Genomic DNA, 57404 nt, shown 5'->3' with positions numbered 1-57404 from the left:
TGGTCCAGCGCGACCTGCACTTCCGACACGACTGGGAGGCGGTCGTCACCGCTCAGGTCGACTGGCTGGTCGCCCGTCCCGAGGTCGACGCCACCCGGATCGCGGCGCTGGGCCGCAGCTGGGGCGGGCATCTCGCGCCCCGCGCCGCCACCGCGGAGCACCGCCTGGCCGCCGTGATCGCCGACGCCCCGCAGTACGCCCCGGGAGCCAACGCCGCGCTGCTGCTCCCCGAGGATCACCGCGACGACCTGGCCACCGGGGAGGCCGACGACGACCTCAACGCGGCGGTCCGCGCCGGGATGGCGCAGTCGCCGGGACTGGCCTTCTCCGTGGGGCGGGGGATGCTCACGCACGGATGCGCGACCCCCGTCGACTACCTGCGAGACCTGACGCAGTTCACCCTGGACGGCATCGCGGACCGCATCGACTGCCCCGTGCTGCTGACCGTAGGCCAGAACGACCCGCGCGTCGTCGACGCACAGAGATTCTTCGACGCCCTCACCGCGCCCAAGACGATGATCGAGTTCACCAACGCCGAGGGCGCCGGCGAACACGACGAAGCGGGGGCGGCAGCGTTGTTCAGCCAGCGCGCGTTCGACTGGCTCGACACGGTGATACGTCGGTAGGCCAGGCGGTCCACCTCACCTGGGCGGCCGGCGTCCCCGGCACGTGCCGCTCCCTCTTGGGTAGGTTGGTGGCCCACCAGCCCGCGCCCCGACCCAGGAGGCAGTTACCGCGTGCAGATCTCCACAGCAGACACGACCACCAGTGCGGCGGACAGGAGTTCGCTGGCGACCCAGGACGGCAACGAGTCGCGACGCGACCCCTCCAAGGGCTACGTGGCGCTGCTCGGCTGGGCACCGAACGCGGTCGACGCGGTGGACCGGTTCGACCGCCGCTATGTGGTGGTGGCGCCGGACTGGGCCGAGGACTACTGCCGGCAGCACAACATCCCGTTCGTCCCCTGGAACTTCGAGCGACTCAACGACCGGTCCATGGAGATCGCCGAGACCCTCAAGGACATGGGCGTCGACGTGGCGATCCCGCTGTTCGAGGAGACCGTGGAGTGGGCGGGGGCCATCAACTCCATGCTCATGGACAACCCCACCCTGTACGGCCAGTCGCTGCTGCTGCGGGACAAGGCGCTGATGAAGCGCCGCGCCCAGCTCGGCGGGATCCGCGTGGGGATCTTCGAGGAGGCCCACGAGCGCGACGACGTGATCCGCTTTCTCAAGCGCGTCAACCAGACCCTGCTCAAGCTCGACGGCGACCCCAACGACCCCATCCACCTCAAGGCCTTCGACAAGGCCGGCTGCCTGGGGCACCGCGTCATCCGCACCCCGGACGAGGTCGACACGATCCCGGACGAGGAGTTCCCGGTCCTCATGGAGTCCCACCTCGACGGCTGGGAGTTCGCGGTGGAGGCCTGGATCCACAACGGGAAGATCGTCTTTCTCAACATCTCCGAATACGTGACCCTGGGTTACTCGGTGTTCGTGCCGGCCTCGCCGGAGCTGGAGCGCTACCGCCCGGAGATCACGCGGCAGATCGAGAAGCTCATCAAGACCTTCGACATCAAGTTCGGGTTCGTGCACCCCGAGTACTTCGTCACCAGCGACGGCGAGATGTACTTCGGTGAGGTGGCCTACCGCCCGCCGGGGTTCAAGGTCTTCGAGCTGCTCGAGCGCGCCTACGGGTTCAACGCGTACCAGGGCCTGGTGCTCGCGTTCGACCCCAAGACCACCGAGGAGGAGATCACGTCGTTCTTCCCGCGCGAGGTCGTCGACGCCACCGGTCACGCGGGCTGCTTCGGTGTCTACCCGCGGCGGCGCGTGGTCTCCACGCTCGAGATCCCGGAGGAGACCGAGGACCACGAGTACTTCGAATCCCACGAGCTCACCGCACCGCTCGAGGAGACCGTCACCAAGCGGACCGCCTTCGGCACCCACTGGGGGCTGGTCTACTTCTTCGGCGACGACGCCTACGAGATGCGGACCCTCCTGGCGCGCCAGGAGGAACTCGACTTCTACGTGTGACGGCCATCCGGTCCGACGACGTGGGTACGGTACCGAGGGCGGGCACCGTCGCCCGTGGATGTGGAGAGTGACACCAAGTGGCCGACGATGAGCCAGTGGCCGACGATGCGCGGGTGGTCAACGATGCGCCCACCGCGACGCGAGTTCTCGACAAGCGGGTGGCCTCGCTCGTCGACGCGACCAGGGCCCTCGCCGAGGCAGGAGACGTCGGCAAGACCACGCCGAAGCGGCGCGTGCTCGACGGCCTGCGCCTGGTCCTGCTCCAGGACGGCGGTGCCCGGGCCGTGCAGTCGATGGCCCGGGAACTCGAGTCCGCCGGACTGTACGAGGGGACGGACTGGGCATCGCCGAGTTCACTGGTCCCGGCGCTGAGCACGGGGTCGCTCCGTAGCCCCAACGCCGACACGGCCGTGATGGAGATCGTCAGCGATCTGCGACTGGCCGCGGTGGCCCGGGGAGACTACCCGCACCCCGATGTGTCGGCCGAGCAGGCCCTCCAGCACCTCAAGGAGGTCCTGGCCACCAACGCCGCGTTGCTGTTCACGGCGGCCACCGAGGCGGAACGGGTGCAACAGGGCCGGATGGCCAAGGTGACACGCACGTCGTTGGCGCACATCGCCGGCGAGATCGGCTACGACAGCGTCCTGGACCAGCTGGTCGAGGAGATCTGGCGGATCCTGCGCCAACGCCCGATCCAGGTCGACCACATCAAGGAGACCATCACCCAGCTCGCGGTGGCACGCCACGACCCCGAGGTGGACACCAGCAGCGGTGGCTTCGGCGTCGACCGGCTGATCAGCAGCATCTACGGCACCACCGAGGCCAGCCGGGAGGATCCCGGGGTGGACGTCTACCGCTCCCGCCTGGAGTCCATGGACGAGGGGGCCCTGCAGTACGAGGCCGCCGGGTTCGCGCGGTCCATGCACGACACGGGCCTGGTCTCGGCGTACCACCCCGTCCTGCTGCGGTTCCTCCGCGAGAAGGGCAGCTTCCTGCTCAGTGAGGCCCTCGGCCTGTCGAGCACCGGTCGCGAGAGCCTGTTGTGCTTCCACGGCCTGGTCGATGCGCTGATCGACGCCGCCGTCCATCCCGAGACCGCGCAGTCGGTCTACGGACTGGCGTTGCTGCTCGAGCGCGGCATCCTCTTCCAGCCGGCCGTCGGGCCCGCGCTGTGGCGGCTGCTGGCTCTACCGCTGTCCGGCTACGCGAACGAGCGTCTGGCGCTGGCCTACGGTCCGGCCCGGCCGGGACGGATCTGGCTGCTGGCCGGGACCCTGTCGATGCTCGGCCAGCCGCTCGGCGTGGGGCAGGGCGACAACCCCACCTGCCAGTCCGCCCGCGCACTGTCGATGTGGGCGTACAACGATCCCGACTACCTGCTGCAGACCATCGCGTGGGCGGCGCGGGACAACGAGGTGGTCATGCACTTCGAGGGCCGGCCCCTGTCCTCCCGCGAGCTCGAGGCGGGCCTGGCGGAGACCCTGCCCGTGGACCTCGACCCGGTGTCGCTTCTGGTGGTGCCGCACCTGGACCGCATCTACGCGGAGATGGGCCGGCTGTGCAGCGATCGCGCGGGCGACCCGCATCGCTGGGTCAACCCCGAGTTCCATGGTTGGTGGGCTTCTCGCGGATTCCGCATCAACGTGGACGTGGAGTCCGGCCGGCTCACCGACCTCGAGGACTTCGTGCGGCACTTCTACGGCAGCTACCACCCGTTCCACAACGGGAACCAGCCCCTGATCCACCCGCAACCCGCCGGCGTCGCCGTCACCGACAGCTCGGGCCGGTTCGTGGGCTGGCACGCCATCACGATCCTGCGGGTCGCGCTGGACCCCGACGAGACCATGCGCGTCTACTTCTTCAACCCCAACAACGACAGCGGCCAGGACTGGGGCAACGGCGTGGTGGTGAGCACCGCCGGCAGCGGGGAGCGGTTCGGCGAGTCGTCGCTGCCGTTCGAGGAGTTCCTCTCCCGCCTGTACATCTTCCACTTCGACGCCCTGGAGCCGGGTGAGACCGACACCGTCTCCGCCGAGGAGGTCGCCCGGGTGACCGACCTGATCCACGGGAGTTGGGGCGCGGATCGGTTGCCCGAGATCTGAGGCCGCTGTGGCTCGCGGTGCTGGTGTGAGCCTTGAGGGCCCCGTGCCGGCCGCCCGGCTCCGGGACCGGGCGCCTCGGTGGCGTGCTCCCGGACTTGCGTGTCCGGAATGGACCATTCAGGGCGCGTAAGTGGGGTGAGGGCGTGCCAAGGGGGCGCGCAAGCCGGAGAGGACGCGCAACCCCGCGCTCACGCCTGACCGCTCGTGCCCTGCCCGCTCATCGCCCCGTGCTCACCAGGACCCCCGTGCTCACCAGGACCCCCGTGCTCACCAGGACCCCCGTGCCCCTCGCGGACCCCGTGCCGCCCGAGCGGCAGCATCAGCGGCCGGCCGGAGGTGGGGTCGGGGATCACCACCGAGTCGAGCCCGAACACCGCGCTCACCATCTCGGTGGTGAACACCTCCTGGGGCGCGCCCGCGCAGTGCACCCGCCCGCCGGCCAGCGCCACCAGGTGGTCGGCATAGCGGGCGGCCAGGTTGAGGTCGTGCAGGACCATGACGACGGTGGTGCCCCGGTCGCGGTTGAGGTCGACCAGCAGGTCCAGCACCTCCACCTGGTGGGCCACGTCGAGGAACGTGGTGGGCTCGTCGAGCAGCAGCAGGTCGGTGTGCTGGGCCAGGGCCATGGCGATCCAGACGCGCTGGCGCTGTCCGCCGGACAACTCGTCCACGGCCCGGTCGGCCAGCTCGAGGGTGCCGGTGGCCTCGAGTGCTGCGGCCACGGCCTCGTCGTCGTCCCTGCTCCACCTCGACAGCATCCCCTGATGGGGGTTGCGCCCGCGGCCCACCAGGTCGGAGACGGTGATCCCCTCCGGCGCGAGGGGGGACTGGGGGAGCAGCCCCAGCGTGCGGGCCAGTTTCTTGGCCGGGATGCGGTGCACCTGCTCATCGTCCAGGAGAACCTGCCCGCCGCGTGGCCTGAGCAGCCGGGACATCGACCTGAGCAGAGTGGATTTGCCGCAGGCGTTGGCCCCGACGATCGCGGTGATCCGCCCCGGCGGCACCTGCAGGTCCAGGTCCTGGATGACGGTGCGGTCGCGGTACCCCAGGTCGAGGCCGGTCGCGTGGAGGGTGTGGTCGGTGGTCACAGTGCGCCTCCGGTGCGATTGCTGCGGGCGATCAGGTAGATGAGGTAGGGCGCGCCGAGCACCCCGGTGATGACGCCCACCGGGTAGCGGGAGCCGAAGGCGTACTGGCCCACCAGGTCCGCGCCGAGCACCAGGATCACGCCCACCAGCGCCGCCGGCACGAGCGGCGAGCCGTGCGGACCCACGAGCCGCGCGGCGATGGGCCCGGACAGGAACGCCACGAACGCGATGGGCCCGGCGGCCGCGGTGGCGAAGGCGATCAGGCCGACCGCGGCCACGATGAGCATGATCCGGGTGAGCTCGGTGCGCACCCCCAGGGCGGAGGCGGTGTCGTCGCCCAGCCGCAGCATGGACAGGTCGCGGGACGTGAGCAGCAGCACCGGGGCGAACACGAGGCACGCCACCAGCACCGGCTGCACCTGGGGCCACGAGGCACCGTTGAGGCTGCCGGTGATCCAGCGCATGGCCTCCTGCAGCTCCCACTGCGGCGCGGTCTTGAGGATGTAGTTGGTGGCCGCGTTGAGCATGGCGGCGGTGCCGATGCCGATCAGCACGAGCCGCGTGCCCACCACCCCGCCGCGGTAGGCCAGCAGGTAGATGGCCAGGGCCACGGCGATGCCGGTGACGATCGCGAACACCGAGACCTGCGCGCCGCCCAGACCCAGGATGACGATCGCGAACGCCGCCGCCGCGCTGGCGCCCGTGCTGATGCCGATGATGTCCGGCGAGGCCAGTGGGTTGCGCAGCATGGTCTGGAAGGTCACGCCGCCGATGCCGAAGCAGATGCCGGTGAGTACCGCGAGCACCGCGCGGGGCAGGCGCAGCCGCCCGACGGTGAACGAGGCGCCGGCCACGTCATGGCCCAGGATCACGCCCAGCACGTCGGCCGGGGGATAGAACGTCCTGCCGACCATGAGGCTGGCGGCGAACAGCGCCGCGGCGCCCAGGGCGAGCGCGGTCATGACGAGTAGCCGCCGACGTCTCCGGCTCCGGCGACCGCGGGTGATCAGGGCGACGGACGCCGGGCGGGCGGTGGTCACAGCGCCGGTGGTCGGGGCATCCGGGGCCGGGGCGTCGGGGTCCGGAGCAGTGGTGGCCGGAGAGTTCGAGGTCGCGGCGTTGCTCGTCGTCGTCATCACACCTCCCGGATCTTCTGGCGGCGGACGATCGCGATGAAGATCGGGGCGCCCACCAGCGCGGTGATGATGCCCACGTCGATCTCCGCCGGCCGGGCCACCACGCGCCCGAGGACGTCGGAGGCGGTGACGAGGACGGCCCCGACGAGCGCGGTGAACGGCAGCAGCCAGCGGTGGTCCACGCCCACGAGCAGGCGGCAGGTGTGGGGGACGATGAGTCCCACGAAGGCGATGGGCCCGGCCACGGCGGTCGCGGCGCCGCACAGCAGTACCGAGCCGAGAGCGCCCACGGCCCTGGTGAGGACCACGCGCTCGCCGAGTCCCGCGGCCAGGTCGTCACCGAGGGCCAGTGAGTTGAGCGGACGGGCGGCGAGAAAGCAGATCAGCGCGCCCACCACGAGGAACGGCAGCACCTGCTCGATCGCCTCGGTGCTCGCCCCGCCGACGCCGCCGACCTGCCACGCGCGCACGCCGCCGGCGATGTCCCCGCGCGGCAGCACGACCGCGCTGATGAAGGAGGTGGCCGCCGCCGAGGTGGCCGCGCCGGCCAGGACGAGTTTGAGCGGGGTGGCCCCGCCGCGCCCGAGGGAGCCGACCGTGTAGACGAACACCGCCGCGATCCCGGCGCCGACGATCGCGGCCCAGATGTACCCGGTATAGGTCCACAGCCCGAAGTACGCGATCCCCACCACGACGGCCAGCGAGGCACCCATGGTCACGCCCAGGATGCTCGGATCCGCGAGCGGGTTGCGGGTCACGCCCTGCATCACCGCGCCGGCCAGGCCCAGCGCCGCGCCGACGAGCATCGCCATGATGGTGCGGGAGATGCGCTTGACCACCGACGCCTCGCCGAGGCCGTCGGTGGAGCCGCCCAGCGCGGCGAGGATCTCGTCGAGGGAGACCGTGCGGGAGCCGATGGACACCGAGGCGATGACGACGACGACGAGGACGGCGATCGTCACCAGGAGCCACGCCACGCGGACCCGCGCCGGGCGCCGCAGCGTCCTGACAGCGGACGTGGCGGCACCCGGCGCGGACGGGGCGGTGGTGTGGGGACTCACTCGCGGGTGCCGACGGCCTCCGCCAGCTGCGCCACGTAGTCGTCGAGCACCCACGAGATGGCCAGCGGGGTGGGGTTGGCGGCGGTGCCCATCGGGCCGCTGCCGTCGAGGAACACGATGGCGTCGTTCTTGACCGCCGGCATCTGGGACAGCAGCGGGTCGGACTTCAGGGTGTCGACGAGGCTCTGGTCGCCGTAGGTGACGATCAGCTCGACGTCGTCGAACTGGTCCAGCTGCTCGGCGCTGATGCTGCCGGAGTACTTGCCGCTCGCCGAGGCCTCGGTCACGGCGGCCGGCGTGGCCAGACCCAGGTCCTCGAAGAACGCGGCCCGGGTGTCGGCGGCGGTGTAGAAGTTCACCGTGCTCAGGTCGGACGGGTCGAGGTGGGTGAGGAACATGGTCCGCGTGCCCTCGAGTTCCGGGTGCGCGGCTGCGGCCTCGGCGATCTCGGCGTCGAGCTCGTCGACCAGCGCGTCGCCCTCGGCCGCCATGCCCATCCCCATGGAGTTGAAGCGGATCGTGTCCCGCCACGAGGTGGCCCACGCCTCCTCGGGGTACGCCACGACGGGGGCGATCTCGCTCAGGGTGTCGTAGTCCTCCTGCGTCAGACCGGAGTAGGCGGCCAGGATGACGTCCGGGTCGGTGTCGGCGACGGCCTCGAAGTCGATCCCGTCGGTCTCGTCGAACAGCACGGGGGGCTCGGCGTCGAGTTCCTCGAGTCGCTCCTCCACCCACGGGAGCATGCCGTTGCCGTCGTCGTCACCGAAGGTCGCCGCGGCCATGCCCACCGGGACGACACCCAGGGCGAGCGGCACCTCGTGGTTGGCCCACGCGACGGTGGCCACCCGCTCGGGCGCCTGGTCGATGGTGGTGGTGCCGAGCGCGTGCTCGATCACTACGGGAAACGACCCGGACCCGCCGGCGGCGGTCGCGCCCGTGGACTCGTCGGAGTCGGCGGGAGAGCCACACGCGGACAGCACGAGGGCGGCCGTGGTGGCGATCAGGAAGGGGACAACACCGCGAGAACGCATCAGGGCGGCTCTCTCATTCTGGAGACGATGAACAGGGCAGGACCCACCCGGGCGCCGCGCCGACGTATCCGGCGCGGGCTGACCATTAGGTGAGGCTGGCCTAAGACCTTACGACCGCACCACCGTACGGCGCAATCGCTCGATCAGGACGCCTGGTGTAGCGAATCGGACAGGCTCGCGCTGGTGGCCGGGCCGGGGCCGGGGAAGGTGGCGTGGCCGGTGGCGTGGCCGATCGCCGGGCGGAACTGCCCCGGGGTGAGGCCGGTGGTCCGCCGGAAGGCCGCCCCGAACGCGCTCGCCGAGCTGTAGCCCACGCGCACCGCCACTTCGTCGACCGGAACGCCACTGCCCAGCAGGACCGACGCGTGCTGGGCGCGGAAGGCCGCCTGCCACGCGCCGAAGCTCAGTCCGGTCTCGGCCCGGAACGCGCGCGTCACGGTCCGTTCGCTCACCCCGAGCCGGGCCGCCCACTCGGTGAGCGACCGGTCGTCACCGGGGTGCGACTCGAGGGCCGTGACGATCGGGCGCAGCAGCTCGGAGTCCGGCCGCTGCACCAACAGCGCGTGAGGTGAGGGTTCGAGGAGGTCGAACACCATCTGCTCCGTGAGCTCCCGCGACCGGGCCTCCAGGGTCTGGTCCACCAGGCGCTCGAGCAGCAGGGTGAGCAGCGGGGTCACCTCCACCGCGACGGGCTCGGTCGGCAGTGGCGAGTCGGTGCGGACGTCGACGTGCGCGGTCCGGTACCAGGTGCCCGCCGGGGTGGCCGCGGAGTGCAGGACGCCCGCGGGGATCCACAGTCCGACCGAGGGGGTGATGGACCACGTACGCGCCCCGATGGTCACGGTGGACGCCCCCGACCGGTTCCACAGCAGCTCGTGGGTGGGGTGGGAGTGCGGCTCCCATTCGATGTCGCGGGCCACGAGCTCGTCCATGCCGGTGATCGCGAACGGCATCACCGCGTCGCCCGCCGCGTAGATCGGCAGGGCGCGCGTCTCCACCTCGCCCCGTCGCGCGCTGCTGGTCCCGGTCATGTGTCGATTCTGCCCCACCCGCTCGTCGGCCCACCGACCCGCTCGCGCACGCGCCGCCGTAATGGTGGTCACATCAGCAAGCCTGTCGGAGATCCTGGCGTACAGTGCGAGAGTTCCCCGTGCGCGCCGTGAGGCCTCGCCGGGTTTACCTTTGTCTCGACCCGTAATGTCTAAGGATTCCCGTGACGACTGAGTCATCCTCCACTGCCTTTTCCCGGGCCCAGCCTGACCCGGGCCACCCCGATCTCCCGCAGCCCGATCCTGCCCAGCTCGGCCCGGCGCTGGGCTCCCCGCCGCTGCCGGCCGCCACCACGAGGCTGATCGCACTGCTCGTGGCCGCGGCGTTCGTGGTGATCCTCAACGAGACCATCATGTCGGTCGCGATCCCCGAGCTGATGGGGGAGTTCGCGGTCGCCGCGGCCACCGCCCAGTGGCTCACCACCGCGTTCATGCTCACCATGGCCGTGGTCATCCCGTTCACTGGGTGGATGCTCATGCGGCTACCGCTGCGGACGGTGTTCGTCATCGCCATGACGACCTTCACCCTCGGCACCCTGCTGGCGTCGCTGGCCCCGGTGTTCGTGGTCCTGGTCGCCGGCCGGGTGGTGCAGGCCGTGGGTACCGCGATCATGATCCCGCTGCTCATGACCACCGTGCTCAACGTGGTGCCCGCGGACCGTCGCGGCCGCACCATGGGCGTGATCTCCATCGTGATCGCGGTGGCCCCGGCCATCGGCCCCACCGTCGGTGGCCTGGTGCTCGACGTGCTGAGCTGGCGCTGGATGTTCTGGTTCGTCCTGCCCATCGGCCTGCTCGCACTGGTGGCCGGAGCCACGCTGATCCGGAACGTCACCGCCACCCGCCCGATCCCGCTCGACATCCTCTCCGGCGTGCTCTCGGCCGTCGGCTTCGCGGGCCTGATCTTCGGCCTGAGCTCCTTCGGTGAAGCCGCCAACGACAACGCGCTGGTGTCCCCGTGGGTGCCCGTCCTCGTGGGCGTGGCCGCACTGGCGGTGTTCGTCTGGCGGCAGCTCTCGCTCAAGGACTACGCGCTCCTCGACGTGCGCGCCTTCGCCTTCCGCACCTTCACCGTCAGCCTCACGCTCATGTTGCTGTCCATGATGGCGCTGTTCGGCACCCTCATCCTGCTGCCGCTGTACATGCAGCAGATCCTGGGCACCACCACCCTCGAGTCCGGCCTCGCGCTGCTGCCCGGCGGTTTGCTCATGGGTGTGCTCGGGTGGTTCGTCGGGCGACTCTTCGACCGCATCGGACCGCGCCCGCTGATCATCCCGGGCTCGATCCTGGCGGCCGCCGGCTTGTGGGGCATGTACCTCTTCTTCTCGGCGGAGTCGTCGCTGGTCATCGTCGTCGTGTGGCACATGGTGCTCAGCGTGGGCCTGGCGCTGCTGTTCTCGCCGCTTCTCACCTCGGCGTTGGGGTCCCTGCCGCCGCACCTGTACCCGCACGGCTCCGCTCTGCTCAACACGCTGCAGCAGGTGGCCGCGGCCGCGGGCACGGCGCTGTTCATCACCGTCATGACGCTGGGCATCGTGGCCGGCGCCGAGTCCGGACAGGGCGACGTGGCCGCGCAGATGACCGGCGTCCACAACGCGCTGGTGGTGGGCGCGATCATCTCGCTCATCACCGTGGTGGGCGCGTGGTTCGTCCGCAACACCGCGCAGACCGAGGGGCTGGCGGTGACGGCCGTGGAGGAGGAGCAGGTCTCGCCGTGACCGGCCGGGTCCGCTATCGGGTGAGGACCGTGAGCGACCGCGTCGCCCGGGTCATCGCGACGTAGCGGTCGACCGCGTCGATCACGCCCGCGTCGGTCGCACCCGCACCGGTGGTGCCCGCACCGGTCGTGCCCACTCCGATCGCGCCGGCGCCGATCTCGCCGGTACCGGCGGCGCCCGGATCGACCAGTACGACCAGGTCGAACTCGAGCCCCTTGGCGGTGGCCGCGGTCAGTGATCGGACGCGGTCGCTCGCCGGCACCTCGCTCGCTGGCACCCCGCTCGCCGGGAAGTCGTCGCCGTGAGCGCCGGTCGCGGTGATCACGCAGGCCACGCCCTCCGGGTTCGACTCGAGCCACGCCTCGAGCACGTTCCGCAGATCGCCGACGCGGCCGTACGCGACCGGCTCGCCGCTGCTGCGGACCGAGACCGGCACGTTCGCGTCGGGGCGCACCGCCCTGATCACCGGGGCGGCGGCCTCCATCACCTCAGACGGGGTGCGGTAGTTGATGGTCAGGTGGACCGTGTCGACCCGGCCGGGGGACAGGCCGACCCGCTCCAGCCGCTCGGGCCAGGACTCCGCGAAGTCGTGCCTCGCCTGGGCGCGATCGCCGACCACCGTGAGGTGCCCGGACGGGCAGCGGCGCAGGATCATCTGCCACTCGGCGTCCGAGAGCTCCTGCGCTTCATCCACGATGATGTGCGCGAACGGCCCACCCAGGCGGGCGGCGTCGGTGGTCGTCGCGTCGTCGCCGGAGGCCGGGTCCAGCAGGGCTTCCTGCAGGTCGCGGTGACGCAGCATGGGCGCCACCCCCTCGGGATCGTCATCGGCCGCGATCACCTCGTCGATCACCGACCTCCGCCGCTGCAGTTCGGCCGCGCGCTCGGCATGCCGGCGCCGTCGTCTCGTGTCCCGGTCGGCATCCCCCAGCTGGTGCCGCGCCGCATCGAGAAGGGGGAGGTCCGATCGCGTCCAGGCAGCGGGCTCGTCCCGGCGGAGCACGCGGGCCTGCTCTGAGCTGAGCCAGGGCGCGCACAGGCGCAGGTAGGCCGGAACGGTCCACAGATCACCCACCAGCTCCGCCGCGTCGATCATCGGCCACGCGCGGTGGAGCTCGCGGCGCAGGTCGGCGTTCGCCAGTAGCTCCGCCCGCAGAACCGCCTCGGGAACGCCGGCGTCGGACTTCTCCAGGAGAATCTCGACCAGGGTCTGGAGGATCTCGTGCCGGGCCTCGTTGTGGGGCGTGCCGTCCTCGGGGGAGGCGAAGGCCTCGGCCCAGTCGCCCGGTGTCAGCTCGAGGTCGATCCACTCTGTCTGGACCCGAATCGGCTGCTCGGGAGGCTGCTCGTAGAAGCGCACGGCCGCCTCGATCGCCCGGACCATCGGCATCCCCGACTTGAGGCGGGCGGCCTCGGGATCGGGTTCCTCGCCGACGCCCGGAGCGGGGATGTCGGGAACCAGGTCGGCGAGCGTGGCCGTCTGCACACTGTGCTCACCGAGGGCCGGAAGGACATCCGCGACGTAGTCCAGGTACGGGCGGTGCGGGCCCACCAGTAGTAGGTGTCCGCGCCGCAGTCCGAGGCGAGATTCCGAGTGCAGCAGGTATGCCGCCCGGTGCAGCGCCGCCACCGTCTTGCCCGTCCCCGGACCGCCGTCCACCACGAGTGCGCCCGACGAGTCCGCGCGGATGATCGCGTCCTGGTCGGCCTGGATCGTGGTGAGTACGTCGTGCATCCGGCCGGTCCGTGCCCGGCCGAGGCTCGCGACGAACGCCGAGTGGTCGTCCAGGGCGGTGTGGGTGCCCACCTCGTCGTCGTCAAGAACCTCGTCCCAGTAGTCGACGATGCGCCCGCCCGACCACCTGTACCTCCGCCGGTATCTCACCCCCATCGGTCGGGCGAGCGTCGCGGCGAAGAACGGCTCGGCGGCCGGTGAGCGCCAGTCCACCAGCAGGGAGGTGCCGGTCGGGTCGGTCAACCCAATGCGGCCCACGTAGAGGGGCTCGACGTCCCCGGCGAGGGCGACGTGCCCGATGCACAGGTCCAGTCCGAACCGGCGCAGGGTGGCGAGTTCGGCGACCAGGCGGCGGATGTCCGCGTCGCGGGTGATGGTCTGGGCTCCCGTGCCGGCGGGGTCGCGGCGGCGGGCGGCGAGGCGGGCGGACTGGTCGGTGACCCGCTGCGCAAGGCAGTCCGCGATCGCCGAGAACCGCTGTTCGTCGGCCGCGATCAGCGCCGGATCGGCCTTGGCCCGAAGGCGGTCGGGGAGAGAGAAAATGCTGGTGGTGACGGGTGGCATCGCGCAAGTGTGCACCCGTACCGGGGCCTTGCGGCAAGGCCCCCTACCAGCTATAACTTGGAAGAGGGACAGAGAATCCACAGTGCGAGCGAGGTCCCGATCTCGCACGAAGGTGATCCACGTCATATCCTTAGCGACGTGAAGATCGATCTGACGGTCCTGGCGATCCCCGGTTTCGTCGCGGCGATGGCGGCCGAGTACGCGTGGCAGTCCCGCAATCCGGCGGAGGGGGAGCGGGCCGGCGACTACGAGTTCGCCGACACCATGGCCAGCCTCTCGATGGGCGTGGGCAGCCTCGTGGCCCCGTACGTCGCGGGCAGGTTGCTCGCCCCGGTCACGCCCCGGACCGGTAAGTACGCCAAGGCGCTGATGGGTCTGTCGCTCGCGGCCGCGGCGGTGGCCACGGCGGGAGACGTGTGGCGGCGCACCCGGACCACGGGGTTGCTCGACGCGGGCGCGGTGCCGTCGAGGGTGGCATCAGGTGTGGGCCGGAGACCGGGCAACGACGACGACGAGGTCCCCACCACCCACGCGTCGCCCGTCGCGGGGTCCGCGCCCGTGCCCGCCGCAGGAAGCGCGCAGGTGCCCACGGATCAGGCTCTTCAGGTGCCGCCCGCGCTACGACGCATCACCGGCGGGTCGGCGGTCACGGCACTGGCCTCGGCGGTCGTCACGGTCTCGACGTTGTGGAGCGCGGAGACGGCCGCCAGGAAGCTCTTCCGGTTCTCTCCGCTCGACCTCGGCTCGGGGCCGCTCGCCTACATGGTGGCGATCCTGGGGTGGGACTTCATCTACTACTGGAACCACCGCTTTGACCATGAGAGCCGCTGGCTGTGGGCCATGCACGTGGTGCATCACTCCAGCGAGCGCTACAACCTCTCCACGGCCCTGCGCCAGCCGGTGGCCGAGGCGTTGACCATCTATGTGCCGTACGGGCTGCTCTCGCTGCTGGGTGTGCGGCCGACGCTGGTGCAGGACGCGCGCGCGATCAACCTGATCTACCAGTTCTGGATCCACACAGCGGTGATCCGGTCCATCGGGCCGCTGGAGAAGGTGTTCAACTCGCCCTCCCACCACCGCGTGCACCACGGCAGCAACCGCGAGTACCTGGACCGGAACCACGGCAGCATCCTCATCGTGTGGGACCGCCTGTTCGGCACCCACGAACGCGAGGGGGAGGAGGTGGTCTACGGGCTGACCACCAACATCGACACGTTCAACCCGTTGCGGATCGCCACGCACGAATGGATCGCGATCGCCCGCGATGTCTTCCGCTCCGAGACCTGGGCCGACCGGGTCGGGTACCTGGTGCGCGGGCCGGGATGGGCGGGGGCGCGACGGGCGTAGAGGGCGCTGACCTGGGGTGCCCTGCGCGGGCCGTTCAGGGCACCGCAGGTCAGGGGTGTCCGCGGTCGTCGGATGGTGGGTGCTCACGTGCGCGATTCACCGGTTCGTGAACCAGTCGAAGAACCTTCGCGTTGACCTCTTCCGGTCCCGGGCTCACCCGTCTCACGAGTTCGCTGCAGACGAACTGCTTGACAGACTGGAAGGCCGCCGCACGGTAACGGGTGCCCGGTAAGGTCCGATTTCACGAGCAAGGCACCGCACCCGAATTCACAAGGAGTGACGTCGTGTTTCCATTCGGATCGATCGACAACCCGCTGCGCTATCTCTTCGGCCCCGGTCCGGGTGAGGCGTCCTGCCTGGCGCTGACGCCCGAGTGCATGGGCCTCATCCCCTACCTCGCAGCCCGGTTCGGCGCGGGGTCCTGACCCTCTGGGTTCTCCAGGAGTCGGCGCTGCGCCTGGCGCCCCAGGGCCGCCATGAGGGGTAGGCCCGCCACTGCCAGCCGCGGAAAGGTCGCGCCCAGGTGCGCGAGACCTCCGCGCCACGCCGGCACGGACGTCACCGGGCGGGGGGAGTCCAGCACCGCGCCGACGGCGCGCACCACGTCGCCGGGCGTGAGCAGTGATCCGGAGAACGACAGGGCGGCCTGCGGGTCGGTCAGCTTGTCGTGGAGCATCGGGGTCCAGATCCCGTCAGGGCAGATGCAGGAGATCGCGATGTCGTGGATCCCCGCCAGCCGCAGGTCGATGGCCGTGCTGGTGCTGAACCCCATCACGGCGTGCTTGGAGGCGGCGTAGACGGCCTCACCCGGCACGGCGGAGATCCCGGCGAGAGAGGCGATGGTGATGATGTGCCCGCCGCCGCGGTGACCGCCCGTGTGTCCGCCACCGTGGCCGGCGCCACAACCATGGCCCCGGCCGCGCATCGCGTCGATCGCGGCGACGGTGCCGTTGATCGCCCCGAGGGTGTTGACCTCGATGAGCAGTCGCCGTTGCTCCTCGCTCTGCTCCCACGCCGGGCCCGTGAGGAGCACGCCGGCGTTGTTGACCCACACGTCCAGGCCCCCCGTCTGCTCGACGAGCGCATCCCGAGCCATCTCGATCTGCCGGTGATCGCGGACATCGACGGCCGCCCAGCTGGCGTTCGCCCCGAGGTCGGCGGCGGCCGCGGCGGCGGTGTCGGCGTCGACGTCGGTGACCATCACCCGGTATCCGCGTCCGGCGAGCATCTCGGCGATCTCCCTGCCCACCCCGCGACCGGCACCGGTCACGAGCGCGCTGCGCGGCCTCGTCGTCGTCACTTCTCGCTTCCCAGTCCGGAGCGGATCCGGCCGTAGGAGATGCCACCGTGGCAGTAGGTGGGCACGACCGGCCAGAAGCGCTTCCAGGGGACGAGCTCGGTGGAGGGCAGGATCTGGAGCCAGCGCGGGTCGCCGGGGCACGGGTCCGCCATGGTCTTCTCCTTGATCATGGAGTCGTACTGATCCAGGGAGTCCTCGAGGGTGTTGGCGTTGGGACAGATCTCCCGGCCGAACTGCTCGTGGTACCGCCGCACGCCCGGGATCCGGGACAGCTCCGGCTGCCAGTTGTCCAGCGAGATGCCGTTCTCCGAGGACACCCACACGCCGTCCGGGGTGTTGACGACCAGCGAGTGGTTGCCGTCGGTGTGTCCGGGGGTCCACAGCAGGGCGATGCCGGGGCCGAGCTCGATGTCCCCGTCGAACACCGCGAACTTCGAGCGGTCGACCCCGCCGAGACCGTCGGCGACGTACCACGCCCACTGCATGGGGTGCAGGTCCTCGAGCGTGGCCAGCTCACGTCGGTGGACCAGCAGCCGCGCGTCTCCGAACAGTGGGTCGCGGGGCGCGGTCTCCCCGGGGATGACCTCCGTCGAACCGAGGATCATGCGCGGGTCCTGCACGTGCAGGTGGTCGAAGGTGCAGAAGTCCACGTCCTGCGGCGTGAGCCCGACCCTGGCGAGCGCCTGACCCGGCTCGTTGAAGTACTTGAGGATCAGCTTCACGGCCAGGTTGCCGCCGGGGACCTTGTCGACGAGCGCCTGGAGGTTGTCGTAGAAGGGCGCCTCGGCGGACCCCGCGGGGACGGTCGGCTCGAACACCAGGGTGCGGGGGCGGCCGTTCCAGTCGTCGTACTGCACCACGATCATCCGGTTGATCATGGTGATCAGCGGCAGGCTGGGGACCGAGACCGCGTTGTTGAACGCGTACTTGACCGGGTACGGCGCCGCCGCCACGTCCACGGACTGCACCGCCCGCACCTGCCCCTGCTGCACGAACCGCGTCTTGTACTCGGCGGCCGCCGCGCGCACCGCCCGCAGGCGTTCACCCCGGGGCCACACGTCGTGGACACCGTCGAACTCGGGGATCGAGCGCGCGCCGATCTGCTCGAGCATCTCCTCGGTGGACTGTTCCCGCAGGGTCTGCTCCTGCAGTTCCCGGTCGCCCAACTCGTGTTCGCGCAGCATCACCGCTCCTGTTCTCCTCGGGGCGCCGTGGCTCTCCCGGCGCCGTGCTCCTGACGGGTACTTCCAGGATCCGGTGTCCGTCGCCGCCCCACTTGTCTCAGCGCGACACTCTCCCCCGGCGTCGGAGCTCGCCGGGGGAGACGCCGAACCACCGCCGCACGGCGTGGCTGAGCGTGGACTGTTCGGAGAACCCGACCAGGTCGGCGATCTGCGTGAAGGACAGGTCGGTGGTCGTGATGAACCGGTGTGCCCGGTCCCGCCGCAGGTCGTCGACGACCCGGCCGTAGGTGGTGTCCTCCACGACGAGGTGGCGCTGCAGGGTTCGCGGGTGGATCGCGAGCGACGCCGCCACCTCGGCGAGTGCCGGGACCCGCCCGGGAAGGCGCTCGCCCACAGCCCGGCGGACCCGACCCGCCATCGAGCGGGCGGGGTCGGAGTAGGTGCCCGCCAGGTGGTCGAGGGCGGCCTGTCGGATCTCCTCGTCGGCGGTGGCGAACGAGGCGTCCAGGATCCTGCGCTCGACGCACAGCGCGGCCACGGGGCGGTCGAACTTGATGTCGGCACCGAAGAAGTCCAGGTAGCGGTCCACGGGCGAGAGCGGCCCGTGGGTCAGCTCGACGGATCGGAGACCGGGACTGCGCCCGAGCAACTGCACCGCCATCCGGTGGAACAGGCCGAGCCCCAGCTCGATGGCCTGAGGGGAGTACGGCGACTCGGACAGCTGCTTGCGGTAGGTCAGCGCGATCACTCCGCGCCGGTTCCACGGGTCGTCGTCGACGCCGATCGTCAGCGCGGGGCTGTGGACGAACAGGAAACGCGCCGCGCACTCGAGCGCCTCGGTGGCGGTGGAGCTGGGGCGGATCGCCCGGGCCACGGGACCGAGGATGGAGATGTCCTGTCGGTCGGCCAGCCGCAGCCCGAAATCCGGGCACTCGAGCGCGGCAGCGGCGGCGTCTAGCATCTGGTCGTGCGCGGTGATCGAGATCAGGCCGTCGTCGCCGGCGAGGGCCTCGGCCGCGATGCCGTACTGGTCGAGCAGGTGCTCGGGGTCCCCTCCGAGTTCGCTCACGAGCGGGGCGAAGCCGCGAAGGCTGGCGGTGCGGATCAGCGGCTGCACGCCACCACCCGGGCGCTACCGTTCCGCCAGGTGACCACGGACTCCGGGCTGCTCACCCGGGCACACCGATCTCCCCGGCCACCCGACGGCCCGACTCGACAGCCCCGTCCATGTACCCGGCCCAGCGGGTGGCGGTCTCCGTGCCCGCCCAGTGGATCGGGCCGACCGCGCGGCGCAGGTGGGGTCCGAAGCGGGTCAGGGTCCCGGGCGCGGCGAACGCGCCGTAGCACCCGCGGCTGTACTCCTCCTCCGCCCAGTCGCGCTCGATGTAGTCGACGGGTTCGCGGGCCCGGGGCCCGAAGTATCCGGCGAGATCCTCGAGCACCTGCGCCCGACGGTCGGCGGGCGTCATGCGCGAGCACCGGTCCGCGTGTCGGCCTTCGAGGAATCCGACCAGCACCCCGGGGCCACCGCCCGCGGCGCCGTGGGGGGTGTTGTCGAAGACCGTGCCCAGCGGGCGGGTGTCGCTGTTCGCCTGACCGCTCCAGCCGTCGGCGCGCCAGAACGGCTCCGGGTAGGCGACGTTGACCTTGATCACCCGTCCCATGGGCAACCGTTGGACGAGCTGGTCGCGGTCCCCGGGCAGGCCGGGGGAGTAGCGGATCCTCGACGCGAGCGGCGGAGGAACGGCGACGACCACGTGGCGCGCGCTCACGGTGCGGTGGCCGGTACGGACGCGGACGGAACCGACGTCCCACTCGACCGCGGTGACCGGGCTGTCCAGCACCACCCGTTCGCCGAGTTGCCGCGCCATCTCGATCGCGATCGTCTGCGCCCCGCCTACCACGCGGTCCTGCTGCGCTCCACCGGCGGTGTCGATCATCGCGTCCAGTCCGCCGGCCGAGCCGATGTAGAACGCCGCCCACAGCGCGGAGAGGTCCTCGGGGCCGGTCGAGAACACAGCCTCGGTGAGGAGTCGGTAGAACCCGCGGGCCCGCGGGGTGCGGGCGGTGCGTCTGAGCCAGGTGTCGAACGTCTGCGAGTCCAGGCGGTCGGCGCCGGAGGCGTTCCACGGGTCGTCGAGCGGGATGCGGGCGGCCATCCGGTCGAGCCGCCACTGGGTCTGGGCGATATCGGCCAGGGTGACCGGGTCGAACCTGGGGATCCGGCCGGTGTACTCCGCCCTGGCGCCGCCGAGTTCGGCGATGTGCCGGCCCTCGACGTGGGTGGGGAAGGTCTGCAGTCCCAGTTCGCGGATCAGTGCGAGGACGTGGTGTTGAGTGGGGCCGACCCACTGCCCCCCGACCTCGATGGGCTGGCCACCGGCGAGCGTGGCGCCCAGTAGCCTGCCGCCCACACGGTCCCGGGCCTCCAGAACCATCACCTCGTGGCCCACCCGGGTCAGCTCACGCGCGGTGACCAGGCCGGCGATCCCCGCCCCCACGACCACCACGTCCACCGATGAGTCCATTGTCGAGCCTCTCCACGCCCTCGAATCGCAGACATTCCCACAGTATTCCGAGCCCCCGCCGGCCCGGGTCAGGACAGTGAACTCGACGCGACGGACCCCTGCCGTCTGCCACCCTTGTCGGCATGGACACGGACAGGCGATCCCTGCCGCGCAACTCGTGGCTCTCCCGGGGCGAGCCGCTCGATCGTGACGACGCGGCGAGCAGGATCAGCGCTTACATCTACGGCAACATCCTGGTGCTCGCGGCGCTCGTGCCGATCGTCCAGAGCGAGAAGTACGTCGGGATCGCGATAGTGCTGGGCACCGCCCTGTCGACGTTCATCGCGCACGTCTTCGCCGAGGCGGTGGGCCACGGCGTGCGTGAGGGCGAGCCGCTGAGCCGCGCCGAGCGGCTCGCCGAACTGCGGAACTCGGTGCCGATCCTGAGCTCGGCGGTCCTGCCGTCGCTCATCCTCGCGGTCGGGTGGATCGGGGTGATCGAGCACGGTACCGCCATCCTGCTCGCGGAGATCACCGTGCTGGTGCGGATCGGCGGCGTCGTCTTTGTGATCGGCCGACTCAACGGCGAACGGCCCGATCGGAGGTGGCTCCTCGGCGCGGCGGCACTCACGGTTGTCGCCGTGGCCGTCGTGGCGCTCAAGGTCGCTCTGACGCACTGAGCCGGCGTCACCGGTCGATCATCCGCACCGGCCGTTCCGGCCGACCGGTCACCTCCCGAACAGCCTCGCCAGGAACCCCTCCGCGGGGGCCTTGGCGTGACCGGGGCACCGCTGGGACCTGGGCACGGCGGACATCACCTGGTCGACGTGCATGCCGCACCCGGCCCACGTCGTCTTTCCACAGGTCTTACAGGTGGCGGGTCTGCACATGGTCGTTCTCCTCAAGGTCACAGAGTGCGGGGTCAAGGGCCGCGGGATCGTCGCGAGGTCTCCAGGCGAACGGTCGGCTCGCTCGGGCCTCGACAGCCAGCATACATACCCTAGGGGGTATAGACAATGAACGCGCGACCAGCCTTGTCTTGACTCCCTCGTCGATGAGTGTCACTGTATTAAGCACCTAATACAGCGACACGGACGGGGGCTCGATGCAGTTCGACACCGCCTCTCCGATCTGGGTGCAGCTCGTCGAGGAGTTCTCGCGGCGCATCGTGACCGGGGAGTGGGCGGCGGGCGCGAGGATGCCCGGGGTCCGCGAACTGGCGTCCGACCTGGGCGTCAACCCCAACACCGCACAGCGGGCACTGGCCGAGTTGGAACGGCTCGAGCTGTGCCGATCCGAGAGGGCCAGCGGGCGATACGTCACCTCCGACGACGCCCGCATCGACGAGGTCCGTGCCGACCTCGCCTCCGGCGCCGCCCACGAGTTCATCCGTCGGGTCCGCGGCCTGGGGATGACGCAGGACAAGGCCCGAGCACTACTGGACAACAGATGGGACGACCATGACCACACCACTGCCCATGCGCACGACGGAGGTGCCTGACGTGAGCATCGCCGGGAACGCCGCGCCTCCCCTCGTCGAGGCCTCGGGGCTGCGCATGAGTTACGGCTCCACGACCGCGTTGGACGCGCTCGACCTCCGCCTGGCTCCGGGCCGGATCGTGGGACTGCTCGGGGAGAACGGCTGCGGTAAGACGACCCTCCTCAAGATCCTCGCCGGCGTGCTCTCGGGATACTCCGGCAGCGTGCGGATCGACGGCCACGCCCCCGGACCCGAGTCCAAAGCGATCGTCTCCTTCCTGCCCGACACCAGCTTCCTCCCCGATTCCGCACGGGTGACCTACTGCCTGGAGCTCTACGCCGACTTCTTCTCCGATTTCCGCACCGAGAAGGCCCGAGACCTGATCGGGTTCTTCGGTCTGAGCGAAACCGCCCGGCTCAAGGAGATGAGCAAGGGCATGCGCGAGAAGGTCCAGATCGCGCTGGCCATGTCCCGTGACGCGAAGGTGTTCCTGCTGGACGAACCCATCTCCGGCGTCGACCCGGCCGCACGTCAGCTCATCCTCGACGGAATCCTCCGCAACCTCTCCGAGGACTCACTGCTCCTGATCTCCACGCACCTGGTGCACGACCTGGAGCCCATCCTCGACGCCGCGGTGATGATGCGCCACGGCCGCGTCCTGCTGCAGGGCGACGCCGACGACCTCCGCGGCCAGCACTCCGCCAGCCTCGATCAGATCTTCAGGGAGACCTACCGATGACGACGACACTGCTCAAGCACGAATGGTTGCGTACGCGTGGGGCGCTCGGGACGACTCTCGGCATGATCACCCTGATCGGAGTCCTGGGCAGTCTGCTCGGGGCCGCCGGATGGCCCCTTCTCTCCCAGTTCGGGATGGCCCTGGGCGTGTTGGCCGCGATCGTGGCGGTCCCGGCTGTCCAGTTGACCCTCGCCGCCGATTACTGGCGTACCGGGTACGGCCGCACCGGGTACTTCACCCACTCCATCCCCGTCCGCGGCTCGACCATTTTCTGGGTCAGGTTGGCGTGGGCGATGATCGCCTCGCTGGCCGCGCTCGTCCTCACCGCCGGGCTCGCGCTGCTCGCCTGGTGGGCGGCCGCGTTGCATTCGGGGATCACCTCGCCGTCGTCGTCAGTCCTGTCCGACACCTGGACCACGGTGACCACGGCCGCGCCGCCCTGGATGATCGCCGCCGGGCTCATCGTGGGCCTCTCCTCGTTCCTGATCTGGCCGGTCTACTACTACTTCGCGGTCTCGGTGGGGCACGAGCGGCGACTGGCGGCTCTGGGCGCCGGTGGGCCGGTCGTGGTGTTCGTCGTGATCTACGTGGCCACTCAGGTGCTGTCGCTGCTGGCGATGATCGCGCTGCCGTTCGGCGTCGCGATGGGCGCCGGCAACACCCTCGAGTTCGTGCGCGTCGACGTTCTCGGCGAGCTGGCCGCGGGCGCGGCCGCCCAGAACGACGTCATGCCCGTCGGCTTCCTGGCCGCGTCGGCAGTGCTGGCGGTGTACTGCCTGTGGCGCACCGCCCGCTCGTGGGATCACAAGGTCGCCCTGGTCTGATACCGGTCGGGCCCCGGGTTCGGACGCCCGGGGCCCGACACCCGCGTCAGTCCCCGGCCTCGGCGAGGAGCCCGTAGAGGCGTTTACGCAGGGCGACCAGTTCCCGGGTGGCCGCCTCTGCGGCGGCCGGGTCGCCGGTCTGGACGACCGCCCGCACGGCCATGGCGGCCTCGCCGAAGGCCTTCCAGAGGTCGGCGTCCCCGCCCAGGCGGGAAGCGGCCTCCTCGGTGGCGTCGTCCCACGGGGCCGGGCGGTCCGCGAGCTGTTCGACCTCCGCCCGCCCGGCGTCGGTGAGCTGGTAGTGCTTGGGCCCGGCGTCCTCGGCGGGACCGATGAGGCCCTCGTCCTCCAACAGCGAGAGTGCCGGGTAGACCGCACCCGAGCTCGGCCGCCAGGTGCCCCCGCTGCGCTCGGCCAGTTCGCGGATGATCCCGTATCCGTTCTGGGGCCCCTCCGCCAGGAGCAGGAGCACGCCGTGCCGGACATCACCTCGCCGGCGTCGCCGCTGGTGCCCGCGCCGCATCCCGGGACCGTCATCGAACGCGCCGAAGGCCCCTCCCGGGCCGAAGGGACCACCGGGTCCGAACGGTCCGCCCGGACCGAACGGGCCACCAGGACCGAACGGCGTGCCGGGCCCTCCCGGGCCGAACGGCGCCGCGCCGCCACCGTGCTCGTGACGACGGCCCCTGTGGTGTCCGTGCTGACGGCCGGGGCGGCCGCCTCGCCGGGGATGTCCGCCCCGGCCCGGTGTCGCCGACGGGCCGAAGTCGCCCGGCCCGTATGTGTCGTCGATGTTCATCGCGACTCCTTCCGATCTGGGGTGCCTGGTTGGCCCCCGTCTGTCTTGAAGTATCCGCGCCATTCTCAAGAATGTCAACGACATATCGATAACTGACGGTTGCGTCGAGTGGTCCACCGGTCAGGCAAGATAAGAATCAATGCGGGGAACACTCAGGTGCGCCCACGCGTTGACCCAGTACGAGTGATTCGTCGGTGACCCGGCGGGGACTCTCGCTACACGACCTTCCCCGACAATCCGAAGGGACCTCGATGCGCAGCAGTAGCAATCCGGTCTTCAGCTCTCTGTCCCAGGACAGCGCGCGTGGCGCCACCCACCTCGGTGGCGCGGGCCGTGCCACCTTCCAGCAGGGCCAGTACGGCCACCAGGGCTTCGGTGCCCAGGCCGGGTACGGTGCGCCCCAGGCCCATCCGCAGTTCGAGGCGGACACGCGGCCCATGACGATCGACGACGTCGTCACCAAGACCGCCATGACGCTGGGTCTGCTCAGCATCGTGGGCGTGATCGCGTTCTACATGATCAGCGTCAACCCCGGTCTGCTCTTCCCGTTGCTGCTCGTCGGCGGTATCGGTGGCCTCGTCGTGGTGCTCATCGCCACCTTCGGCCGGAAGATGGACTCCGCTCCGATCACCCTGACCTACGGTGCGCTCGAGGGGTTGTTCGTCGGCGCGGCCACGTACCTGTTCACCGCCGACATCCAGGGCGGTGGCGTCCTCGGTGCGGTCGGCGCCGCGATCCTCGGCACCATCGGTGTGTTCGTGGGCATGCTGTTCGTCTACAAGACCGGCGCCGTTCGCGTGACCCCCAAGTTCACGCGCTTCCTCACTGCCGCCATCGTGGGCGTGCTGTTCGCGGCGCTCGGCAGCATCGTGCTCAGCTTCTTCACCGGCGGCTCGAACCCGCTCTACAACGGTGGCCCGATCGCGATCGCCTTCTGTCTCCTGTGCATCGGCCTCGCCGCGTTCAGCTTCCTGCTCGACTTCGACAACGCCGACCGCCTCGTTCGTGCGGGTGCCCCCAACAAGATGGCGTGGGGCGTCGCGCTCGGCCTGACCGTCACCCTGGTCTGGCTGTACATCGAGATCCTGCGCCTGATGAGCTACTTCCGCGACTGATCAGCGCGAGCGGTAGCGCCTGCGGCCCCGGCTCCTGACACGGGAGCCGGGGCCGCAGTCATTTCCGGGGTGTGGGCGAATTCTAGGAGTCGTTGCAACACCTGAGTGTGATCGAGGTGTTGCGTTGTGGCTGCTGAGGGCTCTGTGTGGGAGATCTCGCCGGTGCAGGAGTCGGAGCTGGAGTCGCTGGTTTGTGGCGGGCTTTCGGTTCGTGCGGCGGCCGGCCGGGTCGGGGTGCATTACGGGCGGGCGCTTGCGTTGGCGCACTCGCGCAAGTGGCCGGTGTCGACGAAGCGGCATTCAACTGGTGACGAGCGAGCGACGATCAGGGCGGCGTTGGCGTCGGGGATGGAGCCGATGGACGTCGCTCGTGCCGTCGGGGTCGGCTCGTCGGTGGTGTACCGGGTCGGGATGGCCGCCGGGTTGTGGGTTCGCCACTGCGATGGCGTTACCCGCAAGTCGACGACCAGGCGGTGCGAGTACCTGCTCTTGCGGGCCCGGTCGATGGATCGTCGTGGGGCGGCCAAGGCGGTGGGGATCAGCGTCGAAACGGCGCTGGACTGGGATAAGGGCGTGACCAAACGCAATGGTCAGCCACGATCGGCGTTTGTCCCCGCCGGCCCGGACGTCGGCCTCTATAACCGTCTGATGAGTGTCTTGGAGTGCGTCCCGGGCCGCCAGGCGGTGCCGGTGGAAATCGTGCCTGTCGAGCGGGTCGAGAAGGTCATCTCGAGCCGTTACCTGTCAGTACTCGAGCGGGAGAAGATCGCCGACCTGCGCCGGGCGGGCAAGGGCATCCGCGAGATCGCCCGCCAGGTAGGCCGCAGTCCCGGTACGGTCTCTCGCGAGATCGCACGTAACAGCAGCAATGAGGGCCGCTACGAGCCACATCAGGCCCACCGGCGCAGCGTGCTGCGACGGTTCCGGCCCAAGGTCGCCAAGATCGCCGCCAACCCGGCTCTGGCGGCGTTCATCCAGGAGCGGTTGTCGCTACGGCACTCGCCCGAGCAGATTGCCGGAGCGTTGCGCCGGCAGTTCCCCGACGATCAGGCTATATGGGTGTGCGTCGAGACGATCTACCAAGCCCTGTACCTGCAATCCCGCGGTGGCCTCAAGCGGCAGGTCCAGGCAGCTCTCCGGACCGGTCGTGCCAGGCGGATCCCTCGCAAGCGCCCTGATCAGCGGCGCAGCAGGTTCGTCGATGAGATGGTGATGATCTCCGACCGGCCCGCCGAGGTCGAGGACCGGGCGGTGCCCGGCCACTGGGAGGGAGATCTAATCCTGGGCGCCGGGAACGCCTCGGCGATCGGCACCCTGGTCGAGCGCAGCACCCGCTACGTCATGCTCGTGCACCTGCCAGATGGCCACACCGCCGAGGCCGTCCGAGACCAGCTCGTCAAGGTCATCTCGACCCTGCCCGAGCACCTGCGCGGATCGCTGACCTGGGACCAGGGCTGCGAGATGGCCGGTCACAAGTCGTTCTCGATCGCCACCGGCTGCCCGGTGTACTTCTGCGACCCGGCCAGCCCCTGGCAGCGGGGATCGAACGAGAACACCAACGGGCTGCTGCGCCAGTACTTCCCCAAGGGAACCGACCTGAGCGTCTTCGGCCCCGAGGATCTCGAGCACGTCGCCCAGGAGCTCAACGCCCGCCCCCGCAAGACCCTCAACTTCGAGACCCCCGCCGAACGGATGCGAGACCTACTAGCCTCAACCTAGGAATCCATCGTGTTGCAACGATCCCTAGAACCCGAGGTGGGCATCTGGGTGGCGTCGGCGTTTCGGGCGCAGGGTGCTGGAGCGGGGCGGCGGTGAGGGATGTGGCGCTGAGGTGATGAGGCGCTGAGGTGATGTGGCGCTGAGGTGATGAGGCGCTGGCGAACAGCGCGGAGCGGGGCGGGCGGCGGCCCCTTGGTCCGGGTTACGCGTCCGGAATGGACCAATCACGACTCGCAAGTGGGTCCGAGGCGGGCAGAGAGAACGCGGAACCCGAGGAGGCGCGCCCACCTAACGACGCGCGGGGGGGCCCACCCGACGAGAAGAGCGTTCCGGACACGTACCCCCAGGGAAACGTGTCCGGAACGCTCTTGTCGATACCAGGCCGGGCCGGGTGGGCCCGGGGCGCGCGAGCTCAGGCGGCGCGGCCGAGGATCAGCTGAGGCGCTCGAGCACCATCGCCATGCCCTGGCCACCGCCGACGCACATGGTCTCCACGCCGAACTGCTTGTCCGCCGCCTGCAGGTTGTTGATGAGCGAGGCGGTGATGCGGGCGCCGGTCATGCCGAACGGGTGGCCCAGCGCGATCGCGCCACCGTTGATGTTCAGCTTGTCCTCCTCGATGCCGAGCTCACGGGCGGAGCCGAGCACCTGAACGGCGAAGGCCTCGTTGATCTCGAACAGGTCGATGTCGGAGATCGACTTGCCTGCGATCCGCAGCGCGTTCTTGACGGCCTCGACCGGGCCCAGGCCCATGATCTCGGGGGACAGGCCCGAGACGCCGGTGGACACCACGCGCGCGAGCGGGGTGAGGCCGAGCTCCTTGGCCTTGGTGTCGCTCATGATGACGAGTGCGGCGGCGCCGTCGTTGAGCGGGCAGCAGTTGCCGGCGGCGATGGTGCCGTCGGGGCGGAACACCGGCTTGAGCTGCGAGATCTTCTCGTAGGTGGTGCCGGGCCGCGGGCCGTCGTCGGTGGAGACCACGGTGCCGTCGGGCATGGTGACCGGGGTGATCTCGTTGGCGAAGTGGCCGTTCTCGACGGCGGCGACCGCGCGGTTCTGCGACCGCACGCCCCAGTGGTCCTGCTCCTCGCGGGTGATGCCGGTGATCTGCGCGACGTTCTCCGCCGTCTGGCCCATGGGGATGTAGACGTCGGGCAACTGGTTGTTCTCACGCGGATCGGTCCACGTGGGGGCGCCGCCCTCGGCGCGGGTGCCGGTCAGGGCCTCGGCGTCGGCGAAGATCGGGTTGTGGGTGTCCGGCCAGTGGTCGGAGGTGCCCTTGGCGAAGTTGGTCACGGTCTCGACACCGGCGGAGATGAACACGTCGCCCTCGCCGGCCTTGATCGCGTGCAGCGCCATGCGGGTGGTCTGCAGCGAGGAGGAGCAGTAGCGGTTGACCGTGGTGCCGGGGACGGTGTCCAGGCCGGCGAGCACGGAGACGACGCGGCCCATGTTGAAGCCCTGCTCACCGCCCGGCAGGCCACAGCCCAGCATGAGATCGTCGATCTGGGTGGGATCGAGCGACGGCACCTTGTCCAGCGCGGCCTTGACCATCTGGGCGGTGAGGTCATCGGAGCGGATGCCCACGAGGGACCCCTTGTTGGCGCGCCCGATGGGGGAGCGGGCGTACGAGACGATCACGGCTTCCGGCATGGAAAGCTCCTTCGTTGCAGTTGAGTGCTATGTGTGGTCGGTCGGGTGACCGGGGTCCGACTGGTCCCGCGAGGGGCGGGCCAGGCGCAGGATCCGGCTCCGGCGGCGGAGGGTGTCCGCAGCCTCGCGGGCATCGCCAGTGCTCTCTGGGTCGCCGTCCACGTCCTCATTATGCAGGTACGTGTTCTCGTCGGCGTCGTCCGCGTCCTCGTGGGTCCGGACGAAGTCGGTCAGGCGCTTGGTCAGCCTGGCCACGACCGACTCGCGCTGTGTGTGGTCCGGGTCGAGTGCGTCCGACGCGGCGGCGGTCTCCGCGTCGTCGGCGGCGCTCTCCGCGGCCTCCAGCGACTCGGCGGCCTCGTCGGCGTCGTGGGGTACCTGCTCCTCCGGGACCTCGTCCCACACCCCGAGCGCCACGCACACGGCGGGCAGCAGCAGCCCGGCGGCGAGTTCGTAGCCGGCGGAGTTGGGGTGGAAGCGGTCGGGCGAGAACAGGCTCTCACCGCGTTTGTGAAACTCCGGGGCCAGCGCCTCGGCCAGCGAGACCGGCACCCCGCCCGCCCGGCGGACCTGGACCGCCTGAGCCGCGGCCAGGCGCCGGCTGAGGGTGGCCATGACCGATCGCAATGGTTGCGGGACGGGCTTGATGGTCCCGAGGTCGGGGCAGGTGCCCACCACCACGTGGGACCCGCCCCCTCGCAGCGCCTCGACGGCCTCACCCACCCGTCGCGCCGACGGGCCGATCGCGTTGCGGGCCGTGATGTCGTTGCCGCCGATGAGGATCACCGAGATGTCGGGATCGCCGTGTGCGATCTGCATGGCCTCGACCTGGCCCGCGAGACCTTTGGAGGTGGCACCGACGATCGCCTTGATGCTCAACCGCACGTTCCACCCCGCCTCCTCCGCCAAGCCGCGGGCGAGGAGGACGCCGGGCAGCTCGCCGGGGGAATCCGCGCCCAGGCCGGCCGCGAGCGAGTCGCCGAAGATCACCATGTGGACATCGCACGTCATGCCGGGGCGCCACGGCTCGGCGGTGACGGCCCCGGGGCGATAGAGGCCGTCGCCGTCGAAGGGGCGGGAGGTGGGTTTGGGGATCACCCGCCGGGCGGTTCTGGCCTGCTGGGCCAGGAGTTCGTACGCGCCCCGGTAGGCGCCGACCGTGCCCACGGCCACCAGAGCGAGGTTGACGACGATCTTGCGCGCCGGATCATCTGCGTCGGTCATCTGGCGTGGCGTCTCCCTCCGGTGCGGTGGCGTGCGGTGCCGCGTGCCGCGAGCTCGCGGGCCTGCTGTGACAGTTCGACGATAGTCCTGCGCGCCTCGGCGGGCCCCATCGAGAGATCGACCGGGTACTCGACGATCGAGATATCGGTGTGCACTATCCGCCGCGGTTGCGGTGCGTCGTCGCGGCGCTGGGCCGGATAGACGAGGAAGGCACGGTCCACCCCGAGTGCGGTGCAGGCCGCGAGCAGGCGGTAGTGCTCGGCGGCGCGGGCCCGGCGGTCGGTGGGATACGTGGGGACGAAGGTGGTGACGGGTCGGCCCTCGACCTCGTACACCAGCCCGGTCCGCACCGAGATGTGGTCGCCTTCCGACTCGGGAGCGCTGTGGCGACCGCGCCCATCGGCGGAGTCCTCTCCGGATCCGCCCTCGACCCCGGAGCGCCCCTCCGGCGTGCTCTCCTCGATCCCGGAGTCGAGGTGGACGACCGGGTTGTGCAGCACCCGGCCCCCACAGCCGTCGAGGGCCGCGGTCAGTTCGGCCTCGACGAAACGCTCGAACAGCTCCGGCATCTCGGTGACGAACGCGGCCGACGCCGCGTGACCGTCCTCCACCTCGACGGAGATGCGGCGCACGATCCGGTCGGCCAGGGCGAGCGCGTTCTGGAACCGGGCGTTGAGACGGGTCCGCGTCCAGGCGGGGACCGGGGCGCCCTGGCCGATGAGCGTGGCGTCCGCGAGCCGCGCGTCCACCATCGCCAACCGTCGCCGGGTGGCGTCGGGCAGGTCGGGCAGGAACTGCAGACGGTGCGCGGCCGTGCGCAGGATGCGGTTCTCGGCGATGTCCGGGGTGAACTCCGAGTAGGTGACCTCCAGGGGGATGGTCATTCCCGGGTGGCGGCGGATCTGGTCCCCAAGGCGGATCCGTCCGCGCACGGTGGTCAGTGCCTCGTCGACCCTGCGGTACCCGCGCAGCAGCCCCGACGACAGGGCCTGATGCGCCAACGCGGCCATGGATTCGGCCACGGAGACCCACAGCTCGTCGTCGTCCCTCGCCTGGACGGCGGACGGGAGGAACGCCGACTCGGCCGCGTGGTCGAGCAGGAAGAACAACTGCGTCAGGCCGAGGTTGGCCGCGGGCAGGACTCTCACGGCCAGGCCCTCGACGCGGACCGAGCCGACGCTGCCGCACGGGATCAGCCGCCAGGTGTCGCGGCCGGCGGGCAGTACCTCGACCAACCCGGTCTGCGACAGGTGCTGAGCGCCCTCCCAGCTCAGGGTGACGAGCCGGCCGCGTCTGTCGAACTCGTCGAACTCGATGGTCTCCGACGCCGCGGAGCCCGCCGAGGGGGAGGTCACGCCCGGCCGATCTTCCGACGCAGTGTGGCGAGCCCGAAGCGCTCGTGGACCTCGGCTCGCGACAGGCGCCCGTAGTAGTGCTCCTCGAGCAGCGGGAGCAGGTCGTACCGCCAGATCGCCTCGAGCCCGCCTGGGTCGGTGGCCCGGTCCTTCATGAAGTACGACGGACCGATGCGCAGGTCGCGGTCCGAGTCGTCGATCTCCGAGTTGAGCGCCTCCAGCAGGTCGGCGGGCTCGGTGGTCTCGCCGCGGGCCTCGAGGTGCCGCCGCAGCACCCCCGCGACGGGCGGGGTGTCCGGGTGGAGTTCCATGAACGCGAACCGCCGCCGGATCGCCGCGTCGACCATGGCGATCGACCGGTCGGCGGTGTTCATGGTGCCGATGATGAACAGGTTGCGCGGCAGCCGGAACGAGGTGTCGGGACTGTACTGGGGCAGGACCGTGCGGTCGCGGTACTCGAGCAGGAAGTACATCTCGCCGAACACCCGCGCCAGGTCGGCCCGGTTCATCTCGTCGATGATGAGGAAACTCGGGTGCTCCCGGCCGGAATCCGACGTCGCGCGCGCGGCCTGGCGGCGCAGCGGGCCGGCCTGAAGGGCGAAGCCGGGCTGGCCCGATTCGGTGAGGGTGGGACGGTAGCCCTCGAAGAAGTCCTCGTAGGCGTAGCTGGGGTGGAACTGGACGAGCTGCACGCGGCTCGGGTCGTCGGCGCCGGCGAGGAAGCGGGCGAGTTCCTGCGCGAGGTAGGTCTTGCCGGTGCCGGGGGGCCCGTAGAAGACGATCTGTTGCCGCTCCTGCAGGGTGTCCACGATCTCCTGCAGCTCCCTGCGCGGCATGTGCAGGCTGTCGGCGAGCTCGTCGGTGATGTCGGGGAGGGTGGGAACCGTTCCCGCGCCCGGGGCCTCGGCCACCTGGGACTCGGCGGAGTGCCGGCCGGGGTGCATGGCGGCGAGCAGGGCGTCCAGGCCGTCGGTGAGGTCCACGACCGTGCCGGGCTCCCCGATCAACTCGGAGAGCGGGCTGGGGAGGGTGTCCAGGTCGAGCGTGACCGAGTGCCACCTCACCGAGCGCTCGAGTTGCTGGCCACCGTCGTCGACGTAGCCCAGGTCGTCGGTGAGGGTGCCCAGGTGCAGTTTGGCGTCGGCGACCGTGGCCACCACGTCCTGGGGGCTCATCCGGGACAGGAAGGTGTGCAGCTCGGCCGTGAGCTGGAACCGCGCCTGGTAGTCCAGGTGCGGATAGCCCTGCTCGACGGCCTGGGACACCTCGAGCCGACTGGCGTGCGCGGGGATGCGGGGCAGGTGTGAGGCGGGCAGCGCGATCCGGTTCTGCGCGACCCACTGCCCGGCCTGGCCGACGCCGCCACGTCCGGGCCGGACCAGCCACGCGCGGCGGGAGTGGTCGTCGCGGTGGCGCTGCCACTGGTTGGCGATCGCGCCGCGGTACCAGTCGACGGGTTGCCCGAGTTGGGCGGTGAGGGTCTCGGCGATGCGGTGCAGGTCCTGGTCGATGTCGAGCTCGTCGATCCCGGACGGCCCGCCGATCAGCTCGGCGAAGGCGTCGCGGATCCGGGTCTTGTGCTCGTGCTTGACGACCGGCTGGAAGTACCCGGGCCAGGCGAGATACTGCAGGCTGTAGCGGATGGCCCGCCAGTCCCCGGGCGTCGAGCGGGCGGCGCGCTGGAACTCCCACGGGTCCGTGAGCGCCGCGTCCCGCTCGGCCGACTCCAACTCGGCCCAGTGAATGATGAACGTGCACAACCACCGCAGATGTTCGCGCATCTGGACGTTGAACCCCAGGCCACCGGTGAGCGGGCCCTTCTCGCCGAGCGCCTCGTCGAGGGCCCTGGGGATCTCCGGAGCGTCGTCCACCCAGGACAGGACGTCCCGGATCCGCCCCCGCTTGAGGCGCGCGGTGACCGTGGACAGGGGCAGCTGCTGGATGTACAGGAGCTCGGCGGCCAGCAGCACCACCGGACGCGGGGCGCCCTCCAACTGGTCGTGGAGCGCCTGCATCACGGGGGAGCGGGTGGAGCCCCCGGAGTCCTCGTCGGTGTGCTCGTCGGCGTCACCGTCCAGGCGCCGGACCAGCTCCTCCGCGACCTCGGGCGTCCAGGTGTAGAGCTCGTCGTCGAACGGTGACTGCCCGGTGCGCAGCGCCGGTCCCAGGACCTGCTCGGCCGCCGCCTCGATCTTCGGTGCGGGGCCCAGAGGCCTGTCATGGGAACCGTCTGTCACGTGGGACTCCTGCTACGCCGGCGCGGGAACGGGCTGGTCGACCCGGGCCCGATGGACGTCAAGAACCTACCACCGGGCCCGTCGTGGCCGGTCAGCTCTGGTACGGCTCCGCGGTCACGATCGTCACGGAGACGGACTTGCCGTTGGGGGTCGTGTACTCGCGGCTCTCGCCGACCTTCGCGCCCAGGATCGCGCGGCCCAGGGGGGAGTCGGGGGAGTAGATCTCGAGGTCGTCCTTGCCCGAGCCCTCACCGCGGGTGCCCACGAGGAACGTCTCCTTGGTGTCCTCGTCCCCGTTGTAGTACGCGCGGACGACGGAGCCCACCAGCGCGACGCCGGTCTCCGTGGGGGTCTCGCCGACCTGGGCGGTGGCCAGCAGATCGTCGAGCTGCCGGATCCGGGCCTCCTCCTGGCCCTGCTGCTCGCGTGCGGCGTGGTACCCGGCGTTCTCCTTGAGGTCGCCCTCCTCCCGCCGCTCGTTGATCTCGGCGGCGATGACCGGGCGGTTGGCGATCAGCGCCTCCTTCTCGGCCATGAGGCGGTCGTACGAATCCTGGGTCAACCAGTAGCCCTGGGTGTCGTTCGCCATGAGAGCGCACTCCAATCTGTTCGTGTGTGTGCTGCTGTACGAAAAACACGGCCCCGCGAAAGGAGCCGTGCTGATAGGACGATGCTAACACAGCGGTGACCTGCTGCGGGGCCGGAGAAGCCCTACCTGCGCAGGTAGTCCGGGATGTCGTCGCCGCAGCCGTAGGCGTCGGCCACGAACGCGCGGGCCGAGGTCGCGATGGACATGTCGACCTGGATCACGCTGTTCGCGGACGGGGGCACGTAGACCTCCCGCCGGCCGACCTCGCCCTTGGTCTGGTCCTGGGCGCGGACGATGCAGTACGCGGCCGTCCTGGGGTCGTCGCGGGTGACGGTCATCACCACGTCGGTCCGACCGTCGTCGACGACCGTCACGCCGATCACCTCGGCGGAGATCGTGGGGGTGGAGCTGAGCCGGTACCCGGCGACGGCGCCGGCCACCACGAGGGCTCCCACGAGCAGGACCAGGAATCCCGCGACCACCTTGCCCGTCACGCCGGATCCGGAGTCGTCGTACCGCCCGGCCGGCGGGGTCCCTGCCGCCTGCGGCGCCACGTCCGACCTCGGCTCACTCATGGTCCCCAGGGTATCCGGGGGCGGGCGACCGGCCTCCCCGGGGGCACCGGTGCCCGGTGTGTCCATAGAATGGCCCCTCACGATCAGAATGGGTCATCCCCGATCCCCGAGCTCTGAAGAACGGCAGGTGCGACGATGGCCGGTCTCCGGCTGATGGCGGTGCACGCCCACCCCGACGACGAGGCGTCCAAGGGCTCCGCGACCATGGCCAAGTACGTGGCCCAGGGCGTCACCGTGCTGGTGGAGACGTGCACCGGCGGGGAACGGGGCAGCATCCTCAACCCTGCGATGGACCGCCCCGACGTCGTGGCCGACCTCGTTCGAGTGCGACGCCGGGAGATGGCCCGCGCGGCCGACATCCTCGGCGTCGAGCACCACTGGCTGGGCTACGAGGACTCGGGTCTGCCCGAGGGTGACCCGTTGCCGCCGTTGCCTCCCGGATGTTTCGCCCTTGCCGACGACGACGAGGTCACCCGCTCCCTGGTCGCCCGGATCCGGGAGTTCCGCCCGCACGTGATGATCACCTACGACGAGAACGGCGGGTACCCGCATCCAGATCACCTCAAGGTGCACTCGGCGTCGATGGCCGCCTACGAGGCCGCCGCGGACCCCGCCCGCTATCCGGGGACCGGCGAACCGTGGGCGATCGCCAAGGTCTATTACACCCACGGTTTCCCCAAGAGCCGCCTGGAACTGCTCGACGAGGAGTTGTTCGCGCGCGACGGCGTCCGGCACTTCGCCGAGTTCCTCTCCCGCTGGGGCGACCGACCCGACATCATGGAACGGGTGACCACCCGGGTGGAATGCGCCGACTACTTCGAGCAACGCAACTCCGCGCTGCTGGCCCACGCCACGCAGATCGACCCCAACGGCTGGTTCTTCGCCGCCCCGGTGGAGATGCAGCAGCGTGTCTGGCCCACCGAGGAGTTCGAACTCGCGGCAAGCCGGGTGGCCATACCGGCGCGAGCTGAGGGAGAATACGAGTCAGACCTGTTCGAGGGCGTCGACCCGTACGTCCCGCTGCCGGTCGGACCGAGCACAGCGAAGGACCCGCGATGATCACTCTGGGACCGGACGTCCAGATCCTGGCGCACCAGGCGGTGATGGTCTTCGCACAGCACCAGTCGCCGGGCACCCCGGGGTACAACGACCACCCGATGGGGCCGGAGTTCGGCAAGGCCTCGCCGATCGGGATCCCGGTGGTCCTGCTGCTGCTGGTGGCCACCGTGCTGCTGATCCGCAACATGAACAAGCACATCAAGAACCTGCCCGAGACCTTCGACACCGATCATCCCGAGCCCGACCAGCTGGCCGACGAGGGCACGGACCGTGCGGGCGTCGAGGGGGGCGCACCCGCCGACCCTCGCTGATCGTCCCTGCGGCCTACCGCCTCTGAGAGCAGAGAGTGGGTGTACGGCTCGGCCGGATCCCAGGTCACGAGCCCGGGCGCCCGGTAGGGTCATGAGCCGTGTCCGCGCCCCCCGCACTTCGTGTTTCCGCCTGCCTCCTGCTCGCCGTCGCCCTCGCCGCCCCGACCCCGGCCGGTGCCCAGACCGTCATAGACGGACCCAGACTCGGGGTCGCGCAGGTGCTCCGGTTTCCTGATCGGAGCGCCGAGGTCGCGGTCCCGATCCCGGTCCCCGAGGGTCTGAGTCCCAGGACGATGAGCACGACGGTGCAGCTCCCGGTGGACCTCGACCGGGGGCATCTCGAGGCGTGGTCAGGTGGCCTGCTACTGGCCCGGGAGGAACTGAGATCGGACGCCGAGTTCGAGCGTCTCACCATTCCGCTCGATCGCGGGCGGGTGCGCAACGGCGTACTGAACCTCACCCTGCGGACCGTCCTGCACTCCCGCGGGGAGGCCTGTCCGGACTGGGGCGACCGGTCTCTGGAGCTGCGTGACACCGAGGTGGACTTCGCCGGCGAGCCCGAGGCGCCCCGGGTGCTGGCCGACTTCGTCCCCCCGGTCCTGGAACGCGTGGAGATCTACCTCCCGGACGAGCCGACCCGCGCCGAGTCGGAGGCCGCTGCCCAGTTGGCGCTCCTCGCGTCGTCGAGGTTCGGGCGGACGGGTCTGGAGATCGAGGTGCTCCCTGCGTCGGGGTCCAGGGCTCCGGATGCCTCGCCCTTCACCCGTCGGGCGGAGATCCGTGAAGCCGACGATTCCCTGATCGACCTGACCGACGACGCCGTCCCCACCGTGGTGGTCACAGGCGACTCCGCCGCCCTGGGGCGCCAGATGCGGTCGGTGACGAGCGACCTGTGGTCGCTGGCCGTCGCGGGTTCGGCCACCCTCGATACGCCTCTCCCGGCGCCCCGCGCCCTGGTGACCGAGGCGACCCTCGACGAGCTCGGACCGGGTTCGCGGTCCGCGCGGTCGGTGGGGTCGGTCTCGGCCAGCTTCGGGCTCGACCAGACCAGCCTCGGGCAGGTGACCGGGGACGTGACCGTAGATCTGGTCGGGTCCTATTCGCCGCCACCGTCCGACCGCAGCGGGCTGATCGTGGTGTCGGCCGGTCAGACCGTGCTGGAGTCGTGGACCGCCGATCAGTCCGGGATCATCGACCGCACGGTGACCGTTCCCGCCGGTGCGCTGAACCGGTACACCGACATCACCGTCTCCCTCCAGACCTCCGGCGCGGGCGCGGCCTGTGGAGTCCTGCAACCGTTGACCCTGATCATCGACGGAGCGACCCGGGTCCGTCTGTCCGAACCCGCCTCACCGGCGCCGGCTGGGTTCGGGTCCCTCCCGCAGGCGCTCCTACCCCGTCTGCAGGTGGCCACCGGCAGCGGATCGCTGGAGGACACCGCGCGGGCCGTGCGGATCCTCGCCGAACTACAGGCGCTGTCCGCCACGCCGCTGCTGCCCGAATGGGTGAGCCCGGAGACCCTCCTGGACGGCAACGTCCCCGGATTACTGGTGACGTCCGGGTCCGCCCCGTCCGATGTCGACCTGCCCCTGACTCTGACCGGCGGTCGCACACTGGAGGTGGTGGGAGCACAGGACGATCAGCCCGCGACGTTGCGGTTCTACGAGGACGTCGACTTCGCGTCGATGCAGGTGGTCCAGGACGGTGACCGAGCGCTCCTGGTGGCCTCGTCCAGTTCGGGTTCGGCGGAGCTCGACCGCACGCTGGAGTGGTTGGACGACGAGCCGGGTCGATGGTCGATGTTGGCCGGCAACGTCCTGTTCACCGCGCCGGACAGGGAGCCGATCGAACTGTCCACGGTCGAGGCGATCGATGGGGACGCGAGTCAGGAGGAGGAGGGAACCGACGGTGTCCGCACCGCCCTGCTCGTCGGTCTGGTGATCACGCTGGCGGGGGCGGCGGTCGCCGGGCTCGTCTGGGCGGCCTCTCGTCGCCGTCGGGTCCGCCCGCGGCGGTGAAGCCCGCCCAGGCTCTCCCCGGGGCTCTCGGCGAGGGAGCGGATCACGTCGCGAGGTGGGCGCTGCTCGTCGTGCTCGCCGCCGCCGGGTTCTGGCGGACGTGGGCGAGGATCGCAGGGGAGGTGACGGCAGGCTCCGGAAGCGAGGTGTTCCTCGCCGCCCCCGTCGGCGCCGTGCTCACCGCCGTGGCCTTGCACCTGAGGCGGCGCCCGGAGTTGCCGATCCACGACCGGCAGAGCGACAAGATCGCGGGGACGATCGTCCTGGCCATCGCGCTGATGATCGAGTGGCTCGTGCTGCCCCGGTACACGGAGACCTATGTGCTGTTGCACCTGGACTTCATCGCCGCCTGGATGTTCCTCCTGGGTGGATCGGTGTTCTTCTTCGGGACGCGCCGCACCTTCCGGTACTGGCCGTCCTGGCTGCTCCTCACCGTCGCGACTCCGGGTGCGTTGCGCCTGGCGGTGTTCGCCTTGGGTGGAGGCTGGGGGGCGGAGGCGGTGGTCATGGTGCTGGTGGTGTCCGTGGGGCCGCTGGCGATCCTCGGGCCGCCGGCACTCCGCCGCCTCCGCGGGGCCGGTGCGGCGGAGGACCGGCGGTCGGGTGGTTCACCCCTGCCCTCGTTGGTGGTCTCTCCACGTGAGGCCTGGCGCAGCGCACCTCTGGTGATCGTCGTGGCCGTGCTCCTCTCCCTCGCGCCGCTGCCGGCGGGGATCGATGAACGACTGTCCCCGGGGCCCGGTGCCCTGAACGGGGCAGGTCAGATCCTCCCCGCGGGATGGGAGGAGGTCGACAGGATCGACTACCCGTGGGCCGAGCGGATGTTCGGGCCGTCAGCCACTCTGGAGCGTCAGATGATCAGGGCGACGCGCGTCCGGGCCGACTGGGACGAGCTCCTGCGCCCCAGGGTGGCGGCGGTGCAGACGTTGACCGTCGGTGATCCGGGGGTTCTCGAGGTGTTCCCGTTGGAGATGATGTTCGATCTCAGTTCGGCACGGATCAGTCCGCCCCGGCCGGTACCACTCAACCGGGGCGTCTCCGCGCGGTACCGGACGGTGATCGACGACGAGAACCTCCTCACCTGGAGCGTGATGTCGTTCGTCTGGACACGGGCGGGGGACAGGATCCAACGTGTCACGCTCATCACCGTGGACAACCACGAGTTCGACGCCGAGTTCCCGCCGGCCGTTCCCGGCTCGCGGTCGTTCTCGCGCCTGCTCAGCCTGTCGCTGCGCGGAGCGGGTGCGGTCACCGACACCAATTCGCAGGAGAAGGATCTCGATATGCTGACCGAGCTCGCGACCGACCTCGTGGAGGCGCAGTGGACGGACGGGTAGATCCGGAGCCGGCGACCCCCGAGACCGCCGACCCGGACGACATTCGCAGCGAGGCGGCCCTCCACGACGCCGTGCACGGATTGTTCGAACGCGACCCGTCCGCCTCGGCGGCGGTGCCGTTCGTGCCGTGGCAGAAGTGGGCAGGACTCACCGGGGTCGCCGTGGTGGTCCTCGCCCTGGTCGTGGCCACCACCCCGACCCTCATCGCGTTGACGGCGGTGAGCACCGCCGTCTACCTCATCACGCTCGCCGACCGGCTCCTCCTCCTCGGCCGCGGGTTGGCGCGGGAGTCGATCCTGCACGTGGAGGACGACCGCGCCCTGGCCGTGCCGGACTCCGACCTGCCCACGTACTCGGTGCTGGTGCCCGCCTACAACGAGCCGGAGGTGATCGGCGACCTCATCGACGCCGTGAGCTCCATCGACTACCCGGCCGACAAGCTGGAGGTGTTGTTGCTGCTCGAGGCCGACGACGACGTGACGATCGACGCGGCGGAGGCCGCCGGTCTGGGCGAGGTGTGCCGGATCCTGCGGATCCCCCCGGCCGATCCCCGCACCAAGCCCAAGGCGTGCAACTACGCGTTGCACTACGCCACCGGGGAGATCATCACGATCTTCGACGCCGAGGACCGCCCCGATCCCCTCCAACTCCGGCGCGTGGCGGTGGCCTTCGCCGATCTCGACGACGAGGTGGTGTGCGTCCAGGCCAAGCTCGCATTCCACAACGGGTCGCAGAACATGCTCACGGCGTGGTTCACCGCCGACTACGCGCTGTGGTTTAACTTCCTCCTACCCGGTCTGATGAAGTCCAGCTCGCCCATCCCGCTGGGGGGCACGTCGAACCACATCAAGGCCGACGTGCTGTCCGAGATCGGCGCGTGGGATCCGTACAACGTCACCGAGGACGCCGACCTGGGTGTGCGGATCGCCGCCCGCGGACACCGGACGGCCGTGCTGGACTCCACCACCCTGGAGGAGGCCAACCCTGACCCGATCAACTGGATAAGGCAGCGTTCTCGCTGGTACAAGGGGTACCTGCAGACCTGGCTGGTGCACATGCGTCATCCGGTCACGCTGTGGCGCACCCTCGGCACGGTGAGCATGTTCCGCTTCACGACCCTGCTGGCCGGGACCCCCGTGATCGCCTGCCTCAACATGGTGTTCTGGCTCGTGACCCTGTCCTGGATACTCGGCCAACCGGCCGTCATCGAGCAGGTCTTCCCCGCCTACGTGTACTTCCCCGCGTTGATCTGCCTGGTGCTCGGCAACTCGACCATCCTCTACTCGAACTTCATCGCCTGCCGGGAGACCGGCAACGCGGCGCTGTGGTGGGCGTGCCTGACCGTCCCGCTCTACTGGGTGCTCATGTCGATCGCCGCGATCAAGGGGACCTATCAGCTCTTCGCCAACCCCTCCTACTGGGAGAAGACCGTGCACGGGTTGGCGTCATGACGCGGGTCGGCGTCATGAATCGACCGCTGGTCGGCATCACGCTGGGACCGGCCTCGTGAGATCCCGTCCCGTCGCCGTCTTCTGCGCGTTCACGCTGCTGTACCTGGCGGTGGGGCTCTACCTCTCCCTCGGTGCCAACTACCTGCAGGGCGACGCGTTGAGTCGCGTGGCCGACACGCGGGCCGCGCTGCTGTCCAGAGACCCGCATCTGGCGGCCATCGGCTTCATCTTCACCCCGCTCACCGCGCTCGCCCAGCTCCCGCTCGTCAGTCTGTCCGGGTGGTTCCCGGGTCTCACCAGATGGAGCCTGACCGCGGTGGCGGTGAGCGCGCCGGCGATGGCGGCCGCGGTCACCCAGATCCACGCACTCGCGGGGGAACGCCAGTGCCCGGCCTGGTTCACCTGGGGGGTCACCCTGGTCTTCGGATTGCATCCGATGATCGTGTACTACGGGGCGAACGGCATGAGCGAGGCCCTGTTCGTCTTCTTCGTGGTGTGGGCCGTGCGCCGCCTCGTCCGGTGGATGACCACGGACGACGTCCACGATCTGATGGTGGCCGGCTTCGCGCTGGGGATGTCCTACCTGGCCCGCTACGACGCACTGGCCGCCTCGGGCGCTGCAACCCTCGTCGTCGTGGTGGTGTCATACCGGCGCAGCCGCAGGACCGAGACGGCGATCCTCGACGGCGTGATCCTCGCCGCGCCCACCGCACTGGCGTTCCTCGTGTGGGCGGCGACCAGCTGGCTGGTGACCGGCAGTGCGCTCGCGCAGTTCTCCTCGCGCTACGGCAACGCCGCGATCCTCGAGCAGTCCGGAGGGGGTTCCACCGGGGGGCTCTCGGCCCTCGGGTTCTCGGCGGCCGAGATCGTCGCGCTCGCCCCGGCACTCGGTGTGGTCCTGCTGGTGTGCGTGGTGCTGTCGGTGCGCCGCCGGGATCCTGAACCGCTGGCCGCGGTGGTCCTCGTGGCGGTGCTGGGCTTCGCGGTGTTCACCTACCTGCGCGGCATGACGTTCCCGTTCCTGCGGTTCTATATCAGCGCGATACCCCTGATCGTCGTGCTGGCGGTGTTCTGCGTCCCGCGCGGGGGTGTCATGACCACCCGGCGGCCCGGCCCCCGGGCGACCGCGAGAACACAGGACCGGCTCGCGGGCGGGCGCCTCGTCCCGACGGGAATGCTCATCCTCCTCGCGGCGGGAGTCCCGTTCAGTGCAGTGGCCATGGCCTCCCCGACACTGTCCCAGGAGCAGCACGCGCTACACGCGGTGATCCTGCCCGAGTCGGGGAACAGGCCCCCGGAGCTCAGGATGCAGCAGGAGGCGATCGTCGCATCGTTCGACACCGAACGACGACTCGCCGACTACCTGGACTCCCTCGACCTGCCCGAGGGGGCGGTCATCATGGACACGGTCCACGGCTTCCCGATCATCGCCTCCACCACCAGGCCCGAACAGTTCGTCATCCCCTCGGATCGCGACTTCGTCGAGATCCTCAACGACCCGGCGGCCAACGGTGTCCAGTTCCTGCTGACGGTGCCCGCCGAGGGGCGTGGCACCTCCGACGCGCTCAACCTCCGCTATCCGACCGTCCACGAGAACGGGGCCCAGCTGGGCAGCCTGGAGTTCGAGGTGGTCAACTCCGGTAGTGACCGCCCGACCTGGCGGCTGTGGCGGGTGTACGAGTAGTCCGCGGCGCGCCGCGCACCGGCTGGAAAGGGCCGCGCGGACGGCCGGAACCGCGCCGGACACCGTCGCCGGGATCCGGTGGTGGTCCGGGAACCGTCGACTATTGTCAGCTCATGAAGAACTCTGCCATCGTCGGGGTGCTGGTGCTCGTCTTGACGCTGGCCTGCGCGGCGCCGCCGGATTCACGATCGCAGGCGCAGCCGCATCGCGCGACGGTCTCCGGAGGAGAACTCCACCTCGACGGCCAACCCTGGTGGCCGACAGGGCTCAACGCCTACCAGCTGGCCACGGACTGGAGCGTCAACCGGGGATGCGGCGCGATGGTCGACCTCGACGCGTACTTCGGTTCACTTCCGGACGGTGCCGCCACGCGATTCAACGTCTTTCAACAGCTCGCCGTGAACAAGTTCACCGGGGCCCTGGACTTCGCCCCGATCGACGCGGTCTTCGCCGCCGCGGAGCGCCACGATCAGATGGTGATCCCAGTTCTCGTGGGCCAGGACGGCGCCTGCGAGGACGAGCAGTACAAGGACCGCGACTGGTACCTGGACGGCTGGGAACAACCCACGGCGATGCCACTGAGCTACCGAGACTGGGTCACGACCGCGGTCGAACGGTGGTCGGGCTCGCCGGTGATCGCGGCCTGGGAGCCGATCGGCGAGCCCGAGACCGCGGTATGCGGAACGGCCGACTGCCACTGGCAGTACCGGACCTGCCCGGCGGACTCCGCGCAGGTTCTGCGTGAGTGGACCGACGAGGTCGGGCAGCTGATCCGGGACCGCGACCCCGGCCGACTCATCACCGCCGGCCTCCTGGGCGGGGACCAGTGCGGGCTGGTGGCCGATGGGTACAGACTCATCGCCGAATCCCCGTACGTCGACGTGCTCCAGTATCACGACTACGACAACGCGGGATTCTTGCCACTGCGCCTCGCGCAGACCGACAAGCCGCTGGTGGTCACCGAGCTCGGGATCGCCGCGGGGTCCTGCCTGGCCCTCGAGGATCGTGCGGTCCTCATCGGGGAGCGCATCGACGACTACGAGGCAATGGGTGCGGCAGGGGCCATGCTGTGGGCGTTCGTCCCGGACCCCAGGCCGGGCGAGTGCACGTACGACATCGGCCCGGAGGACCCCATCAGGGCGCTGCCCCAGATCGCGCGGAACTAGCTCGTCCGCCCCGGGTCAGGTCGCCCCACCGAGCAGATCGCCCATCGGGACGAAGTCGCCGAACTCGTCGTCGTCGTTCCTCCGGCCCCGGCCCGCATCCGAACGGGTCGGCGCCACCGCACCGGGGGCGACACCGGCGAACCGCAGCATGTAGTCGGCCAGTTCCGTGCCGACGCGCTGCGCGCGCGTGGACAGCGACTCGCCCTCGCCACCCGGGGCGACCGCCCCGAAATCCTCGGACGCCGCGAACACCGAGGTCGGCACCACGTCGGCCTTGAGATAGGCGAACATCGGTCGCAGTGCGAAGTCGATCGCCAGCGAGTGCCGGACGGTGCCACCGGTCGCCCCCAACGCCACCGGGACGCCCGCCAGCGTTCCGGGGTCGATGACGTCGAAGAAGGACTTGAAAAGGCCCGAGAACGACTGGTTGTAGGTAGGCGTCACCGCGATCACCCCGTCCGCTCGGCCGATCTCCTCGAGGGCCGCGCGCAAGGTGTCACCGGGGAACCGGGTGAGCGTGGCGTCGACGACCTCGTGGGCGAGCCCCCGGACCTCAAGAACCGCCACGTCGACGTCCTGACCGTGACGCGTCAGGGCCTCACGGGTGGCCGAGGTCAGCCGGTCGGCCAGCATCCTGGTACTCGACGGCACCGAGGTGCCAGCCGAGACCACGACCAGCCGCAGCGGGCGGGCGTCGGGCGAGTGAGTGGGGGTCACTTGCTGCTCCTTCCGGCCGGTGCCTGCGCGAGACGGGACTCGGTGCGACGGGCGCGCGCCAGGGACTGCTCTTGCGCGCGCTGTCCGCCCTCGACCGTCAGGCCGGTCCAGTTGTCCCCGGTGCCGAACCGGTAGGCGTCCGAGTAGGCGGGCTCGCCCTCGGCGGCCAGTGCGGCGTCGCGTGCTGCGACCCGGGCTGCGTGGGTCGGTCCGTCCGGCACGTGGGCCGGCCGCTTCGCGTCGAGTTCCCGGCGCAGGACCGGCACGATCTCGGTGCCGAGGATCTCGATCTGCTCCATGACGGTCTTGCGGGGCAGTCCGGCGTGATCGATGAGGAACATCTGGCGTTGGTAGTCGCCGACGTGCTCGCGCATGGTCAGGTAGCGGTCGATGACCTGCTGCGGGGAGCCCACGGTCAGCGGGGTCTGGGCGGTGAAGTCCTCGAGCGACGGGCCGTGGCCGTACACCGGTGCGTTGTCGAAGTAGGGGCGGAACTCGTCCACGGCGTCCTGGCTGTTGGGGCGTGCGAAGAACTGACCGCCCAGGCCCACGATCGCCTGATCCGCGGAACCGTGGCCATAGTGCTCGTAGCGGCGGCGGTAGAGCTCGACCATCTGCTTGGTGTGGCTGATCGGCCAGAAGATGTTGTTGTGGAAGAACCCGTCACCGTAGTAGGCGGCCTGCTCCGCGATCTGCGGCGAGCGTATCGACCCGTGCCAGACGAAGGGTGCGACCCCGTCGAGGGGGCGCGGGGTGGAGGTGAACTGCTGGAGGGCGGTCCGGAACTTGCCCTCCCACTCCACCACGTCCTCGTGCCACAGGCGGTGGAGCAACTCGTAGTTCTCTATCGCCAGCGGCAGTCCCTGCCGGATGTCCTGGCCGAACCACGGGTAGACCGGTCCGGTGTTGCCACGCCCCATCGTCAGGTCGACCCGGCCCCCGGCCAGGTGCTGGAGCATGGCGTAATCCTCGGCGATCTTCACCGGGTCATTGGTGGTGATGAGCGTCGTGGCGGTGGACAGGATGATGTCCGAGGTCTGCCCCGCGATGTAGCCGAGGGTGGTGGTGGGGGAGGACGTTACGAAGGGCGGGTTGTGGTGCTCTCCCAGCGCGAAGACGTCCAGGCCCACCTGCTCGGCCTGAATCGCGTACTCGACTATCGCTTCGAGGCGCTCGTGCTCGGTGGCCACCTGCCCGGTGTGCGGGTCAGGGGTGATGTCGGCGATGGAGAAGATCCCGAACTGCATGATCGCGAGCCTTTCAGTCTGTTGGGGCGTTCCCTCTGGTTGATGAGTTCCATCCTAACTTGCTGACATGTCAAACAACAGGGGGGTGCCGAGTATTCCGTATCACTCGCGGGGCTTGACGAATCGCGCGTTCCGCCACGAGGTGGGGCGTCGGGGTGTGAGGATTCGACGACTGTCAACAGGAGGCGCCGTGACCGAGTGGATCGTTCGAAGGTGGGTCCGTTTCGGCCACGACAGGCTCTACGCCGCGACCCCGGGCGGAACCGACCTGGGATACCTCGATCTCGCCACCGGCCGCTACCACTCCGACGACCTCAGCAACCTGCCGCTGTTGCGCAAGGCGATCGAGGACCACATGGGCGCCCGGCGGCACGGCGGGTCGGTACGAGAGCCGAACCGGCAACCTCAGGGGAACGCTTCGCCGACGGCGTCTCCAGCCGGGACCCCGGTGGCGCCACCGACGCTCCCGACACCGCTTTCCCCGACACCGCTGGCACAGTCGCCGGGGCCGGTCGCGGCGACTGCCCCGGTTCCGCCTCCGGCCACAGCGCCGCCCCTGACCACAGCGCCGTCAACCCGATCCGGGCTGAGGTGGCACGATCTTTCGGACACTCGTGCGGGGGCGGCCGCCCGCGAGCGGGCACTCGCCGAACGGGAGGCGCAGGGGATGGTGCGCCACATGTTCGCCCGGGTCCTCGATGCGAAGACGGACGAGCGCGCGTGGCGCATCGGTGCGGATGGTGAGCAGGCGGTCGGTGATCAGCTGGCCGCACTGGATGCTCGGTGGAGAATCCTGCACGCCGTGCGCGTGGGGGAGCGGGGTGCCGATATCGAACACGTGGTGATCGGACCGGGCGGCGTGTTCACCGTGAACTCCAAGAATCACCCCAAAGCCTCGATCTGGGTGGGCGGCGACACCTTCATGGTCAATGGCAGTCGGGTTCCGTACATCCGCAACAGTCGGCATGAGGCGAGGCGCGCATCCCGTCTGCTGGCGGAGCATGTCGGCTTCCCGGTGCCGGTCACCGGGGTGATCGCGGTGGTGGGAGCGCGCCGGGGATTCACCGTGAAGAACCAGCCGATAGATGGCGCTGTGACGGTGGTGACCAGGCGCGGCATCAGGCGATATCTCACATCGCAGCCGCAGCGACTGGGATTGCGCGAGATCGACGCGATCCACGAGGTCGCCAGACGATCCACGACATGGCATCGCTGAACCCGAGCAGGACCCTGTCAGGCGGGGTGGGGGCGGTGGGCGCCGGGTGGGTTGGTGAGGTGTCCGTCGTCGGTGATGAGGCGGTCGAGGTGGTGGCGCCATCGGTGGTCGAGGATCCGGTCGCGGGCCTGGGCCAGGGGGCCGTGTGGGGTGGCGCGGTGTTCGTGTCCGGTTTCGGTGATGATGGTCAGTTCGCCCAGGGGTCCGGACCGGTAGGCGCAGTGGCCGAAGGTCTTCTCGCGGTGATGCGTGCGGCACAAGCAGATCAGGTTCCATTCGGCGGTGGGTCCGCCGAGTTCGGGACGCTGGTGGTCGAAGGCGATGACGTGGTCGATCTCGCAGTCGTGGGCGTCGACCGTGCACCCGGGGTGGCGGCAGGTTCCGTCGCGTAGCCGGATCCGTTCGGCCAGGGCGGGAGTGATGAAGTACTTGAGCACCGCGTCGGGCAGGTCGAGCACTCCGGGTTGGGGGTCGATCAGTTCGAATCGCACTGTGGCGTCGCCGCCGGAGAGGAGTTCCTCGCACAGCCAGTCGACGCTGGCGTAGGCGCCGGTGACGAACTGCACGCGGTTGGGCAGGCCCTGGGCGATGCTGTCGATGATCGAGATCCGGATGGGGTGGTCGGTGCCCCAGGACGCCCCGGGCCGCGGCCCACCCGTACCGGCGGCACCGGCGGCACCGTCGGCAGCCCTGTCGGTGGCGCCGGTGTCAGTGCTGGCGGCGGCGCCTGTGCCAGCGGTGTCAGTGCTGGTGGCGGAGTCGTCGGTATGGCGTAGGGGGGTGCAGATGTCGTCGGTGTTCGGATCCCCGAGGGCGCACAGGGCGTCGGCGCGTAGTTGGTTGCGGGTGCGGGGATGGCCTGCCTGCCAGGCGGTGCGGGCGGCGGCCTCGATGCGGCGGCGCAACTTCTCGGCGTCACTGCTGGGCAGGTGGGCCCACATGCTGGTCATGCCGTTGCGGCCGGGGCGAAACCGGACGGTGCGCTGCTCGACCGCGGCGTCGACCGCGTCGTCGGCGGCCCGGGGATCGTGGCGTTCTCTCGCTGTGTCGACCGCGGTGTCCAGGGCGGCGCGGCTGGGTCGGTGGCCCCCGTCCAGGTCCCGGGCCAGGGCGCCGACGACCTCCGATTCCACTGCCGCGATCATCTGGTCGGGGATCTCGGCCAGCCGGCAGGCGGTGTCGATGGCCAGCTGTTCGGGCAGCAGGCCCCGGTCGACGGCCTTGCGCAGCAGGGGCAGGCGGGTGTGGATCTGGGTGCCGGCGGTGACCAGGCGTGCGGCGTGCCAGCAGGTCAGGGACATCGCCGCGGCCAGGTGGTCACGGGCCCGGTCGGCCGGGTCCAGGCGGGCGAACGCCGGCCGCGGGCTCGCCCCGTCATCGTGCGCTGCCTCATCCAGCCGCGCCATCGCCTCGACGAGGTGATGGGCGGCCCGCAACCGGGTCGCCGCCGCGAGGTTCTGCGCCAGCGTCGCCGACCGCGCCACCTCACTGAGCGCCTCGGCGCCCAGCGTGTCCAGAGCCTCCGGCACGGCGCGCAGCGCCCCGAACGCCGCCGAGCTCGTCGTCGTCACCATCGGAACCACTACCACCACACCCCCAGTCGCTGATCGAACCTAGGTGCGATTCTACCGTGGCCGGTGGGATCGCACAAGCATTCGAATACTGGTCGGCCGGTCCGGTCTCCCTCAGGTCTGGCGCACCTCGGACGCGGGGCTGTCAGACCGTGCCCGCGCTCGCCACTGCAGGTACGCCAGACCCGCCCACGAGACGAGCACGGCGGTCGCGACGGCGACGTGGGCCGTCCACAGATGCTCCGCGGGGTAGATGACGTCGGTGAGGTAGTGGTCGATGAACCCTGAGGAGGGCAGCGTCTCCTCGCCCGCGCGGGCGCGTCCCCAGTTCTCGACGTGGGTGAGCGGACAGACCCACCCCACCGTCGCGATCCCCAGTCCGTACGCCGCCGTCGCCAGGTGGGGCCAGAACGTCCACCGCCATCGCCACGCGAGGAAGCCGCCCACCACCATGTACACGAGGAAGGCTGCGTGGAGGATCATCGCGGTGTCGGCGACGAGTCGGTAACCCATGAGTCCAGGGTGCCAGCCGGAGCGCGGGACGCGAGTGGCCTGATTCCCGCGGCCTCTGCTACGGTGTCCCGCATGTCGATCGCTCGCGCATATTGGCGCTTTATGTGGGCTCCGGGTGGAGCCCGCGCCGCGAGCGCACACGTCCGCTAACCGGACGTCCCGACACCCGGAGCCCAGAGGCGGTGACCACCATGGTCGCCGCCTCCCGCCATTTCCCACGGCGGATCCGGGTGCGACACAGGGCACCGACCAGGATCACGGCACCCGGCCCGCCACCACCACCGCATCAGGAGCGCACCGCCGTGACCATCACCGCCGAGAACCCCACCCAGACCGCCGACCGACGCGTCCTGTCGTACTCCCCGTTGCCGACGCCGACCGAGATCCTCGGAGAACTCCCGCTGGGGGAGGCCCGCGAGGCACTGGTCGACCGCAGCCGCGGTGAGATCGCCGACATCCTCGCCGGGCGTGACGACCGCCTGCTCGTGGTGGTGGGTCCCTGTTCCGTCCACGACCCGGACGCCGCACTCGACTACGCGGAGCGCCTGGCGACCCTCGCCCGGGAGGTCTCGGAGGACCTGCTGATCGTCATGCGCGTCTACTTCGAGAAGCCGCGCACGACGGTCGGGTGGAAGGGCCTGATCAACGACCCCGCACTCGACGGCAGCTACGACATCCCGCGCGGTCTGCGCACCGCCCGCAGGCTCCTGTTGGACGTGCTGGACCTTGGACTTCCCGTCGGTTGCGAGTTCCTGGAACCGACCAGCCCGCAGTACATCGCCGACGCCGTCTCCTGGGGCGCCATCGGGGCGCGGACGACCGAGAGCCAGGTGCATCGCCAGTTGGTCTCCGGTCTGTCCATGCCGGTGGGGTTCAAGAACGGCACCGACGGCGAGGTGCAGGTCGCGGTGGACGGATGCCGGTCCTCGGCATCGCGCCACGTGTTCTTCGGCACCGACGCCGAGGGCCGGGCAGCCGTGGTGGAGACGGCCGGCAACACCGACTGCCACGTGATCCTGCGCGGTGGGACCCGCGGTCCGAACCACGACGCCGAGTCGGTGGCCTCCGCGGTGGCCTCGGTCGCCAAGGTGGGACTTCCCGGCCTGGTGATGGTCGACGCGAGCCACGCCAACTCGGGCAAGTCCCACGAGCGCCAGGCCGAGGTGGTGGCCGAGCTCGCCGAGCGCATCGGGGCGGGGGAGCAGGGCATCTCCGGCCTGATGATCGAGAGCTTCCTCGAAGCCGGGTCCCAGTCCGTCGACGCCGCCGACCTCGTCTACGGCAAGTCCGTCACCGACGCCTGCATCGGCTGGGACACCACCGAGGACGGAGTGCGCGCGCTCGCCGCGGGGGTGCGCGCCGGCCGACGCGGCTAGAACCCCCACGGGTCAGGGGGACCCCTGTGGAGGGGGCGTCGCGCGGTAACCTCTTCCGGGTGGACGCCTCCTCCCCGTTGTACTCGCTGTACGAGTCGCGACTCCGGTCGTCACTCGAGGGTGCCCGGCTCCCACGACATATCGCCGTGATGGCCGACGGCAACCGCCGCTGGGCCAAAGAGGCGGGGTTCGCGGACGTCGCGCACGGTCACCGGGCCGGGGCGGTCAAGATCGCCGAGATGCTCGGCTGGTGTGACGAGCTGGGCGTGGACGTCGCCACCATCTACCTGCTCAGCACCGAGAACCTCGGTCGTGATGCCGATGAGCTCGACGAGTTGCTGCAGATCATCGCCGACGTGGTGGACGAGATCACGGGCCCGGACAAGAACTGGGATGTCCGCATAGTCGGCCGGCTCGAAGTGTTGCCCGAATGGCTGGCCGAGCGGCTGCGGCACGCCGAGCGCGCGAGCACCGGGCGACGGGGGGTCAAGGTGAACGTCGCGGTGGGCTACGGCGGCCGGCAGGAGATCGCCGACGCGGCCCGCGAGCTCGTCGCGCAGCTGATCGAGGACGGTCGGACCGGGCAGGACCTGGTCGACGGCATCACCGTCGAGGCCATCGGGGAGCACCTCTACACCTCCGGTCAACCCGATCCCGACCTGGTGATCCGGACCTCCGGCGAGCAGCGGCTGTCGGGGTTCCTGCTCTGGCAGAGCGCGTACTCGGAGATCTGGTTCACCGAGGCGTACTGGCCCGCGTTCCGCCGCGTGGACTTCCTCCGTGCCCTGCGCGACTACGGCGCCCGCAACCGCAGGTTCGGCCACTGATGCCGGCCGCGAACGCTCCCGAGTCCGGGGTGGCCGTCCCGGAGTCGTTCACCGTTCGCTCCGTCTGCGTGGTGGACCAGCTCCTCACCGTGCCGGGCCGCGTCGGGGTGACGGCGATCGACAAGCGGCCGGTCGACGGCCCTGTGCAGGTCCGCGAGTACGGCCTCCACGGCGACGTGCAGGCCGATCGCGAACACCACGGCGGAGTATGGAAGGCCGTCTACCTGCTCTCCGACTCCGATGTCGCGCCCTGGGAGCCCGAGTTCGGCGGGCCGATCCCGCCCGGGTTCTTCGGCGAGAACCTGCGCGTGACCGGCGTGGACACCTCGCAGCTCCAGATCGGTACGGTGCTCGAGGTAGGCGCGGGCAGCGGTCGTCGCGGTCCGTTGCGCCTCGAGATCACCACGCCACGCATCCCGTGCCAGACGTTCGGCGACCGCGTCGGCAAGCCCAGGTGGGTGCGCCGGTTCACCGAGGCGGGTAGGCCGGGCGCCTACGCCCGCGTCCTGCGCCCGGGTCCTGTCGAGGCGGGCGACGAGATCCGGCTGGTGTCGGTGCCCACGCACGGTGTGACCATCGGGAGGGTGTTCGAGGGGGTCGACGACGACGAGGCCCGCCGCCTTCTCGACGAGTACGCGCTGGCCGACCTCGCGCCCAGTCTGGTGCGCAAGCTCGACCCCGCGACGGACGTCCGGCCCGCCGACACGGACGCCGGCTGAGCCGGGCTCCGTCCGCTGCCCTCATCGCGCGGTCGATTTCACTCACGTTCTCCCAGGTCGCCTGCTGCGTTTCGCGTCATTTGCGACCACTCGGCGGTGATGGCCCGGCGGTGCTCACTCGGCGAGGTGGTCCCACACCGGCCCGGCGGTGCGCCACAGCGCGGGCGCCTGCTCGCGGCCCACGTCCGGTAACCGGAATGCCCCGCTACCGCCGGCCGTGGTGGCGACGAGCGTAGCCAGACCGGCGCGGCGTTGCAGAGGCGAGCGCCGGATGTTCCAGCCGAGGATCCCGCCCCGATCGAGAACGTCGGTCCGCCGGGTCAGCGAACCCTTGCGCAGCGCCACCACCCCGTCGGTGACGGCGTGCCCGAGGCCTCGGGCGTTGTCGAACGCGGCCCAGATCGCGACGGCGGCGGACAGTCCGAGCGAAACCAGCGGGACCCACCAGAGCCACGGCCAGAGCACCGCAGGGACGAGCGACACCCCCGTGATCGCGACGACGACCGCGCCCGCCCGGACGAGCCTCCGTCGACGTGCGGCGGACGGGTGGGCCAGGAGCGCGGTGGGCACCGGCTCACCGAGAATCGTCCCGGCCACACCGGCGGACACCGCCCGTGGCGAGGGGGGAACCAACGCCGGACTCTGCTTCTTCTTCCCCTCGTCGTCCTTCCCGGTGCCTACCCCCGACGCGATCACGTCGAGCCGAGCAGCTCCGAGAACTCTGAACCCCGGGGGCTCGTGGAGCGTGACCCCGCGTATGCGGCGGCCGTCGAAGGAGGTGTGCCGGCCCACGAGCAGTCCCCGCCGCAGCTCGAGCGAACCGTCCTCATGGCGCTCGAGTCGCAGGTTCCACCAGTTCTCCACGAAAAGGGCCACCGATGCGACGGTGCCCACCACCAAGGCGAGAAGCACCACCCCGGCGGCGATCACCGGGATCGGCAGGTCGCCGATCCGGGACCAGATCCAGTCGAGCATCTCGGGCACGGCCCTGAACCAGTCAGCGACCTGGAACACCACACCGATGCCCAGGAGGCCGAACAGGGGAGTCATGACGCTCGCGGGCGCGTAGCGGACCCACCCCGGGTCCAGGCGCACGAGCTCGGTGGTGTCGGTGGCGGCGCGCTCGGCGAGAAGCCGACGTCGCAACTCCTCGGCGACCTCGCGGTCCAGTGCGCCGAGGATGAGTCTGGACCCGTCGGTCTCGCCACTGGCCAGTCGCACCGTCGCGATACCCATCCGGCGTTGCACCAGGTCCGCCGAGATCTCCACGTTTCGCACCCGACCGGTCGACAGGCTGGTGGTGGAGGTGGAGAGGAATCGGACGCGGCGTTCGATCCGGTGCGCGTCCACGCGATAGCTGGTCACGGCGAGCCGGGCGGTCTCGATGACCGCGGTGGCCGCAGCGCCGAGGATCATGCCGCCGATGGTCCACAGCACCACCCATGCCGGGCCCACCCCGGCGAGCAGGAGCGCGGAACCGGCGGGAACCGCGGTGACGGCCAGGGCCCCCGCGGCCACGATGGTGCTGGCGGCGACGGTCCGACGATCGAGGCGACGCCACTCCGGTGCGGTCATGTGGCGTCCCGCTGGTCGTCCTGCGCCAGCAGCGTCAACCTGTCAGCCATCTCCTCGGCCTGCGCGGCGTCCAGCGCACTGATGCGGACCGCTCCCGACGAGGAGGCGGTGGTGACCACGACGGTGGCCAACCCGAACTGTCGTTGCAGGGGTCCGCGGGTCTTGTCGACGGTCTGCACACGCGACAGCGGCGCGGCCCGCCATTCCTCCCAGAAGAGGCCACTACGGCTGTAGACGGCCGTGTCCGTGGCCTCCCATCGATGGATCGCCCAACGCACCCTCGGCACCGCGACCAGCGCCACGGCCATCGCGACCGCCCAGCCCGCAGCCGCGAGGAGGACCCACGGAGACAGGACCAGTCCGAGGATGACGGCCACCACGAGCGGCCCGGCCATCCACAGTCCGACCTGGGCGGTCCACCAGCGACGACACCGGGGGTCGACTCTGTGTCGTGGCGGTCTGAGTCCGATCGCTGACGAGTTCACGGTGTCCAACATAGGGCCCCTGTGAAACGCTGGCCGACATGAGTCTTCTCCGACGCTACCGGGCAACCGGCGCTGACCTGCCCTTCGGCGACCCGCTCCGCGCACACGGAGTGGCGATGGAGGGATACTTCCTCCGCGTGACCGACCGCGACCGAGGCCGCGCCCTGATCGCGCTCATCGGGATCAACCGGGGGCCGGACGGGCACTGGGCGACTCTCGGCCTGGCATCCGACGAGGTGCCACCCCGGTCCGGCGCGACCCGGGATCCCCGGCCGGGTGACGGCGCGACGTCGTCGTCCCTCCGCCTGGCGGCCGCACCCGAGGGGTGGGCCGCCCCCGACCGCCTGGGCGCGCGCTCCGGCGACCTGTTCGAGTACCGGCCGGACGGCGTGACGGCGGACATGGGCGAGGGGGCCCGCCTGCACGTGGAGATCACCGATCCCGTGGAGTGGCCGCACCGGGCCGTCGGTGGGTCGAGCGTCTTCCAGGCTGTTCCCGCCCTCAACCAGTACTGGCACCCGTGGCTGCTCGGCGGTCGGGCGCGGGGCTGGGCCGAGCTGGACGGTAGGCGCTGGGAGTTCGACGGCGCCGATGTCTACGGGGAGAAGAACTGGGGCGCCGAGGGCTTTCCGGACTCGTGGTGGTGGGGGCAGGCGCAGGGATTCTCCGAACCGGACGCCTGCGTGGCCTTCGCCGGCGGGCAGATTCATTCGGGCCCATTGCGCACCGAGGTCACCGCCCTGGTGGTGCGCCTGCCCGATGGTCGGGTGATCCGGTTGGGCAACCCCGTGGTCTCGCCGGTCCGCGCGGTGGTCGGCGACGACGTCTGGGCGCTCGAGGGGCGCGGGTACGGCTGGCGGATCCGGGTGACCGGTCGGGCGCCGCTCGGTCGGGCCCACGTGCTGCCCGTGCCGTTGCCCTCGGAGAAGCGGAACTCGGCCGGCGCGATCGAGCACCTGTCGGGTGAGCTCGAGGTGGAGGTGAGCCGCTTCGGTCGCCATGTGTGGACCGACTACAGTCCGCAGGCCGCGCTGGAGCACGGGGGGCTGGACCGCGCGGAGGCCGAGCTGCGGCGCCGAGGGGTTCCGGTGGGGGAGACGGGCGCCGCGCCGGAGTGACCGTCAGATCTTGCGCAGACGCAGACGCTGAATGGAGTGGTCGGAGTTCTTCCGCAGTACCAGTGTGGCCCGGGGTCGGGTGGGCAGGATGTTCTCCACCAGGTTGGGTCGGTTGATCGAGTTCCAGATCTCACGCGCTGCCAACCGGGCCGCCTGGTCGGACAGGTCGGCGTAGTGCGCGAAGTGTGAGTTGGGGTTGGAGAACGACGTGCGGCGCAGTTCCAGGAACCGCTCGACGTACCACGTCTCGATGTCCTCGATCCGCGCGTCCACGTAGAGCGAGAAGTCGAACAGGTCCGAGACCATCAGCCGGGGGCCCGTCTGCAGGACGTTCAGTCCCTCGACGATGAGGATGTCCGGGCGCTCGACCTCGATGAACTCGTGGGGGACGATGTCGTACTTGGTGTGCGAGTACACCGGCGCGCGCACGACCGGGGCGCCGGACTTGACCTCCGTGACGAACCGCAGCAGCGCGCGACGGTCATAGGACTCGGGGTAGCCCTTGCGGTGCATCAATCCGCGCCGCTGGAGCTCACGGTTGGGGTACAGGAAGCCGTCGGTCGTGATGAGGTCGACCCGGGGGTGGGAGTCCCAGCGGGTCAGCAGAGCGCGCAGCACACGCGCCGAGGTGGACTTGCCCACGGCCACCGACCCGGCCACCCCGATCACGAACGGCATGGGAGCGTCCACGGTCTCGCCGAGGAACAGGTTGGTGGACTGGAAGAGGCGCTGCCGGGCCGACACCTGGAGGTGGATGAGCCGGCTGAGCGGCAGGTAGATCTCCGCGATCTCGTCCAGGTCCAGGTGTTCACCCAGACCACGCAATCCCTCGAGGTCCTGCTCGGTGAGCACCATCGGCATGGCTCGCCGCAGTCGGCGCCAGCTCCGGCGGTCGAACTCCACGTACGGCGTGTAGTCGCCGGCATGTCTGCTCACGATTGCTGATTGTGTCAGGTGCCCACGGGGAAGAGGCCTCCAGGTGCCCTGCCACTAGACTGACGACGACGAGACGAGCCGTGGCCGCACACGATTCGTACGAAGTGAGAAGCCCACGCGCGAGGAGCAACGATGACCGACCCGAACACCGACGTGTTCACCGCCTCCCTGTCCGATCTCGATCCGGAGGTCGCCGAGGCGATGGCCGGCGAGCTGGCCCGTCAGCGGGACACGCTCGAGATGATCGCGTCGGAGAACTTCGTCCCGCGCTCGGTGCTGCAGGCACAGGGGTCCGTGCTCACCAACAAGTACGCCGAGGGCTACCCGGGTCGTCGATACTACGGCGGGTGTGAGCACGTCGACGTGGTGGAGAACCTGGCCCGCGATCGCGCCAAGGAGGTGTTCGGCGCCACGTACGCCAACGTCCAGCCGCACGCCGGCGCCCAGGCCAACGCCGCGGTGCTCATGGCGCTCGCGACGCCGGGCTCCAAGATCATGGGCCTGTCCCTGGCACACGGTGGTCACCTCACCCACGGCATGAAGCTCAACTTCTCCGGTCAGCTGTACGAGGTCGCCGCCTACGAGGTGGACCCGGAGACCATGCAGATCAACATGGACACCGTCCGCGAGATGGCGTTGGAGGAGCGGCCCGATGTGATCATCGCAGGGTGGTCGGCGTACCCGCGCACGCTTGATTTCGCGAGGTTCCGCGAGATCGCCGATGAGGTCGGCGCCAAGCTCTGGGTGGACATGGCCCACTTCGCGGGACTGGTGGCCGCGGGTCTGCACCCGAGCCCCGTGCCCCATGCCGACGTCGTGTCCACCACGGTCCACAAGACCCTGGGCGGGCCGCGTTCCGGCATGATCCTCACCAACGACCTCGACCTGTTCAAGAAGCTCAACTCGTCGGTGTTCCCGGGTCAGCAGGGCGGCCCGCTCATGCACGCGATCGCCGCCAAGGCCACCGCCATGAAGATCGCCGGCACCGAGCAGTTCCGCGAGCGGCAGCAACGCACGATCGAGGGCGCCAGGATCCTCGCCGAGCGCCTGACAGAGCAGGACTGCCGGGACGCCGGGGTGTCGGTGCTCACCGGGGGGACCGACGTCCACCTCGTGCTGGTGGATCTCCGCGAGTCGGAGCTCGACGGCCAGCAGGCCGAGGACCTCCTCCACGAGGTCGGGATCACCGTCAACCGCAACGCCGTGCCGTTCGACCCCCGTCCGCCGATGGTGACCTCCGGCCTGCGGATCGGTACGCCCGCGCTGGCCACCCGAGGTTTCGGGGCCGAGGACTTCCGCGAGGTCGCGGACATCATCGGCACCGCCCTCGCGGCGGGCGCGTCGGCCGACATCGCCGCCCTGCGTGAGCGGGTGTCCGCGCTGGCCGCGGCGAAGCCGCTGTACGAGGGCCTGGAGGACTGGACGATCCTGGGCTGAGGCTCCGGGCCGCGTAGCGCAGCAGACCCCCGCAGTGCCCGGCTGCGGGGGTCTGTCGTCTCAGGGAACGGTGGCCTGGCCCGCGGCGTGGCCCGCCGGCGGGGTCCATGGTGGCGGGGGTCCGCGCGAGGTCAGTCGGTGAAGCGGACCCTCGGGGTCCGGCAGATGAGCAGGCGCCGAACCTTGTCCTGCCCGGTGAGTTGCGCGGTGGCGTTGAAGCTGGCCTCGAACTCCCCGTCACGCCGGGTCTCCCCGAGACACAGCTCGGTGTCCCCGACCCGCGTGCCGCTGAGGATGTGGTGGGTCAGGACGCTCTTCTCGCGCTGTTCGAGGTAGACCACCAGACCGGCTCTGTCCCCCTCGAACTCTGCGGCGGACTCGCCCGTGGAGAACAGGATGGACAGCCGGAAGTCCTCGGTGATGTGGTTGAGGACCCGGTCCGGATCGTCGGAGTCCATGATCTCGAACCAGGCG

51 protein-coding genes (2 of these 51 only partly in view) are annotated in these 57404 nt (G+C 70.3%); 25 read left to right on the top strand and 26 right to left on the bottom strand.

Annotated elements, in window-relative coordinates:
- The 3 genes from CT688_RS10650 to CT688_RS10640 form a co-directional block, all read left to right on the top strand.
- A protein-coding gene (locus CT688_RS10650; RefSeq protein ID WP_159078005.1) for a S9 family peptidase crosses the window boundary here: on the top strand, nucleotides 1–626 show its end. 643 nt of this gene lie to the left of the window's left edge; only the last 626 of its 1269 coding nucleotides appear in the window; its start codon lies off the left edge, out of view; the stop codon is at nucleotides 624–626.
- Nucleotides 627–737: 111 nt separating this feature from the next.
- The gene (locus tag CT688_RS10645; RefSeq protein ID WP_231750295.1) at nucleotides 738–2036 is read left to right on the top strand and encodes an acetyl-CoA carboxylase biotin carboxylase subunit family protein; all 1299 of its coding nucleotides are present in this window, start codon (nucleotides 738–740) and stop codon (nucleotides 2034–2036) included.
- A gap of 95 nt (nucleotides 2037–2131) precedes the next feature.
- Nucleotides 2132–4138, top strand: coding sequence for a hypothetical protein (locus tag CT688_RS10640; protein WP_231750294.1), 2007 nt, complete (start codon nucleotides 2132–2134; stop codon nucleotides 4136–4138).
- 188 nt (nucleotides 4139–4326) lie between these two features.
- Here CT688_RS10640 and CT688_RS10635 read toward each other — a convergent pair whose 3' ends face one another.
- From CT688_RS10635 to CT688_RS10615, 5 genes are all read right to left on the bottom strand, one after another.
- Complete coding sequence (locus CT688_RS10635) at nucleotides 4327–5226, bottom strand: ABC transporter ATP-binding protein (protein WP_107756872.1); 900 nt, start codon at nucleotides 5224–5226, stop codon at nucleotides 4327–4329.
- Entirely contained in the window at nucleotides 5223–6362 is a 1140-nt protein-coding gene (locus tag CT688_RS10630) for an iron chelate uptake ABC transporter family permease subunit (RefSeq protein ID WP_231750293.1), read from the bottom strand. Before CT688_RS10630 ends, CT688_RS10635 begins: the two co-directional genes overlap by 4 nt.
- Nucleotides 6362–7363, bottom strand: a complete 1002-nt coding sequence (locus CT688_RS10625) for an iron ABC transporter permease (protein ID WP_107758154.1) — start codon at nucleotides 7361–7363, stop codon at nucleotides 6362–6364. Before CT688_RS10625 ends, CT688_RS10630 begins: the two co-directional genes overlap by 1 nt.
- A 56-nt stretch (nucleotides 7364–7419) precedes the next feature.
- On the bottom strand, nucleotides 7420–8454 hold the full coding sequence (locus tag CT688_RS10620; RefSeq protein ID WP_107756871.1) for an ABC transporter substrate-binding protein: 1035 nt from the start codon (nucleotides 8452–8454) through the stop codon (nucleotides 7420–7422).
- 143 nt (nucleotides 8455–8597) lie between these two features.
- Complete coding sequence (locus CT688_RS10615) at nucleotides 8598–9485, bottom strand: AraC family transcriptional regulator (protein WP_231750292.1); 888 nt, start codon at nucleotides 9483–9485, stop codon at nucleotides 8598–8600.
- A 182-nt stretch (nucleotides 9486–9667) separates the two neighbouring features.
- Here CT688_RS10615 and CT688_RS10610 point away from each other — a divergent pair, with 182 nt between their 5' ends.
- On the top strand, nucleotides 9668–11221 hold the full coding sequence (locus tag CT688_RS10610) for an MDR family MFS transporter (protein ID WP_107756870.1): 1554 nt from the start codon (nucleotides 9668–9670) through the stop codon (nucleotides 11219–11221).
- Between the two features lie 13 nt (nucleotides 11222–11234).
- Here the strand turns inward: CT688_RS10610 and helR are convergent, their stop codons facing one another.
- Nucleotides 11235–13520, bottom strand: coding sequence for an RNA polymerase recycling motor ATPase HelR (gene helR, locus CT688_RS10605; RefSeq protein WP_107756869.1), 2286 nt, complete (start codon nucleotides 13518–13520; stop codon nucleotides 11235–11237).
- A gap of 138 nt (nucleotides 13521–13658) precedes the next feature.
- Between helR and CT688_RS10600 the strand changes: the two genes are divergently transcribed.
- Nucleotides 13659–14867, top strand: a complete 1209-nt coding sequence (locus CT688_RS10600) for a sterol desaturase family protein (RefSeq protein WP_107756868.1) — start codon at nucleotides 13659–13661, stop codon at nucleotides 14865–14867.
- A 284-nt stretch (nucleotides 14868–15151) separates the two neighbouring features.
- Nucleotides 15152–15292 (top strand): hypothetical protein, encoded by a 141-nt coding sequence (locus tag CT688_RS17330; protein WP_156607202.1) that lies wholly within the window; start codon nucleotides 15152–15154, stop codon nucleotides 15290–15292.
- Here the strand turns inward: CT688_RS17330 and CT688_RS10595 are convergent.
- The 4 genes from CT688_RS10595 to CT688_RS10580 form a co-directional block, all read right to left on the bottom strand.
- Nucleotides 15259–16167: an SDR family oxidoreductase gene (locus CT688_RS10595; RefSeq protein WP_107756867.1), complete on the bottom strand. Its 909-nt coding sequence runs from the start codon at nucleotides 16165–16167 to the stop codon at nucleotides 15259–15261. The two genes, CT688_RS17330 and CT688_RS10595, sit on opposite strands and share 34 nt — an antisense overlap.
- Complete coding sequence (locus tag CT688_RS10590) at nucleotides 16164–17351, bottom strand: hypothetical protein (protein ID WP_107756866.1); 1188 nt, start codon at nucleotides 17349–17351, stop codon at nucleotides 16164–16166. Before CT688_RS10590 ends, CT688_RS10595 begins: the two co-directional genes overlap by 4 nt.
- 97 nt (nucleotides 17352–17448) lie before the next feature.
- Entirely contained in the window at nucleotides 17449–18468 is a 1020-nt protein-coding gene (locus CT688_RS10585) for an AraC family transcriptional regulator (protein WP_197431409.1), read from the bottom strand.
- 52 nt (nucleotides 18469–18520) lie between these two features.
- Entirely contained in the window at nucleotides 18521–19879 is a 1359-nt protein-coding gene (locus tag CT688_RS10580; protein WP_107756865.1) for a flavin monoamine oxidase family protein, read from the bottom strand.
- Between the two features lie 122 nt (nucleotides 19880–20001).
- Between CT688_RS10580 and CT688_RS10575 the strand changes: the two genes are divergently transcribed.
- Nucleotides 20002–20538 carry a hypothetical protein gene (locus CT688_RS10575; protein WP_107756864.1) on the top strand — a complete coding sequence of 179 codons (537 nt, stop codon included), beginning with the start codon at nucleotides 20002–20004 and terminating at the stop codon, nucleotides 20536–20538.
- A 48-nt stretch (nucleotides 20539–20586) separates the two neighbouring features.
- Here CT688_RS10575 and CT688_RS17480 read toward each other — a convergent pair whose 3' ends face one another.
- Nucleotides 20587–20748, bottom strand: a complete 162-nt coding sequence (locus CT688_RS17480; RefSeq protein WP_182612762.1) for a hypothetical protein — start codon at nucleotides 20746–20748, stop codon at nucleotides 20587–20589.
- 215 nt (nucleotides 20749–20963) lie between these two features.
- On the opposite strand from CT688_RS17480, the gene CT688_RS10570 reads away from it, so the two are divergent.
- From CT688_RS10570 to CT688_RS10560, 3 genes are read left to right on the top strand one after another with little or no spacing between them, the layout of a single operon-like run.
- Nucleotides 20964–21359 (top strand): GntR family transcriptional regulator, encoded by a 396-nt coding sequence (locus tag CT688_RS10570; protein WP_107756863.1) that lies wholly within the window; start codon nucleotides 20964–20966, stop codon nucleotides 21357–21359.
- Nucleotides 21319–22077, top strand: coding sequence for an ABC transporter ATP-binding protein (locus tag CT688_RS10565; protein WP_231750291.1), 759 nt, complete (start codon nucleotides 21319–21321; stop codon nucleotides 22075–22077). The genes CT688_RS10570 and CT688_RS10565 overlap by 41 nt, the downstream gene beginning before the upstream one ends.
- A complete protein-coding gene (locus tag CT688_RS10560) occupies nucleotides 22074–22901 on the top strand; it encodes a hypothetical protein (protein ID WP_107756861.1) in 828 nt (275 codons plus the stop codon). Before CT688_RS10565 ends, CT688_RS10560 begins: the two co-directional genes overlap by 4 nt.
- 46 nt (nucleotides 22902–22947) lie before the next feature.
- Here CT688_RS10560 and CT688_RS10555 read toward each other — a convergent pair whose 3' ends face one another.
- Nucleotides 22948–23700 carry a PadR family transcriptional regulator gene (locus CT688_RS10555; protein ID WP_197431408.1) on the bottom strand — a complete coding sequence of 251 codons (753 nt, stop codon included), beginning with the start codon at nucleotides 23698–23700 and terminating at the stop codon, nucleotides 22948–22950.
- A 251-nt stretch (nucleotides 23701–23951) separates the two neighbouring features.
- On the opposite strand from CT688_RS10555, the gene CT688_RS10550 reads away from it, so the two are divergent.
- Complete coding sequence (locus CT688_RS10550) at nucleotides 23952–24815, top strand: Bax inhibitor-1/YccA family protein (protein ID WP_107756860.1); 864 nt, start codon at nucleotides 23952–23954, stop codon at nucleotides 24813–24815.
- 504 nt (nucleotides 24816–25319) lie between these two features.
- A complete protein-coding gene (locus CT688_RS10545) occupies nucleotides 25320–26534 on the top strand; it encodes an IS30 family transposase (protein WP_107757906.1) in 1215 nt (404 codons plus the stop codon).
- 432 nt (nucleotides 26535–26966) lie between these two features.
- On the opposite strand, the gene CT688_RS10540 is transcribed toward CT688_RS10545, so the two are convergent.
- The 6 genes from CT688_RS10540 to CT688_RS10515 form a co-directional block, all read right to left on the bottom strand.
- Nucleotides 26967–28187: an acetyl-CoA C-acetyltransferase gene (locus CT688_RS10540; RefSeq protein ID WP_107756859.1), complete on the bottom strand. Its 1221-nt coding sequence runs from the start codon at nucleotides 28185–28187 to the stop codon at nucleotides 26967–26969.
- A gap of 27 nt (nucleotides 28188–28214) precedes the next feature.
- On the bottom strand, nucleotides 28215–29411 hold the full coding sequence (locus CT688_RS10535; protein ID WP_107756858.1) for an SGNH/GDSL hydrolase family protein: 1197 nt from the start codon (nucleotides 29409–29411) through the stop codon (nucleotides 28215–28217).
- A complete protein-coding gene (locus CT688_RS10530; RefSeq protein ID WP_107756857.1) occupies nucleotides 29408–30766 on the bottom strand; it encodes an McrC family protein in 1359 nt (452 codons plus the stop codon). Before CT688_RS10530 ends, CT688_RS10535 begins: the two co-directional genes overlap by 4 nt.
- Nucleotides 30763–33003 carry an AAA family ATPase gene (locus CT688_RS10525; RefSeq protein ID WP_197431407.1) on the bottom strand — a complete coding sequence of 747 codons (2241 nt, stop codon included), beginning with the start codon at nucleotides 33001–33003 and terminating at the stop codon, nucleotides 30763–30765. Before CT688_RS10525 ends, CT688_RS10530 begins: the two co-directional genes overlap by 4 nt.
- Nucleotides 33004–33094: 91 nt before the next feature.
- Entirely contained in the window at nucleotides 33095–33592 is a 498-nt protein-coding gene (gene greA, locus CT688_RS10520; RefSeq protein ID WP_017835774.1) for a transcription elongation factor GreA, read from the bottom strand.
- Between the two features lie 122 nt (nucleotides 33593–33714).
- Nucleotides 33715–34167 carry a DUF4307 domain-containing protein gene (locus CT688_RS10515; RefSeq protein WP_107758151.1) on the bottom strand — a complete coding sequence of 151 codons (453 nt, stop codon included), beginning with the start codon at nucleotides 34165–34167 and terminating at the stop codon, nucleotides 33715–33717.
- Between the two features lie 135 nt (nucleotides 34168–34302).
- On the opposite strand from CT688_RS10515, the gene mca reads away from it, so the two are divergent.
- The 7 genes from mca to CT688_RS10480 all read left to right on the top strand — a co-directional run bounded on the left by mca (nucleotide 34303) and on the right by CT688_RS10480 (nucleotide 43193).
- Nucleotides 34303–35226 (top strand): mycothiol conjugate amidase Mca, encoded by a 924-nt coding sequence (gene mca / locus CT688_RS10510; protein WP_107756856.1) that lies wholly within the window; start codon nucleotides 34303–34305, stop codon nucleotides 35224–35226.
- Nucleotides 35227–35270: 44 nt separating this feature from the next.
- Nucleotides 35271–35537, top strand: coding sequence for a hypothetical protein (locus tag CT688_RS10505; protein WP_107758150.1), 267 nt, complete (start codon nucleotides 35271–35273; stop codon nucleotides 35535–35537).
- A 98-nt stretch (nucleotides 35538–35635) separates the two neighbouring features.
- Nucleotides 35636–37555 carry a hypothetical protein gene (locus tag CT688_RS10500; RefSeq protein WP_107756855.1) on the top strand — a complete coding sequence of 640 codons (1920 nt, stop codon included), beginning with the start codon at nucleotides 35636–35638 and terminating at the stop codon, nucleotides 37553–37555.
- Nucleotides 37552–38892, top strand: a complete 1341-nt coding sequence (locus CT688_RS10495) for a hypothetical protein (RefSeq protein WP_107756854.1) — start codon at nucleotides 37552–37554, stop codon at nucleotides 38890–38892. The genes CT688_RS10500 and CT688_RS10495 overlap by 4 nt, the downstream gene beginning before the upstream one ends.
- Nucleotides 38877–40343 carry a glycosyltransferase gene (locus CT688_RS10490; RefSeq protein WP_370446304.1) on the top strand — a complete coding sequence of 489 codons (1467 nt, stop codon included), beginning with the start codon at nucleotides 38877–38879 and terminating at the stop codon, nucleotides 40341–40343. The genes CT688_RS10495 and CT688_RS10490 overlap by 16 nt, the downstream gene beginning before the upstream one ends.
- A gap of 55 nt (nucleotides 40344–40398) precedes the next feature.
- Nucleotides 40399–42027 (top strand): glycosyltransferase family 39 protein, encoded by a 1629-nt coding sequence (locus tag CT688_RS10485; RefSeq protein WP_107756853.1) that lies wholly within the window; start codon nucleotides 40399–40401, stop codon nucleotides 42025–42027.
- 113 nt (nucleotides 42028–42140) lie between these two features.
- Complete coding sequence (locus CT688_RS10480) at nucleotides 42141–43193, top strand: beta-mannosidase (protein ID WP_107756852.1); 1053 nt, start codon at nucleotides 42141–42143, stop codon at nucleotides 43191–43193.
- Between the two features lie 15 nt (nucleotides 43194–43208).
- Here the strand turns inward: CT688_RS10480 and CT688_RS10475 are convergent, their stop codons facing one another.
- A complete protein-coding gene (locus CT688_RS10475) occupies nucleotides 43209–43910 on the bottom strand; it encodes a CE1759 family FMN reductase (protein WP_107756851.1) in 702 nt (233 codons plus the stop codon).
- Nucleotides 43907–45157 (bottom strand): LLM class flavin-dependent oxidoreductase, encoded by a 1251-nt coding sequence (locus CT688_RS10470; RefSeq protein WP_107756850.1) that lies wholly within the window; start codon nucleotides 45155–45157, stop codon nucleotides 43907–43909. Before CT688_RS10470 ends, CT688_RS10475 begins: the two co-directional genes overlap by 4 nt.
- A gap of 190 nt (nucleotides 45158–45347) precedes the next feature.
- Here CT688_RS10470 and CT688_RS17750 point away from each other — a divergent pair, with 190 nt between their 5' ends.
- A complete protein-coding gene (locus CT688_RS17750; protein ID WP_231750290.1) occupies nucleotides 45348–46373 on the top strand; it encodes a nuclease-related domain-containing protein in 1026 nt (341 codons plus the stop codon).
- 17 nt (nucleotides 46374–46390) lie between these two features.
- Here the strand turns inward: CT688_RS17750 and CT688_RS10460 are convergent, their stop codons facing one another.
- Both CT688_RS10460 and CT688_RS10455 read right to left on the bottom strand, forming a co-directional pair.
- Nucleotides 46391–47947 (bottom strand): HNH endonuclease signature motif containing protein, encoded by a 1557-nt coding sequence (locus CT688_RS10460; RefSeq protein WP_107756849.1) that lies wholly within the window; start codon nucleotides 47945–47947, stop codon nucleotides 46391–46393.
- Nucleotides 47948–48058: 111 nt separating this feature from the next.
- Nucleotides 48059–48457 (bottom strand): DUF2784 domain-containing protein, encoded by a 399-nt coding sequence (locus CT688_RS10455; protein ID WP_107756848.1) that lies wholly within the window; start codon nucleotides 48455–48457, stop codon nucleotides 48059–48061.
- 302 nt (nucleotides 48458–48759) lie between these two features.
- On the opposite strand from CT688_RS10455, the gene CT688_RS10450 reads away from it, so the two are divergent.
- The 3 genes from CT688_RS10450 to CT688_RS10440 are packed head-to-tail and all read left to right on the top strand — an operon-like array spanning nucleotide 48760 to nucleotide 51379.
- Nucleotides 48760–49833 carry a 3-deoxy-7-phosphoheptulonate synthase gene (locus tag CT688_RS10450; RefSeq protein ID WP_107756847.1) on the top strand — a complete coding sequence of 358 codons (1074 nt, stop codon included), beginning with the start codon at nucleotides 48760–48762 and terminating at the stop codon, nucleotides 49831–49833.
- A 59-nt stretch (nucleotides 49834–49892) separates the two neighbouring features.
- The gene (locus CT688_RS10445; protein WP_197431406.1) at nucleotides 49893–50660 is read left to right on the top strand and encodes an isoprenyl transferase; all 768 of its coding nucleotides are present in this window, start codon (nucleotides 49893–49895) and stop codon (nucleotides 50658–50660) included.
- Nucleotides 50660–51379, top strand: coding sequence for an MOSC domain-containing protein (locus CT688_RS10440; protein ID WP_107756845.1), 720 nt, complete (start codon nucleotides 50660–50662; stop codon nucleotides 51377–51379). Before CT688_RS10445 ends, CT688_RS10440 begins: the two co-directional genes overlap by 1 nt.
- A 114-nt stretch (nucleotides 51380–51493) precedes the next feature.
- Here CT688_RS10440 and CT688_RS10435 read toward each other — a convergent pair whose 3' ends face one another.
- Nucleotides 51494–52954 carry a PH domain-containing protein gene (locus tag CT688_RS10435; protein WP_107756844.1) on the bottom strand — a complete coding sequence of 487 codons (1461 nt, stop codon included), beginning with the start codon at nucleotides 52952–52954 and terminating at the stop codon, nucleotides 51494–51496.
- Nucleotides 52951–53349 carry a PH domain-containing protein gene (locus tag CT688_RS10430; RefSeq protein ID WP_228548955.1) on the bottom strand — a complete coding sequence of 133 codons (399 nt, stop codon included), beginning with the start codon at nucleotides 53347–53349 and terminating at the stop codon, nucleotides 52951–52953. The genes CT688_RS10435 and CT688_RS10430 overlap by 4 nt, the downstream gene beginning before the upstream one ends.
- 128 nt (nucleotides 53350–53477) lie before the next feature.
- On the opposite strand from CT688_RS10430, the gene CT688_RS10425 reads away from it, so the two are divergent.
- Complete coding sequence (locus CT688_RS10425) at nucleotides 53478–54557, top strand: tocopherol cyclase family protein (RefSeq protein ID WP_107756843.1); 1080 nt, start codon at nucleotides 53478–53480, stop codon at nucleotides 54555–54557.
- 3 nt (nucleotides 54558–54560) lie between these two features.
- Here the strand turns inward: CT688_RS10425 and coaA are convergent, their stop codons facing one another.
- Nucleotides 54561–55493, bottom strand: a complete 933-nt coding sequence (gene coaA, locus CT688_RS10420; RefSeq protein ID WP_107756842.1) for a type I pantothenate kinase — start codon at nucleotides 55491–55493, stop codon at nucleotides 54561–54563.
- Between the two features lie 132 nt (nucleotides 55494–55625).
- Between coaA and glyA the strand changes: the two genes are divergently transcribed.
- The gene (gene glyA / locus CT688_RS10415; protein WP_107756841.1) at nucleotides 55626–56930 is read left to right on the top strand and encodes a serine hydroxymethyltransferase; all 1305 of its coding nucleotides are present in this window, start codon (nucleotides 55626–55628) and stop codon (nucleotides 56928–56930) included.
- 131 nt (nucleotides 56931–57061) lie between these two features.
- Here glyA and CT688_RS10410 read toward each other — a convergent pair whose 3' ends face one another.
- Nucleotides 57062–57404, bottom strand: the 3' portion of a protein-coding gene (locus CT688_RS10410) for a hypothetical protein (protein WP_107756840.1). 26 nt of this gene lie beyond the right edge of the window; 343 of the gene's 369 nt are visible here — the last part of the coding sequence; the start codon falls outside the window, past its right edge — the gene reads right to left on this strand; its stop codon occupies nucleotides 57062–57064.

It is taken from the genome of Dietzia sp. JS16-p6b, assembly GCF_003052165.1.
Lineage (GTDB): Bacteria > Actinomycetota > Actinomycetes > Mycobacteriales > Mycobacteriaceae > Dietzia.
Note: the sequence above shows the minus strand (reverse complement) of the source record. Positions and strands in the feature narration are given on the sequence as shown.

Bases quoted from the DNA above. Each gene is read 5' to 3' on its own strand.
- CT688_RS10630 (WP_231750293.1), bottom strand. From the start codon at position 6,362: ATGACGACGACGAGCAACGCCGCGACCTCGAACTCTCCGGCCACCACT.
- CT688_RS10620 (WP_107756871.1), bottom strand. From the start codon at position 8,454: ATGCGTTCTCGCGGTGTTGTCCCCTTCCTGATCGCCACCACGGCCGCC.
- CT688_RS10615 (WP_231750292.1), bottom strand. From the start codon at position 9,485: ATGACCGGGACCAGCAGCGCGCGACGGGGCGAGGTGGAGACGCGCGCC.
- helR (WP_107756869.1), bottom strand. From the start codon at position 13,520: ATGCCACCCGTCACCACCAGCATTTTCTCTCTCCCCGACCGCCTTCGG.
- CT688_RS10590 (WP_107756866.1), bottom strand. From the start codon at position 17,351: ATGCTGCGCGAACACGAGTTGGGCGACCGGGAACTGCAGGAGCAGACC.
- CT688_RS10580 (WP_107756865.1), bottom strand. From the start codon at position 19,879: ATGGACTCATCGGTGGACGTGGTGGTCGTGGGGGCGGGGATCGCCGGC.
- CT688_RS10575 (WP_107756864.1), top strand. From the start codon at position 20,002: ATGGACACGGACAGGCGATCCCTGCCGCGCAACTCGTGGCTCTCCCGG.
- CT688_RS17480 (WP_182612762.1), bottom strand. From the start codon at position 20,748: ATGTGCAGACCCGCCACCTGTAAGACCTGTGGAAAGACGACGTGGGCC.
- CT688_RS10570 (WP_107756863.1), top strand. From the start codon at position 20,964: ATGCAGTTCGACACCGCCTCTCCGATCTGGGTGCAGCTCGTCGAGGAG.
- CT688_RS10565 (WP_231750291.1), top strand. From the start codon at position 21,319: ATGACCACACCACTGCCCATGCGCACGACGGAGGTGCCTGACGTGAGC.
- CT688_RS10560 (WP_107756861.1), top strand. From the start codon at position 22,074: ATGACGACGACACTGCTCAAGCACGAATGGTTGCGTACGCGTGGGGCG.
- CT688_RS10555 (WP_197431408.1), bottom strand. From the start codon at position 23,700: ATGAACATCGACGACACATACGGGCCGGGCGACTTCGGCCCGTCGGCG.
- CT688_RS10550 (WP_107756860.1), top strand. From the start codon at position 23,952: ATGCGCAGCAGTAGCAATCCGGTCTTCAGCTCTCTGTCCCAGGACAGC.
- CT688_RS10545 (WP_107757906.1), top strand. From the start codon at position 25,320: ATGGATCGTCGTGGGGCGGCCAAGGCGGTGGGGATCAGCGTCGAAACG.
- CT688_RS10540 (WP_107756859.1), bottom strand. From the start codon at position 28,187: ATGCCGGAAGCCGTGATCGTCTCGTACGCCCGCTCCCCCATCGGGCGC.
- CT688_RS10535 (WP_107756858.1), bottom strand. From the start codon at position 29,411: ATGACCGACGCAGATGATCCGGCGCGCAAGATCGTCGTCAACCTCGCT.
- greA (WP_017835774.1), bottom strand. From the start codon at position 33,592: ATGGCGAACGACACCCAGGGCTACTGGTTGACCCAGGATTCGTACGAC.
- CT688_RS10515 (WP_107758151.1), bottom strand. From the start codon at position 34,167: ATGAGTGAGCCGAGGTCGGACGTGGCGCCGCAGGCGGCAGGGACCCCG.
- mca (WP_107756856.1), top strand. From the start codon at position 34,303: ATGGCCGGTCTCCGGCTGATGGCGGTGCACGCCCACCCCGACGACGAG.
- CT688_RS10505 (WP_107758150.1), top strand. From the start codon at position 35,271: ATGGTCTTCGCACAGCACCAGTCGCCGGGCACCCCGGGGTACAACGAC.
- CT688_RS10480 (WP_107756852.1), top strand. From the start codon at position 42,141: ATGAAGAACTCTGCCATCGTCGGGGTGCTGGTGCTCGTCTTGACGCTG.
- CT688_RS10470 (WP_107756850.1), bottom strand. From the start codon at position 45,157: ATGCAGTTCGGGATCTTCTCCATCGCCGACATCACCCCTGACCCGCAC.
- CT688_RS10460 (WP_107756849.1), bottom strand. From the start codon at position 47,947: ATGGTGACGACGACGAGCTCGGCGGCGTTCGGGGCGCTGCGCGCCGTG.
- CT688_RS10455 (WP_107756848.1), bottom strand. From the start codon at position 48,457: ATGGGTTACCGACTCGTCGCCGACACCGCGATGATCCTCCACGCAGCC.
- CT688_RS10440 (WP_107756845.1), top strand. From the start codon at position 50,660: ATGCCGGCCGCGAACGCTCCCGAGTCCGGGGTGGCCGTCCCGGAGTCG.
- CT688_RS10435 (WP_107756844.1), bottom strand. From the start codon at position 52,954: ATGACCGCACCGGAGTGGCGTCGCCTCGATCGTCGGACCGTCGCCGCC.
- CT688_RS10430 (WP_228548955.1), bottom strand. From the start codon at position 53,349: ATGGCCGGGCCGCTCGTGGTGGCCGTCATCCTCGGACTGGTCCTGTCT.
- CT688_RS10425 (WP_107756843.1), top strand. From the start codon at position 53,478: ATGAGTCTTCTCCGACGCTACCGGGCAACCGGCGCTGACCTGCCCTTC.
- glyA (WP_107756841.1), top strand. From the start codon at position 55,626: ATGACCGACCCGAACACCGACGTGTTCACCGCCTCCCTGTCCGATCTC.